This window comes from Bradyrhizobium sp. sBnM-33, assembly GCF_032917945.1.
Taxonomy (GTDB): domain Bacteria; phylum Pseudomonadota; class Alphaproteobacteria; order Rhizobiales; family Xanthobacteraceae; genus Bradyrhizobium.
This window is the reverse complement of record NZ_CP136624.1, coordinates 8920575-8976609: the sequence shown is the minus strand read 5'-3', so window position 1 is coordinate 8976609 and position 56035 is coordinate 8920575. Positions and strand designations below refer to the sequence as shown.

The 56035-nt window shown below is 62.7% G+C and carries 53 protein-coding genes, 1 tRNA gene and 1 pseudogene (2 of these 55 only partly in view); 30 read left to right on the top strand and 25 right to left on the bottom strand.

The features are described from left to right. The 3 genes from RX328_RS42260 to RX328_RS42250 all read left to right on the top strand — a co-directional run. Positions 1-948, top strand: the 3' portion of a protein-coding gene (locus RX328_RS42260) for an esterase-like activity of phytase family protein (protein ID WP_213251293.1). 120 nt of this gene lie to the left of the window's left edge; only the last 948 of its 1068 coding nucleotides appear in the window; its start codon lies off the left edge, out of view; it ends in the stop codon at positions 946-948. A gap of 117 nt (positions 949-1065) precedes the next feature. After that, entirely contained in the window at positions 1066-2178 is a 1113-nt protein-coding gene (locus RX328_RS42255) for an NADH:flavin oxidoreductase/NADH oxidase (RefSeq protein WP_213251292.1), read from the top strand. A 282-nt stretch (positions 2179-2460) separates the two neighbouring features. Next, positions 2461-3561, top strand: coding sequence for an LLM class flavin-dependent oxidoreductase (locus RX328_RS42250; protein WP_213251291.1), 1101 nt, complete (start codon positions 2461-2463; stop codon positions 3559-3561). A 229-nt stretch (positions 3562-3790) separates the two neighbouring features. Here RX328_RS42250 and RX328_RS42245 read toward each other — a convergent pair whose 3' ends face one another. The 7 genes from RX328_RS42245 to rpmB form a co-directional block, all read right to left on the bottom strand. Further along, entirely contained in the window at positions 3791-4918 is a 1128-nt protein-coding gene (locus tag RX328_RS42245; protein ID WP_213251290.1) for a DUF2336 domain-containing protein, read from the bottom strand. A 1224-nt stretch (positions 4919-6142) separates the two neighbouring features. Then, positions 6143-7429 (bottom strand): T6SS phospholipase effector Tle1-like catalytic domain-containing protein, encoded by a 1287-nt coding sequence (locus tag RX328_RS42240; RefSeq protein WP_213251289.1) that lies wholly within the window; start codon positions 7427-7429, stop codon positions 6143-6145. 138 nt (positions 7430-7567) lie between these two features. Continuing rightward, positions 7568-8119: a hypothetical protein gene (locus tag RX328_RS42235; protein ID WP_213251288.1), complete on the bottom strand. Its 552-nt coding sequence runs from the start codon at positions 8117-8119 to the stop codon at positions 7568-7570. Between the two features lie 197 nt (positions 8120-8316). Continuing rightward, on the bottom strand, positions 8317-8721 hold the full coding sequence (locus RX328_RS42230) for a hypothetical protein (protein WP_213251287.1): 405 nt from the start codon (positions 8719-8721) through the stop codon (positions 8317-8319). 174 nt (positions 8722-8895) lie between these two features. Next, positions 8896-10791, bottom strand: coding sequence for a hypothetical protein (locus RX328_RS42225; RefSeq protein ID WP_409410775.1), 1896 nt, complete (start codon positions 10789-10791; stop codon positions 8896-8898). A gap of 611 nt (positions 10792-11402) precedes the next feature. Next, positions 11403-12308 (bottom strand): hypothetical protein, encoded by a 906-nt coding sequence (locus tag RX328_RS42220; protein ID WP_213251285.1) that lies wholly within the window; start codon positions 12306-12308, stop codon positions 11403-11405. A 159-nt stretch (positions 12309-12467) separates the two neighbouring features. Beyond that, positions 12468-12776, bottom strand: coding sequence for a 50S ribosomal protein L28 (gene rpmB / locus RX328_RS42215; RefSeq protein WP_213251284.1), 309 nt, complete (start codon positions 12774-12776; stop codon positions 12468-12470). A gap of 426 nt (positions 12777-13202) precedes the next feature. Between rpmB and RX328_RS42210 the strand changes: the two genes are divergently transcribed. From RX328_RS42210 to RX328_RS42185, 6 genes are all read left to right on the top strand, one after another. Next, positions 13203-14108 carry a DUF3108 domain-containing protein gene (locus tag RX328_RS42210; protein WP_213251283.1) on the top strand — a complete coding sequence of 302 codons (906 nt, stop codon included), beginning with the start codon at positions 13203-13205 and terminating at the stop codon, positions 14106-14108. An 820-nt stretch (positions 14109-14928) separates the two neighbouring features. Then, positions 14929-18393, top strand: a complete 3465-nt coding sequence (locus RX328_RS42205) for a helicase-related protein (RefSeq protein WP_213251282.1) — start codon at positions 14929-14931, stop codon at positions 18391-18393. A 12-nt stretch (positions 18394-18405) separates the two neighbouring features. Beyond that, positions 18406-18675, top strand: a complete 270-nt coding sequence (locus tag RX328_RS42200; protein ID WP_213251281.1) for an RNA-binding S4 domain-containing protein — start codon at positions 18406-18408, stop codon at positions 18673-18675. A 124-nt stretch (positions 18676-18799) separates the two neighbouring features. Continuing rightward, positions 18800-19138, top strand: a complete 339-nt coding sequence (fdxA, locus tag RX328_RS42195; RefSeq protein WP_057857493.1) for a ferredoxin FdxA — start codon at positions 18800-18802, stop codon at positions 19136-19138. A 414-nt stretch (positions 19139-19552) separates the two neighbouring features. After that, the gene (locus tag RX328_RS42190) at positions 19553-20338 is read left to right on the top strand and encodes a CarD family transcriptional regulator (protein WP_249726312.1); all 786 of its coding nucleotides are present in this window, start codon (positions 19553-19555) and stop codon (positions 20336-20338) included. A gap of 366 nt (positions 20339-20704) precedes the next feature. Continuing rightward, positions 20705-21055, top strand: coding sequence for a hypothetical protein (locus RX328_RS42185; protein ID WP_249726311.1), 351 nt, complete (start codon positions 20705-20707; stop codon positions 21053-21055). 85 nt (positions 21056-21140) lie between these two features. Here the strand turns inward: RX328_RS42185 and RX328_RS42180 are convergent, their stop codons facing one another. Both RX328_RS42180 and RX328_RS42175 read right to left on the bottom strand, forming a co-directional pair. After that, positions 21141-22679 (bottom strand): M48 family metalloprotease, encoded by a 1539-nt coding sequence (locus RX328_RS42180; protein ID WP_213251279.1) that lies wholly within the window; start codon positions 22677-22679, stop codon positions 21141-21143. A 49-nt stretch (positions 22680-22728) separates the two neighbouring features. Continuing rightward, positions 22729-23520 carry a thermonuclease family protein gene (locus RX328_RS42175; RefSeq protein WP_213251327.1) on the bottom strand — a complete coding sequence of 264 codons (792 nt, stop codon included), beginning with the start codon at positions 23518-23520 and terminating at the stop codon, positions 22729-22731. 479 nt (positions 23521-23999) lie between these two features. Here RX328_RS42175 and RX328_RS42170 point away from each other — a divergent pair, with 479 nt between their 5' ends. The 3 genes from RX328_RS42170 (at position 24000) to RX328_RS42160 (ending at position 26882) form a co-directional block, all read left to right on the top strand. Continuing rightward, positions 24000-25166 carry an ABC transporter substrate-binding protein gene (locus tag RX328_RS42170; protein WP_249726324.1) on the top strand — a complete coding sequence of 389 codons (1167 nt, stop codon included), beginning with the start codon at positions 24000-24002 and terminating at the stop codon, positions 25164-25166. A gap of 155 nt (positions 25167-25321) precedes the next feature. After that, the gene (locus RX328_RS42165) at positions 25322-26116 is read left to right on the top strand and encodes an enoyl-CoA hydratase (protein ID WP_213251277.1); all 795 of its coding nucleotides are present in this window, start codon (positions 25322-25324) and stop codon (positions 26114-26116) included. A 1-nt stretch (position 26117) separates the two neighbouring features. Next, entirely contained in the window at positions 26118-26882 is a 765-nt protein-coding gene (locus RX328_RS42160; protein ID WP_213251276.1) for a hypothetical protein, read from the top strand. A gap of 276 nt (positions 26883-27158) precedes the next feature. Here RX328_RS42160 and RX328_RS42155 read toward each other — a convergent pair whose 3' ends face one another. Genes RX328_RS42155 through RX328_RS42145 form a run of 3 tightly spaced genes read right to left on the bottom strand, consistent with a single transcriptional unit; the run spans position 27159 to position 30259 of the window. Then, positions 27159-27959 (bottom strand): enoyl-CoA hydratase/isomerase family protein, encoded by an 801-nt coding sequence (locus RX328_RS42155; RefSeq protein ID WP_213251275.1) that lies wholly within the window; start codon positions 27957-27959, stop codon positions 27159-27161. A gap of 39 nt (positions 27960-27998) precedes the next feature. Then, a complete protein-coding gene (locus tag RX328_RS42150; RefSeq protein WP_213251274.1) occupies positions 27999-29159 on the bottom strand; it encodes an acyl-CoA dehydrogenase family protein in 1161 nt (386 codons plus the stop codon). A 32-nt stretch (positions 29160-29191) separates the two neighbouring features. Beyond that, positions 29192-30259, bottom strand: a complete 1068-nt coding sequence (locus RX328_RS42145; protein WP_213251273.1) for an acyl-CoA dehydrogenase family protein — start codon at positions 30257-30259, stop codon at positions 29192-29194. Positions 30260-30539: 280 nt separating this feature from the next. On the opposite strand from RX328_RS42145, the gene RX328_RS42140 reads away from it, so the two are divergent. Continuing rightward, a complete protein-coding gene (locus RX328_RS42140; protein ID WP_213251272.1) occupies positions 30540-31322 on the top strand; it encodes an SDR family NAD(P)-dependent oxidoreductase in 783 nt (260 codons plus the stop codon). 135 nt (positions 31323-31457) lie between these two features. On the opposite strand, the gene RX328_RS42135 is transcribed toward RX328_RS42140, so the two are convergent. Both RX328_RS42135 and RX328_RS42130 read right to left on the bottom strand, forming a co-directional pair. Further along, positions 31458-31736 carry a GlsB/YeaQ/YmgE family stress response membrane protein gene (locus RX328_RS42135; RefSeq protein ID WP_213251271.1) on the bottom strand — a complete coding sequence of 93 codons (279 nt, stop codon included), beginning with the start codon at positions 31734-31736 and terminating at the stop codon, positions 31458-31460. A gap of 69 nt (positions 31737-31805) precedes the next feature. Beyond that, on the bottom strand, positions 31806-32375 hold the full coding sequence (locus RX328_RS42130; RefSeq protein WP_213251270.1) for a YidB family protein: 570 nt from the start codon (positions 32373-32375) through the stop codon (positions 31806-31808). Between the two features lie 136 nt (positions 32376-32511). On the opposite strand from RX328_RS42130, the gene RX328_RS42125 reads away from it, so the two are divergent. Beyond that, on the top strand, positions 32512-33513 hold the full coding sequence (locus RX328_RS42125) for a 2-dehydropantoate 2-reductase (RefSeq protein ID WP_213251269.1): 1002 nt from the start codon (positions 32512-32514) through the stop codon (positions 33511-33513). A 69-nt stretch (positions 33514-33582) separates the two neighbouring features. Continuing rightward, positions 33583-33783 carry a hypothetical protein gene (locus RX328_RS42120; RefSeq protein WP_213251268.1) on the top strand — a complete coding sequence of 67 codons (201 nt, stop codon included), beginning with the start codon at positions 33583-33585 and terminating at the stop codon, positions 33781-33783. Between the two features lie 172 nt (positions 33784-33955). Here RX328_RS42120 and RX328_RS42115 read toward each other — a convergent pair whose 3' ends face one another. Both RX328_RS42115 and RX328_RS42110 read right to left on the bottom strand, forming a co-directional pair. After that, on the bottom strand, positions 33956-34588 hold the full coding sequence (locus RX328_RS42115) for a hypothetical protein (protein ID WP_213251267.1): 633 nt from the start codon (positions 34586-34588) through the stop codon (positions 33956-33958). 266 nt (positions 34589-34854) lie between these two features. Then, on the bottom strand, positions 34855-35661 hold the full coding sequence (locus tag RX328_RS42110) for a helix-turn-helix domain-containing protein (RefSeq protein ID WP_249726322.1): 807 nt from the start codon (positions 35659-35661) through the stop codon (positions 34855-34857). A gap of 415 nt (positions 35662-36076) precedes the next feature. On the opposite strand from RX328_RS42110, the gene RX328_RS42105 reads away from it, so the two are divergent. Genes RX328_RS42105 through RX328_RS42095 form a run of 3 tightly spaced genes read left to right on the top strand, consistent with a single transcriptional unit; the run spans position 36077 to position 38130 of the window. Continuing rightward, positions 36077-36715 carry an RraA family protein gene (locus RX328_RS42105; protein WP_213251266.1) on the top strand — a complete coding sequence of 213 codons (639 nt, stop codon included), beginning with the start codon at positions 36077-36079 and terminating at the stop codon, positions 36713-36715. A 30-nt stretch (positions 36716-36745) separates the two neighbouring features. Beyond that, positions 36746-37114, top strand: a complete 369-nt coding sequence (locus RX328_RS42100) for a cupin domain-containing protein (protein ID WP_213251265.1) — start codon at positions 36746-36748, stop codon at positions 37112-37114. Between the two features lie 56 nt (positions 37115-37170). Next, on the top strand, positions 37171-38130 hold the full coding sequence (locus RX328_RS42095; RefSeq protein WP_213251264.1) for a Bug family tripartite tricarboxylate transporter substrate binding protein: 960 nt from the start codon (positions 37171-37173) through the stop codon (positions 38128-38130). Positions 38131-38209: 79 nt separating this feature from the next. Here the strand turns inward: RX328_RS42095 and RX328_RS42090 are convergent, their stop codons facing one another. Further along, on the bottom strand, positions 38210-38746 hold the full coding sequence (locus RX328_RS42090) for a PRC-barrel domain-containing protein (protein WP_213251263.1): 537 nt from the start codon (positions 38744-38746) through the stop codon (positions 38210-38212). 481 nt (positions 38747-39227) lie between these two features. Between RX328_RS42090 and RX328_RS42085 the strand changes: the two genes are divergently transcribed. Then, positions 39228-39304: transfer RNA gene (locus tag RX328_RS42085), tRNA-Arg, on the top strand. Positions 39305-39349: 45 nt separating this feature from the next. Further along, positions 39350-39481: pseudogene (locus tag RX328_RS44030) on the top strand (1-phosphofructokinase family hexose kinase); the annotation flags it as partial. 243 nt (positions 39482-39724) lie between these two features. On the opposite strand, the gene RX328_RS42075 reads toward RX328_RS44030, so the two are convergent. Continuing rightward, positions 39725-40168, bottom strand: coding sequence for a hypothetical protein (locus RX328_RS42075; protein WP_213251262.1), 444 nt, complete (start codon positions 40166-40168; stop codon positions 39725-39727). Positions 40169-40198: 30 nt separating this feature from the next. Beyond that, the gene (locus RX328_RS42070; protein WP_213251261.1) at positions 40199-40567 is read right to left on the bottom strand and encodes an antibiotic biosynthesis monooxygenase family protein; all 369 of its coding nucleotides are present in this window, start codon (positions 40565-40567) and stop codon (positions 40199-40201) included. A 97-nt stretch (positions 40568-40664) separates the two neighbouring features. Here RX328_RS42070 and RX328_RS42065 point away from each other — a divergent pair, with 97 nt between their 5' ends. Beyond that, a complete protein-coding gene (locus RX328_RS42065; RefSeq protein ID WP_213251260.1) occupies positions 40665-41135 on the top strand; it encodes a MarR family winged helix-turn-helix transcriptional regulator in 471 nt (156 codons plus the stop codon). A gap of 23 nt (positions 41136-41158) precedes the next feature. Here the strand turns inward: RX328_RS42065 and RX328_RS42060 are convergent, their stop codons facing one another. Next, a complete protein-coding gene (locus tag RX328_RS42060) occupies positions 41159-42121 on the bottom strand; it encodes an alpha/beta hydrolase (protein WP_213251259.1) in 963 nt (320 codons plus the stop codon). Between the two features lie 240 nt (positions 42122-42361). Here RX328_RS42060 and RX328_RS42055 point away from each other — a divergent pair, with 240 nt between their 5' ends. Next, positions 42362-42604 (top strand): hypothetical protein, encoded by a 243-nt coding sequence (locus tag RX328_RS42055; RefSeq protein WP_213251258.1) that lies wholly within the window; start codon positions 42362-42364, stop codon positions 42602-42604. A 100-nt stretch (positions 42605-42704) separates the two neighbouring features. Here RX328_RS42055 and RX328_RS42050 read toward each other — a convergent pair whose 3' ends face one another. Next, the gene (locus RX328_RS42050; protein WP_249726308.1) at positions 42705-44552 is read right to left on the bottom strand and encodes a di-heme-cytochrome C peroxidase; all 1848 of its coding nucleotides are present in this window, start codon (positions 44550-44552) and stop codon (positions 42705-42707) included. A gap of 241 nt (positions 44553-44793) precedes the next feature. Between RX328_RS42050 and RX328_RS42045 the strand changes: the two genes are divergently transcribed. Together RX328_RS42045 and RX328_RS42040 are read left to right on the top strand one after the other, a co-directional pair. Then, entirely contained in the window at positions 44794-45477 is a 684-nt protein-coding gene (locus tag RX328_RS42045) for an alpha/beta family hydrolase (RefSeq protein WP_213251257.1), read from the top strand. 90 nt (positions 45478-45567) lie between these two features. Beyond that, a complete protein-coding gene (locus tag RX328_RS42040; RefSeq protein ID WP_213251256.1) occupies positions 45568-46302 on the top strand; it encodes an aspartate/glutamate racemase family protein in 735 nt (244 codons plus the stop codon). Here RX328_RS42040 and RX328_RS42035 read toward each other — a convergent pair. Together RX328_RS42035 and RX328_RS42030 are read right to left on the bottom strand one after the other, a co-directional pair. Next, on the bottom strand, positions 46294-47076 hold the full coding sequence (locus RX328_RS42035; RefSeq protein ID WP_213251255.1) for an SDR family oxidoreductase: 783 nt from the start codon (positions 47074-47076) through the stop codon (positions 46294-46296). The genes RX328_RS42040 and RX328_RS42035 overlap by 9 nt on opposite strands. 23 nt (positions 47077-47099) lie before the next feature. After that, on the bottom strand, positions 47100-48074 hold the full coding sequence (locus RX328_RS42030; RefSeq protein WP_213251254.1) for a ketopantoate reductase family protein: 975 nt from the start codon (positions 48072-48074) through the stop codon (positions 47100-47102). A gap of 171 nt (positions 48075-48245) precedes the next feature. Here RX328_RS42030 and RX328_RS42025 point away from each other — a divergent pair, with 171 nt between their 5' ends. Together RX328_RS42025 and RX328_RS42020 are read left to right on the top strand one after the other, a co-directional pair. Next, positions 48246-49037, top strand: coding sequence for an enoyl-CoA hydratase-related protein (locus RX328_RS42025; protein ID WP_213251253.1), 792 nt, complete (start codon positions 48246-48248; stop codon positions 49035-49037). A gap of 5 nt (positions 49038-49042) precedes the next feature. Beyond that, on the top strand, positions 49043-49849 hold the full coding sequence (locus tag RX328_RS42020; RefSeq protein WP_213251252.1) for an aspartate dehydrogenase: 807 nt from the start codon (positions 49043-49045) through the stop codon (positions 49847-49849). 12 nt (positions 49850-49861) lie between these two features. Here the strand turns inward: RX328_RS42020 and RX328_RS42015 are convergent, their stop codons facing one another. Continuing rightward, positions 49862-50746: a LysR family transcriptional regulator gene (locus tag RX328_RS42015; RefSeq protein WP_213251251.1), complete on the bottom strand. Its 885-nt coding sequence runs from the start codon at positions 50744-50746 to the stop codon at positions 49862-49864. A 109-nt stretch (positions 50747-50855) separates the two neighbouring features. On the opposite strand from RX328_RS42015, the gene RX328_RS42010 reads away from it, so the two are divergent. The 4 genes from RX328_RS42010 (at position 50856) to RX328_RS41995 (ending at position 54994) form a co-directional block, all read left to right on the top strand. Continuing rightward, entirely contained in the window at positions 50856-52220 is a 1365-nt protein-coding gene (locus RX328_RS42010; RefSeq protein ID WP_213251250.1) for an FAD-dependent oxidoreductase, read from the top strand. Between the two features lie 21 nt (positions 52221-52241). Then, entirely contained in the window at positions 52242-53246 is a 1005-nt protein-coding gene (locus RX328_RS42005) for an ABC transporter substrate-binding protein (RefSeq protein ID WP_213251249.1), read from the top strand. A gap of 154 nt (positions 53247-53400) precedes the next feature. Beyond that, on the top strand, positions 53401-54174 hold the full coding sequence (locus RX328_RS42000; RefSeq protein ID WP_213251248.1) for an ABC transporter ATP-binding protein: 774 nt from the start codon (positions 53401-53403) through the stop codon (positions 54172-54174). Then, a complete protein-coding gene (locus RX328_RS41995) occupies positions 54167-54994 on the top strand; it encodes an ABC transporter permease (RefSeq protein WP_213251247.1) in 828 nt (275 codons plus the stop codon). Before RX328_RS42000 ends, RX328_RS41995 begins: the two co-directional genes overlap by 8 nt. 161 nt (positions 54995-55155) lie before the next feature. On the opposite strand, the gene gtdA is transcribed toward RX328_RS41995, so the two are convergent. After that, a protein-coding gene (gtdA, locus tag RX328_RS41990; RefSeq protein WP_213251246.1) for a gentisate 1,2-dioxygenase crosses the window boundary here: on the bottom strand, positions 55156-56035 show its 3' portion. Its footprint extends 161 nt past the window's final position; 880 of the gene's 1041 nt are visible here — the last part of the coding sequence; its start codon lies off the right edge, out of view; it ends in the stop codon at positions 55156-55158.

Sequence of the window (56035 nt, the reverse complement as noted above, 5' to 3'; positions counted from 1 at the left end):
GCTACAGACGAATTCTCGGTCAGTGCGCCGGTTTCGATCGAGGTCAATGCCCGGCCGCTGCCCTCGTTCGACACCCGCGACCGCTCGCGTGTGCGGTTCGGCGAGCTCGAATATCGCAGCGGACTGATTCTTACCTCGCGTTTTCGCGGCTTCGGCGGATTGTCGGGCCTGCGGCTGGATGCCAAGGGCGAGCGTTTCATCGCCATCAGCGACAAGGGGGGCTGGTTCACCGGCCGAATTGTCTACAAGGGCCGCGAGATGACCGGACTCGACGATGTCGAGGCCTCGCCGGTGCTTGGCCACGACGGCAAGCCGATCACCTCGCGCGGCTGGTACGACACCGAGGCGATCGCGCTCGACGGCTCGCTGGTCTATGTCGGTCTCGAGCGCGTCAATCAGATACTGCGCTTCGACTTCGCCAAAGGATTTACCCGCGCGCATGGCGAATTGATTCAGTTGCCGCTGGGTGTGCGCAAGCTGCCCAACAACAAGGGAATCGAGGCGCTTGTCGTGGTGCCGAAGGGCTTGCCGCTGGCGGGAACGCTGATCGCGATCTCCGAACGCGCACTCGACGCGCAGGGCAACATCACAGCCTTCCTGATCGGTAGGACGCTGGGGCTGTTCAGCATCCACCGCAGCGACAATTTTGATATCAGCGACGCGGTGCTGCTGCCGTCCGGTGGGCTGCTGCTGCTCGAACGCAAATTCTCCTGGCTCGGCGGCGTCGGTATCCGCATCCGCCGCATCGCACTTGCTTCTATCGCCCCCGGGGCCCTTATCGACGGCCCCGTGATCTTCGAGGCCGATCTCGGCAGCGAGATCGACAATCTCGAGGGCATCGACGCCCATGTCACGCCGGAGGGCGAGACGGTCCTGACGCTCGTCTCCGACGACAATTTCTCGATGATCCAGCGCAACCTGCTGCTGCAATTCGCGCTGGTGGAATAGGGCCGCTCCTTCTCCCGTATATTCGCCCGGCAGGGTTGAGCCAGGCGCGGTTGAGCGGCGGGCGCGGCCTCGTTACACAATAGGGTGTACTTTCCTCCGGTCCGGATCCCTTCGCCCATGAGCGCTTTGTTTACCCCGATCAAACTGCGCGGCCTGACGCTTCCTAACCGCATCATGGTGGCGCCGATGTGCCAGTATTCGGCCGTGGACGGCGAGGCCAATGACTGGCACTTCACCCACATCAATTCGCTGGCGCTGTCGGGAGCTGGTGCCTTCTGCATCGAGGCGACCGCGGTGGAGCCGACCGGCCGGATCACGCCGGGCTGCCTCGGCCTCTATAACGACGCCACTGAAGCCGCGCTGAGGCCGATCCTGGCGTCGGTGCGCAAACGTTCGAAGACCGCCGTGATGATGCAGCTGGCCCATGCCGGCCGCAAGGCGTCGAGCCACACGCCGTGGGATGGCGGGCAACTGATCCCGGTGGCCGAAGGCGGCTGGCGGCCGGAGGGACCGTCGGCGATCCCGCACAAGGAGGGCGAGCCGCCGCCCGTTGCCTTCGATGCCACAGGCCTTGCGCGCGTGCGCGATGCGTTCGTGGCGGCTACGAAGCGCGCCGAGCGGCTCGGCATCGACGCCATCGAGGTGCACTCGGCGCACGGCTATCTCCTGCACCAGTTCCTGTCGCCGATCGCCAACCGGCGCACCGATCAATATGGCGGCTCGTTGCAGAATCGCATGCGCTTTCCGCTCGAAGTGTTCGACGCGGTGCGCGCGGCGTTTCCGCATGACAAGCCGGTCGGCATTCGCGTTTCCTGCACCGACTGGGTCGAGGGCGGCTGGGATCTGGCGCAGACCATCGAATTCGCGCAGGAGCTGAAGAAGCACGGCGTCGACTGGATCGACGCATCCTCGGGCGGCGTCTCGCCGCTGCAAAAAATTCCGCTCGGCCCCGGGTATCAGGTGCCGTTCGCGCAAGCGATCCGCGAGGCGACCGGTCTCACCACGATCGCCGTCGGCCTGATCACCGAGCCGAAGCAGGCCGAGGAGATCATTGCCTCGGGCAAGGCCGACATGGTCGCGCTCGCCCGCGCCATGCTCTACGACCCGCGCTGGGGCTGGCACGCCGCCGCCGAACTCGGCGGCGAGGTGTTCGCCCCGCCGCAATACTGGCGCTCGCAGCCCTCGACACAGAAGGCGCTGTTCGGCGCCACGACGTTCGGCACGAGGTAGCGCGCGCTCTCCCTTCTCCCCTTGTGGGAGAAGGTGGATCGCTGGCGCGAAGCGGCAGCGAGACGGATGAGCGGTCTCCATCCACGGAGACGGACCCCTCATCCGCCTTCGCTTCGCTACGGCACCTTCTCCCACAAGGGGAGAAGGGAAGCGCGCATCGCTTCGCTGTGCGAACCTCAGCCCAGCCGTTTCGTCATATCTCGGCCATACGTCCGGCGTGCTATGCTTTCGCGTGCGCGCGATAGACGCGTTTTCAATAACGACATACAGCGAGGACACCCCATGGAGATCGGATACTTCACGATGCCGTCCCATCCGCCGGAGTGCGGATTGAAAGAGGGTCACGACTGGGACCTGCAGACGCTGCGCTGGCTCGACGAGCTCGGCTATCAGGAAGCCTGGATCGGCGAGCACCACACCGCGCCCTGGGAACCGCATCCCTCGCCCGATCTCATTCTCGCGCAGGCGTTTCTGCAGACCAAAAATATCCGCCTTGGCCCCGGCGGTTTCCTGTTGCCCTATCACCACCCCGCCGAACTGGCCAACCGCGTCGCGATGCTCGATCATCTCTCCGGCGGACGTCTCAACTTCGGCGTCGCGGCAAGCGGCCTGCCGAGCGACTGGGCGATGTTCAACGTCGACGGCATGTCCGGCCAGAACCGCGACATGACGCGCGAGGCGCTGGAGATCATCCTGAAAATGTGGACCGAGGACGCGCCCTGGACCCATACCGGCAAGTTCTGGACCGTGAGCAAGCCCGACACGATGTTCGACTTCCTCAAGCCCCACATCAAGCCGTTGCAGGCGCCGCATCCGCCGATCGGCGTTGCCGGTCTCTCCAAGGGCTCGGATACGCTCAAGCTCGCCGGCGAGCGCGGCTACATCCCGATGAGCCTCAACCTCAACCCGGCTTACGTCGGCAGCCACTGGGAATCGGTCGAGATCGGTGCTGCGAAAACCGGACGCAAGCCGAAGCGCAGCGACTGGCGCCTGGTGCGCGAGGTGTTCATCGCCGACACCGACGAGGAGGCGTGGCGGCTTTCCGTCGGCGACATGATGGGCCGGATGATGGGCGAATATTTTCTGCCTCTGCTCGGCCATTTCGGCTTCAAGGACTATCTCAAGGCCACGCCCGACATCGCCGACTCCGACGTTACGGTCGAATATTGCGCCCGCAACAACTGGATCGTCGGCTCGCCTGCGACGGTCACCGAGAAGATCGAGCGGATCTATCATGAGGTCGGCGGCTTCGGCACGCTTCTGGTGTTCGGCTTCGACTACAAGCACAAGCCGGAAGCCTGGCACAATTCGCTCCGCCTGTTGAAGCAGGAAGTGATGCCGCGGCTGCAGCATCTCGATGCTGGTCTCACCAAGGCGGCGTGAGTGCTTCCTTCTCCCCTTGTGGGAGAAGGTGCCTTCGCGACAGCGAAGGCGGATGAGGGGTTCTCTCCGCGGAGACAGTCCCCTCTCCGTCTCGCTGCCGCTTCGCGTCCATAGCCGATGCGAGGCATCGGCGTTCTAAGGGACGGCGGCCACAGGCCGCCTACGCCACCTTCTCCCACAAGGGGAGAAGGGAAGTATGCGGCGCGCTCTCCCGTTCACCATGACCCTTTTAGCGCGGCGGCTTCGGCGCCGCGTCGACGGGGCGGACCTGCCAGAACCGCAGCAGGCGGCGCGCGTTTTCGACCGTCAGCTTGGCGTATTGCTCTCTCGCTTTCGCCAGTTCATGCCGGCCCATCGAGCCGGAGGCGAAGCGGCTTTCGAGCACGGCGGCGACGGTGTCCCAGCTCAATCCGGCGACCCGGCAGGGGATCAGCACGCCGTCATCGCGCAGGCTCTGCATCACCGGGCGGATCACCTCGACGCTCGTTCCGGACAGTTCGGCGAGCGCCGCAACCGTCTCGGCGTATTTCCGCTCTCTCGCAAATGCCAATAGCGCCGGCTCGTTCAGCTTGCCGTGCTTGGCGAGCGCTGCAACGAAGCGGCGCGCCATGGTGAAATCGCGCGCGCGCGACATTTCGCGGCCGGCGCCGCCGGCCGCGGCGGCGATCGCGTTGCGGATTTCCTCGAACAGATGCGGCGGTGCGCGCGACAGCAGCCGCGTGCGCACGGCTTCAGTCGCGCTCTGCAGCAATTGCCGGCGCTGCTCGGCCGGCAGGTCGATGCGGATGCCGGTCTCGACCGCCAAATCAGGATCGCTCTCCGCCTGCTTCAGCACGATCGCGTAGCCCGCCGCCGACATCCGCGCGCCTGGATTGGTGACGAGGCGCCGGCTGACGGAAGGATAATGCCGCTTGAGCAGCGCATCGGTGACGATCTCGGTCAGCCACCAGCGTCCGGAGATCGCCAGCAGATGCTGCTCGCCCTTGATCTCGGCCAACTCCACCAGATCGTCCGCCGTCAGCCGCGCCGATTCGGCCAGCACCGGACGCGCGATCGTAATCTCGTCATTGTGCGCGAGCCGTCGGATCACGGCCGCCGGCGCCTGCTTGACGGAAGCGAGCTGCGTGCTCAATTCGGCGAGCGCAATGCGCGCGGAGACATCGGCCAGCGCGCGCAGCTCGATGGTGCGGATCAGCCGTTCCAGCACGTCGCCGAACAGCTCGATCTGCTCGCCGGAATAGCCGTCGGCGGACAGCAGAAACAGGTCGCTGACCTGCTTCAGCGCATCCAGATGTTTTTCCGCCGAGCCGGCCTCGATGGCCGCCTCGACCTCCTCGGTGATCGATCGTTCCAACATCGCTCGTCCTGAGCGTTTCAAGCCGGTTCTGGCAGCAGATAGGTGAGGATAGGGAGCAGAGTTGAACGATTCGTAAACCATTTGGGTTCCGCGGCGGCGGGAATGCGGCGGCAGGGTGGGGCGGGCTTTCTTCTCCCTCTCCCGCTTGCGGGGGAGGGCCGGGGTGGGGGTGCCTCCGCATAACGAGCGCGCCGTGTGGCTACCCCTCTCCCCAACCCTCCCCCGCAAGGGGGGAGGGAGCTCACCGCCCGTGCGGCGATGGCATGCGCGCTTCACGCTTCGGCCCATCGATTCGATCATTGATGCTCGTCCACGACAGGTGCGCCCCCTCTCCCGCTTGCGGGGGAGGGCAGGGGTGGGGGTGCCTCCGCATAACGCGTTGAGTTTTGCAGCAGGGAGAAGCTTCCGCTCTTCTCGTCCTACGATTCCCATTCAGCGTGGATCTCTTTCCCTTCGACGAGTCATTATGTGGAGGCACCCCCACCCCGACCCTCTCAGAGCGAGCTCTGCTCGTCTCGACCCGCAAGCGGGAGAGGGGGAAGACACACCGCCGCGTTCTCGCGGCTTGTTTCGCCCGAGCGTTGCATTTCGTTCACGCCCATCAATCGAGAGGGCGCAGGGAATGCCAGGTGCTTGCTGCACCCGCGGTCTCGTGTGCAAATAGCGCTAGGAGTTGCGCACACGAGCATACAGGTACAGCCGGGGCACGCCGGCATTCCCTGCGCAGTGGTTTTACGGCTTATGCCGTGCTCTCCCTGGAGACGAATTCCTTTTGCCTCCATCGCTTCGCGAATTTGCTGGCGTCGCCGGCCCGGTTGGGCGGCGGTCGCCTCCGCAAAGCTTGACGCCAGCCACGGGCGCCAGGACCACACGGTTTTGCCGTACGCGAATGCGCCGCTCGTCCTGCGCTGATTAATTGCTCACGGCCTTTCGGCCGCCCTGCAACGCCTCGCGCGCGCGATCGCTTCCGCGTCCACCGCTCCCCGCACTCCACGTATCGTGACGACGCGTACGCCCCTCTTCGATGAGGCGGGATGCGAGGAGTTGTAGGATTGATTTGGGTCTGGCGCGAAGCGGAATATTTTTCCGCCAAGGGCTGGACAGGTTTTCGCGCGACGAAGTGATTTGCCCGTCGGGCAGTCACACACGGGATCACAGATGTCAGGCCTCACCAATGACGATTGAAGACTGTTCGCTCGCAATGGCGGGTGGAGAGAGCGAGCGTTATTCCGCCACGACCTCTTCCGCGCTCGCATGCGCCGGCGGCACGGGCATCGGGAATTTCTCGTACTGCTTCGGCAGGTTCACCGGCCGATAGCTCGGCAGCGCGTCCATGCGCATCAGCGCGGATTCGTGGATCACGGCGCCGTCGGGGATCAGCCGCGGCTCGGCGTCGGGGATGTAGTAGCCGAAATGCGTCTGCCGCGCCGGCCATTCCCTGTACTTCGCGCGCTTCGGCAGATATTCGAGCAGCCACCACGCGCCGCGCAGCGACTCGTGCAGCTCGCCGCGCACGTCAGGCGCGACATAGGAGAACGGGCTGCCCTTGCGCTGGATGCCCCAGGCGAGCTGGTTGACGGTGGCCTGGTTGACGCGAACCCCGCATTTTGTCGCCTCGTCGATCATCCAGAGCAGCGGATATTTTGAAATCCCGCTTTCCTTTTCCGGATAGCCGCCGCCGATATCGGCATGCACGCCGGCGAACCACACCTGCAAAATATCCTGCGGCTCGGCGTTGATGTCGTTGAAGCGGTTGTGCCGGAAGGTCTGCGGGTCGTCCCACTTCTTGAGGCGGAACATGGCGCGCCGCTCGTCGATCGAGATCGCCTGCCGGAACGTCCGCACGCTCGGGTTCGCAGTGGTGAACGCGAGCTCCTCGAGACTCGGCCAATAGAACCGATCGGCCCGCGGCACGATCACGCTCGCGACCGTATCCCAGACGCCGACGAAGCGGATCGTCGGCCAGCGCGCCGAGGTGATGCGCGCGAATTGCGCGGCGTTGTCGAACGCGGTCTGCGGCAGCGGCCCTTGCGCGTCGCCGGCATCGCTGAGCAGCTTCGCCTCGGCCCGCAGCTTCGGCGCTTCATCCGAGGAGAACTGCTTGTACGCGATCAGGCCGCTGCCTGCGAGATTGACCTGCTCGGGCGAGATCAATCCAATCTTGTGCACCAGCCCCGCCAGCACCCGCACGGTATAGGCGCCGCGGGAAAAGCCGAACAGGTAGATCTGGTCGCCTTCGCGATAATGGTGGACCAGGAAGCAATAGGCCGCGAGCACGTTGTCATCGAGCCCATAGCCGGTGAGGAGGCCGAGGATGGCGTTGAAATCCTGCTTCAGCCTGTGCCAGGCGTCCGGCCGCTCCAGCGTGCCGACGCCGGGATCATAAAACACCATCTGCCGCGGCTCGGTCTTCTCCGTCTTGCGCAGGCAGCGATACAGCTTGAGCACATTGGAGATGTTCTCGGAAATCTCGTTGCCGGTGCCGTCGCAGCAGATGATGATGTTACGCATGGGGGACTCGCGGGGCAGGGGCTACCTGGGCGAGAATATCGTGGAGCGCGAATTGAGGCTATTGCTTTAATCGGTGTCCCCAAACGGGAGTTTGATGGCATCATCTCGATGCCCTGACCTCTTCAAAACTGCTCCGATCTAGGCGCCTTTTCGTTTACTAGTGGCTTTCGAAGACCTGCCAGCGAGAATTGTTCGAGCTGTCGTGCCAAAACGCTCTTCAAACATCGCGAGCAATTGCTTGGCCTCGGTCCCTTCTACCTCAAAGAACTCTTCGTTGTATGTATCTTTTGCCCATACACTATATAGAGTCGCAAACAGGATCGTCGTCGAAAGTGCTAGGAAAGTGAGTTCGATAATGAATTCCATAGCTAGCTGTCGGCCGTCTTCCGTTCGTAGATCGAAGCCTGGAATGTCCGACAATTCGTGCACGAACTTGTTCCTCATATCGAGGAACTTATAAAGTCTGTCCCTTACGTCAGGCTCAAGTCTAACGCGCCTTCGAAGCCTTCGGAGAAAATTCCCCAAAGTCTGTTTTCGTTCGAGTTCAGTTTGTTCGAGAAGCCTTATGTCAGGATTATCGAGGACCGTGTCGATAGATTTTTGCAGCAACCTTTCGGCCTGTTGAATACATAGCAGGCAGAGGCCGATATATGTATAAACTCGAATCTCCGCTTCGGTATCGCTTGACATCGCCGCCTCCTGCTATGTGCACTGGGCGTGTCCGGAGACGTCAGAGGTCGAATTTTTCGAAAGTGTGCCCCTTAACAGCAGCTTTGCTACGACAGCGGAGGTTTGGTTTTCGTAACCCCTTTCTGCCATAAGTTCGAGGCGTGGCCTTAGCCAAGTTTCGTCCCACAATTCCCAAACTTTTCGATTGAAGTGCATTCTTATGCTTGCCGACCCTTCTCATTGATCTTTCCACACGCCAGACACAGCTTAATTTCGGGCGACGGGCGGCAGAGACCTGCGGCAGTAAACTGCTGAGCAAGCCGACCAAATACGGTCTCGCGGAGAACATCATCATTGAATAGCTTATAACGAGTGGCGTTCTTCGATTCTGGATCAAACCCCTGAGCTTGCACGCCCAGCGAATCCAGGTAGCTCTTACACTCAACAACGCGCAATACGTTGTCGCGACCACTATATGCAACGATATCTAACTCCCAACGCGGGGATGAGGGACGGCCAATCGTCTTTTTCTCATTCTTGGTCAGTTCTATTTTCACCGAGGTGCGCACCCAGTATCCTTCTATCCAAAGAATTTCAGCGACGACCTGCTCAAATGCATCCATCCGTCTTCTCCCTTTAAGCATCGGAGCCGAACATGCGCATCAGGCTCTTTGGCGAGCGCCCGATGCCTAGCTTGGCCGGTCGAAACCGATGGTTGCGTTGATATAGGGCCCGCAGCAACGCGACGGGCTTCGATGTCGTTCTACCTTCGCTTGGTGCCGCTGCCCAGCAGAGTTTCAGCTTAGCGGTTGTATCATATAGCCTGGGAATATCCGTTGATTGCAGTCTAGGTCCTGTAGAATGCGTTCAAGGTTTGACAGGTCTTCGCTGGTTGAGAATATCACTTGACGATTACTCTGCTTCGCGGCCGACGCTCGCTTGAGCAGGCGCTCAAAACTCACCTTCGCGGATGACTGTTGCCTTGGTTCATCAAATACCAAGAGTCCCGGATGATTAGTTGATTCAATTATCCCTAGTTCGAGCAGGCCAAGTTGATACGCCCACTTAAGCCGAATGGCGTCACTCGCCGAAGTCTCAAACCCAATTTCAAATCCTTCCTTTTGTGGCCGATAGGTATCATCGGAAATGGTGACTTCGTCCGGATCAAAAGTACTGAAACCAAACTGCTTAGCTTGGTCACAAACAATCGAGGTCAATTTTTTAAGTTTGCGCCGATCATGTACGCTCATTTTGTCGGCTGGCAGCGAAGCTTGTTCCGCTAAAAGCTTTGCATAACTCTCGGAGAGGGTTCTCAGTTGGGCGATTAAGTCGTCGACGGCAGCTTGGAGTTCTTCCAATTCTCGAACGCGAATCTCTAATCGGACTCGCTCCTCGACTACAGCGGCAGAAGGAGAACTGTTAGGCGATACTAAGTCGGTTCGTAAGGTCCGAATTTGCGCGTATAGATCTATCAGCTCTCGATCGGCGACGGCGACAGTCTGAGTCAGCTCGGCTAATGCTTCTTCCTCTCGGACAAGAACGTCACGGAACATCGCTAGCTGTGATCGAAGATACTCGATATTGTCTTCGATCGGCATTACAGCGGTCAGTATCTCTTGGGTTAGTAGCGTGTCCATCAATGCTTGCTCACAGGTCGGGCATCGATCTGGTGTAAGATCAACGGTGGAGCCTGAGAATCGCTGAAGCTTTTGTACGTCTTGATTCTTCTGAAGGTCTTCTTCGAGCGATTTTATGCGCCGTTTTAAGGAGGCAATATCTGCATCCTTGATTTGCTTTGAACTGTAGCTACGCAAGCGCTCGGCGTTGAGAAGTTCTGTGCGATGCGTTAGTTGCTCTAACTTCAGACGGAGCTGTTCGGCTGCTGTTCCAACTTCGGGGAGGGGACCTTCCAAAAGAATTCCTACCCGCGCCCGAAAGTTAGTGAGCAGGTTGCCCAGGGGCACCCAATCGTTGCTCTCAGCGATGAACAAACGGGCTTGGTCCAAGTCGAGTGTTATCGCAGTGGGCTTCGACGATATTCCTTCGATTCTACCTCCACTGCGGCGAACAACTCTTTCTATCTCATCAAGACGGAGGCGCCATTCACGGGCGTTTGCCGCTAAGTCATCCATTACCTGTTGGCGGCGGAGTTCTAGCCGGGGGACGTCGAGGTCCATTATGAATTCTACAGCTCGCTTATGCACCTCCCGAATGCGCAAATACGTTGGTATGGCCGCTGGGATAGACGACCAACCAACTTTCTGTTCTACCCAAAACAGAGGGAAGATCGTCTCTAGGTAAAGTTTGCCATCGGGCGCGTCATACCGTTTGACAGTCGGCAGCTCCCAACCAAGAAATTGTTCCAAGAAGTAATGGAAGCCATCCTCGCGAGTAGCTGCGCCAGGGTCGCTGACGAAAAAGCTCTTGCGAGATACTTGTGCACTGCCAGTCGTTAATGTCGGCCCGAACTCGACATTGATCAGGCGGTTGTCAATCTTAGATCTGACAGGACGGTGGACGGTAACAATTTGACCTTCGTCGTTCTCGATCTCAAGTGACACGGCGGATTCAAGAACAGCGTGCCTTTCCTTATTGTCTGTTTCAATGAAGCTTGTCATTGCATGCGGAAGCGGTATCTCCCGTCGAGGGCTAAGCATACGCTCCATGCCAAGCGCGTAGAGCATTCCCTGCATGCAGGTTGACTTGCCCCTTGTGTTATCAGCCCAAATGACCGTCAAACCTGACCCGAAGGTGATATCGGTTCCGTACGGCCCTGCGGATGTCTGGGCACGTAGTCGCAAATGTCTAAGACGGAGTGTCATACCAATTCCTCCATTCGCCAAATCCTGCTCAGGAGGTTCTCGGTAAGCTTTGGTGCGACGTCGTGAAGGAATGTGCGCTCTTCGGAAAGAGCGTCAACAGTTTTGATTGTAGAAGCAGCTCTTATGCCCCTGTCTGTTAACGAGACAGACTTGCCCTTGTCGACAGAGACAAACTAAGTGCGTGAGCATAAGATACGGCCCTGTTAAGCCAAGGCTCGACTCGTACAGATACATCGGCGGCGCGAAGCTTTCCCTGCAGTAGCGCACGTACATCCTCGCGTCCCTCAGCTATTCTTACGGCGTGAGCCAAGAACTGAAGTTTTTGAAAGCTTCCCTTTTTTCCGCGACTGTAAAGCAAGCTCAGCAACAAGATTGATACTCCCCAAGCCATCCTCAAGTCTCCCGCGACTGGTTCCGGCCGCGCCTTGAATGAGAACGGGGTATCCAGCAGACTTCTAAATGAGTTGTCAGGCGTCATCAGATTAAAAATCCAGGGGGCATCTCATGATCCAATCGGAAACCGATCCGAGGGCGATTTGTTCGACGAGATCATCTGCCAGCTTGGGAGCGGCTGCCTTGATCGCTGCATTCAGATGATCGATTTCAGTATTTAATATCAAATTCGGAGTTGGCCCACCTTGCGAACCGGCGAGACTCAACCGACGGACGCGAGTCGAGACGGCGCCGATGACTTTCTCGTGTAAATCAGGAGCGTTTGAACGTAAGGCATCAAGGGCAGAATTCCCTTGGAGCAAGCAATTCATCGCCTCTGCGACAGCTTCTTCAAGCCCCTTTGGACCTGTGCGCTTCACGAGCTTGCGCCTTGCGTTTTCTAGAAGGTCAGTTGAACCAGCTTGCCACTTACTCAATTCTGCCGGAGTTGGAGCGGAAATTTCCAACGCGACTTGGGTGAGGGCGGTCATGCCCGCGGCAATGGCACTCGGTGCGAAAGACTTCTGATCGTCGATCCCAACGTCAAATTCGTTGTCTAAATGGGCGCAGCTCAACATCCGTATTTGTAGGGTTTTATCTGCGCAGTGAAGATTTACTTCTTTGCTATCGTGCAATGGCACGAGCAGGCGCCAATGCTTTACCCCCTTTCCCAAGAAAAGTTTTTTGATTTCGTTTTCGTTCTTAACGAACTTTCCGGTGTCTATCGTGATCTTCCTTTTTTGCCGCTCAGCTCGAGTAGAGATGTCGATAGGCTCGACAACGGCGTAGCACTGGTAAGCGACAGCCTCCGATGTGCAGTAATAATCTATTCCAAAATCGCCTTTATGAGCGGCAGGAATTTTGTGAACGTTCAGGACACCATGCCTATTCTGCAACAGGCTGAGCGCGAATGCTTCCCACTCATCCGGATTCCAAACCTGAATCGCACTGACCACGCGATCTTCCCCCCCGACCCGATGTGAAAGCTTCGTATAAATCACTAGAAGGACTCAACCGAGCCGAGCGTCTAATGGCGGAAACCCGCACAGCAACAAAAACGACCGGGTCTTCCGACCCGGCCGTTTCAAACTCCGATCCGCCGATTTAAGCTTCGCTCAGCTCGCCTTCTTCACGAACGCGGGCTTGCCGACCTTCTTCTCGATCGCGCGCTTCAGATCGAGCGCGCGGGGGGAGAGCACGTCGGCCTTGGCCTTCAACAAATACTTATCGAGGCCGCCATTGTGGTCGACGCTCTTCAGCGCATTGGTCGAGACGCGCAGGCGCACGTTGCGGGCGAGCGCGTCCGAGATGAAGGTGACGTTGACTAGGTTCGGCAGGAAGCGCCGCTTGGTCTTGATGTTCGAGTGGCTCACCTTGTGGCCCACTTGGGGGCCCTTGGCCGTCAGTTCGCAGCGCCGGGACATTTCGAAAAATCCTCTTCCATCCCCGCCATAGCCGAGCCGCTTCTCGCAGGCGCCCGCGGGGGTCCAAAATCGCGTCCATTTCCAGGAACCGCGGACGTATAGGGGGAGACGGCCACGCGGTCAAGGTTCTTCGGAGCTTGGAAGCCCCGTGCCGGGGTTCCAAGCCTCTGATATTGTTGACGCGTTTTCTTCACGCGAACCGGAAATCCACTTCGCTTGAAAACGCTATGTCGCGCCCCGCGAAATCGGCCCGTTTCTAAGGGGTTCCAGCCACTTAAGCCATCATATAAAGGGCGCAATCCGCGCCGACATCATGGCTTTCGCTTAAGAAAGACTTTGGCTTCCCGCGAGCCGCGGGCGGCGATGAAAGGTCCCTAGGAAGCGTGGTTTCGCGACCCGCGTTGTTTGCCGGATATTTTTGCCTAAATGAACATCAGCTCGCGCCGATCCCGGGATTTTCCATTCGTGACTGCCAGATGCGCCGTTTCGCGCCAAACCCTCTCCATAAGGCTCGGCCTCGCCATCGGCCTGTGCGCCGCCGCCTGGGGCTTACTCGCGCCGCAGGCCGCTTCCGCGCAGGGGCGGCTGGATGCGCATTATGAGGCGACGCTGGCGGGCATCCCCGTCGGCAAGGGAAGCTGGACCATCGAAATCGGCGACGACGTGTTCTCGGCCTCCGCGCAAGGCGGCACCGCCGGCCTGTTGAAGGCGTTTTCCGGCGGCGCCGGCTCCGGCGCCAGCCAGGGCCGCGTCATCAACGGTGCGCTGGTGGCGAACGCCTATACCGCGACCACCACCACGCAGAAGAAATCCGAGACCATCCGCCTCGTGCTGGCCAATGGCAATGTGAAGGATTTTTCGATCGACCCGGTGCCGCCGGTCGATCCTGATAGAATCGTCGTCACCGACGCGCACCGCAAAAGCGTGCTCGATCCCATGACCGGCTCGATGCTGCGCGTGCCTGGTAATGGCGAGGTGCTGGCGCCGGATTCCTGCCGCACCGGCGCGGGGATCTTTGATGGCCGCCTGCGCTACGATCTCAAGCTTGACTACAAGCGCATGGAAACGGTGAAGGCCGAAAAGGGCTATCACGGGCCGGCGCTGGTCTGCGCGATCTATTTTAACCCGGTCGCGGGCTACATCCCCGATCGCCCCGTGATCAAATATCTCGCCGCCGAGCGAAAGATGGAGATCACCTTCGTGCCGATCGCCGGCACGCGCGTCCTGGTTCCGTTCCGCATGACGATCCCGACGCCGTTTGGCCTGGCGATGCTGGAAGCGACGTCGTTCGTGACGACAGCGATGCCGCCACGGGTGGCGAAGACGAATTGAGGCTTTGAAGTCACCTCGCCCCGCTCTTCGCGGGGAGAGGTCGGATTGCGCAGCAATCCGGGTGAGGGGCTGTCTCCACAGCGGGACTCGCGGAGACAGCCCCTCACCCCGACCCTCTCCCCGCGAAGAGCGGGGCGAGGGAGCGGAGAGAGCCGGCCGAACGTTGCGATGATGATGATTAAGTGAGGGACGAAGACTCTATCGCTCCCTCCCCCCTTGCGGGGGAGGGCTGGGGAGAGGGGTAAGCCACACAACGAGCTCTGCCCGTGAAACCCCTCTCCCTAACCCTCCCCCGCAAGGGGGGAGGGAACATAGCTTCGTTTGTGGGTGGCACCGGTGCCAGTGAAGCGACATGAGTAGCAGCATGAATCATGTTGACTCTTCCCCGCTTCTGATTCGACTCCGTCGCCTCGTTCTTTTTAAGAAATTAGTCCCGAAACCGTCGCTTGTGGACCCGCTGTAAACTTGATCTAGTGCCGCCGGGTGCGCTTCAGCGCGAGATGTTGCGGTGAACGTATCGGGTCCCGGGAGGAGTCAGCGATTCGGACGCGATTCGTTCCAGACTCGTTCCAGAGCTTAAGCCGCGACCGCATCACCGTCGCAAAGTGAAACAGAATCGGCGCAGCTGGTGCCAAACGAAAGAGAAACTCCGCGTTTTCCGTCATTGCGAGGAGCGAAGCGACGAAGCAATCCATACCTCCACACGTGGCGCTATGGATTGATTCGCGGAGTTCATCATCGGGCGGCGCTTTTGCGCCGACCCGTTGGCTCGCAATGACGGGGTGAGCGCTCGCACTTAAATAAGAAACACCTGCACAGAATGGCTTTCTCTCCTTCTACGTTCACAACCGAACGCGCGCGCGGCGCGGGCGTTACTGCCGTGCTCGGGCCGACCAACACCGGCAAGACGCATCTGGCGATCGAGCGCATGCTGGGGCATTCGTCGGGCGTGATCGGCCTGCCGCTGCGGCTCCTGGCGCGCGAGGTCTACAACAAGATCGCGGCTCGGGCGGGGAGCGAAGCCGTCGCGCTCGTCACCGGTGAAGAGAAGATCAAGCCGAAGAATCCGCGCTACTGGGTTTCCACCGTCGAAGCGATGCCGCGCGACCTCGACGTGAGTTTTCTGGCCGTCGACGAAATCCAGATCGCGGCCGATCTCGAGCGCGGGCATGTCTTCACCGACCGCATCCTGCATCGCCGCGGTCGCGACGAGACGCTGCTCTTGGGCGCGGCCACCATGCGGCCGATCATCGAGCGGCTGCTGCCGGGCGCCTCCATCGTCACGCGCCCCAGGCTCTCGCAGCTTGAATTCGCCGGCGACCGCAAGATCACGCGCCAGCCGCGCCGCACCGCGATCGTCGCGTTCTCGGCCGATGAGGTCTACGCGATCGCCGAGCTGATCCGTCGCCAGCATGGCGGCGCGGCGGTCGTGCTCGGCTCGCTCAGCCCACGCACGAGGAACGCGCAAGTCGCGATGTTCCAGAACGGCGACGTCGATTATCTCGTCGCCACCGATGCTGTGGGCATGGGGCTGAACCTCGACGTCGATCACGTCGCGTTCGCCTCCGACCGCAAGTATGACGGCTATCAGTTCCGCAGGCTCAATCCGGCCGAATTCGCGCAGATCGCGGGCCGCGCCGGGCGCGCGACGCGCAACGGCACCTTCGGCACCACGGGCCGCTGTGCACCGTTCGAGCCGGAACTGGTGAACGCGCTGCAGAACCACACGTTCGATACTGTCAAAATGCTGCAATGGCGGAATTCGAAGCTTGATTTCTCCTCGCTCGGCGCGCTGCAGGTGTCGCTGGCGCTGCCGCCGGGCCACGACGCGCTGACCCGCGCGCCGATTGCCGAAGATTTGCGCGTGCTCGATCATGCGGCGCGCGATGGCGAGGTGAGGGAGATGGCCCACGGCGCATCAGCCGTGGAACGGCTGTGGGACGCCTGCCAGATCCCGGATTACCGCAAGATCGCGCCCGCTGCCCACGCCGAGCTCGTGACCACGCTTTATGCGTTCCTGATGCAGAAGGGTCGGATACCCGACGCATGGTTCGCCGCCCAGGTCGACCAGGCCGACCACGTTACCGGCGATATCGACACGCTGTCGGGCCGGATTGCGCAAATCCGCACCTGGACCTTCGTCGCCAACCGGCCGGACTGGCTGTCCGACCCCGACCACTGGCAGGGGATCACCCGTGAGGTGGAAAATAAATTATCCGATGCGCTGCATGAACGCCTTACGGAGCGTTTCGTTGACCGACGGACCAGTGTATTGATGCGCCGCCTGCGGGAGAACTCAGTTTTGAATACGGAAATTGGCAAGACCGGCGAAGTGATTGTGGAAGGCCACGCGATCGGCCGGCTCGATGGATTTACCTTCGCGCCCGATGCGGCGGAGGCCGGCTCGGATGCGAAAGCGCTGCAGGCCGCCGCCCAGCAGGTACTGGCGAGCGAGATCGACGCGCGTGCCGGCAAGCTTAGCGCCGCGCCCGACGACCAGTTCGTGCTGACCTCCGACGGCACCATCCGCTGGACTGGCGATGCGGTGGCAAAGCTCGTCGCCGCCGACGACGCGCTGCATCCGCGCATCCGCATCATTGCCGACGAGCGGCTGTCCGGCGCGTCGCGCGAGGCCGTGCAGGCGCGGCTCGATCTGTGGCTGAAGACGCATATCGAAAAGCTGTTGGGGCCGCTGTTCGGCCTGTCCAAGGCCGAGGACATCACCGGCATTGCGCGCGGCATCGCGTTCCAGCTCGTCGAAGCGCTCGGCGTGCTCGAGCGGAGCAAGATCGCCAGCGAGATGAAGGATCTCGACCAGGCTTCGCGCGCGACGCTGCGCAAGTACGGCGTGCGGTTCGGCGCCTATCACATCTATTTCCCGGCGCTGTTAAAGCCTGCGGCGCGCGCGCTGGCCTCGCTGCTGTGGGCCGAGAAGCAGGACAACGTCGATATGTCGGCGCTGTCGGGCGCACAGCATCTGGCGAGCTCGGGGCGCACCTCGTTCCCGGTCGACAAGGCGCTGCCGCGCGATGCCTATCGCGTGCTCGGCTACCGCCAGTGCGGCGAGCGCGCCGTGCGCGTCGATATTCTGGAGCGGCTCGCCGATCTCATTCGCCCCGCCTTGGCGTGGCGCGAGACGTCGCCCGGCGAGAAGCCGGCCGGCGCGTTCGACGGCCGCGGCTTTGTGGTGACGCAGGCGATGACTTCGCTGACGGGATCCGCCGGCGAAGATTTTGCCTCGATCCTGCGCGCGCTCGGCTACCGCATGGATCGCCGCCCGCCGCTGCCACCGAAGCCTGCGCCTGAGGTTGTTGTCGAGACGGTCTCCGCCGAAACACCGCCGGTCGAGGCTGCTGCCGAAACCACGACGGAAACGCCAGCGGAGGAAGTCGCGGCCGAAGTGCCGGTGTCGAGCGAACCGGTATCGTCGGCGTCGCTGCTGCCCGAGGTCTCGCTGGCGCCTGCTGCCAGTGAGGAGCCGACTGCTGCGGCTGAAGCTGCGCCCGCCGAGACCACGCCGGCGGAAGCCGCGATTCTCGACGCGCCTCCGGAGCAGGAACCGGGAGAAGCGGTCAGCGCCGCGGAAGCTGCGGCCGAGCCCGCAACCGCGAGCGAAGCGCCCAGTGAATCCGAAGCGCCTGCTGAAGCCGCTCAAGCCAGCGCTGAAACTGAAGCCAAGCCTGAAACTGAAGCCAAGCCGGAGGAGAAATCCGAAACGCCGGCGGAGCCGCAACTCGTCGAAGTCTGGCGGCCCGGCGGCCGTTCCGACGAACGCCGCCCACACCACGACCGCAACCGTCAGCGCCATCACCGCGCGGGCGAAGGCGCGCAAGCTGCAAGCGGCGAAGGTGGTGAGGGCGCGCCGCGCGAGCAGCGTCATCGCCGCGGCCGACGCCATGGCGAGTTCAGAAAGCCGCGCGAGGGCGCACCGGCCGATGCTACGGCAGCGCCGGCCGCGGAAGGCGCGCCTGCGGCAGAAGCGCGTCCGGATCGTCCGCCGCGCGAGCGTTTCGAGGGCAAGGGCCGCGACCGCGAGGAGCGCCGCGACAAGTTCGATCGCAACAAGGGCGAGCGCAAGGGTGGTCGCGACAAGGGCGAGCGCGGCGGCCGTGATTTCGGCGGCCGCGACAAGGGCGGCCGCGACAAGCGCGAGAGCGGTCCCTCGCACCGTCAATGGGCGACCAGCGCGAACCCACGCGAGCGCGACCGGCCGGTCGATCCAAATTCACCGTTCGCAAAGCTGGCGGCGCTGAAAGAGCAACTCGCCGGCAACCGCAAGGAATAGTCGAGCAAATATTTGGAGCGGCAGCGTCTCGATAAGTGGCTGTGGCATGCGCGGGTGGTGAAGGCCCGCACCTCGGCTGCCGCCCTGGTCGAGGCCGGTCACGTCCGCATCAACGGCGTGCGTGAAATGGCGCCGGGACATTCGGTGAAGGTTGGCGACGTCTTGACGATCGGGCTCGATCGCACCGTGCGCATCCTGAAAGTGGTGGGATTTTCCGAGCGGCGCGGCGACGCTGCGGCGGCGCGCGTGCTCTATGTCGATTTGCAGATCGGCAAACAATAACTATCTGCGCAGAGCACGCAGGGACGCCTGAAAAACGGCCGCTACAGGCCCGCTGCTTCCCTTGCGGCAGCGCACTGCATGCGCTACGCAAACCCCGGAAAACTGGTCCGTTTCGGAGCGTTGGATGACTTACGTCGTCACTGAAGCCTGCATCAAGTGCAAATATACCGACTGCGTTGAGGTCTGCCCCGTCGACTGCTTCTACGAGGGCGAGAACATGCTGGTCATCCATCCCGACGAATGCATCGACTGTGGCGTCTGCGAACCCGAGTGTCCCGCCGACGCCATCAAGCCCGACACCGAGCCGGGCCTCGAGAAGTGGCTCGAGGTCAATACCGAGTACGCCAAGAGTTGGCCCAACATCACCCAGAAGAAGGAAGCGCCGCCGGACGCGAAAGAATTCGAAGGTGTCGAGGGCAAGTTCGAGAAATATTTTTCCAAGGAACCCGGTAGCGGCGATTAAGCCTGTGGATAAGTTGAGGGCTCGTTGAGCCTGATTTCGGCCCCAATCTGAACCGAACGCGCCTGTCGGATTTAACCCTGTTAGCGTACTTATGACGGAAACCGCCCCGTAAGGGCCCGGAACCCGGCGTAAATCATTGATTTTCGCGGAAAATGTGCTATATTGGGCACATTACAAGCCGATCCCGGCCATGCGTAACCTTGGCCCCGGTGGGTTTCCGTAAAACATCGAACAGGGGCGTGGCAGTTCCGCGCGCAGGCTGTGTCACAGAAAACGCGTAAAAAGAGTGCTTCCAAGACGACGAAAAAAGCCGCTCCGGCCAGCCGCAGCGCAACCAAAGGCCGTGCCAAGGCGCCCATGAAGGACGCCAAGAAGGTTTCGGCCACAAAGTCCTCAAAGAACAAAAGAAGCGCAATGCCAGAAAAGACTGCCAAGACCGCCGCGAAAGCGACGGGTTCGAAGAATTCTGCCCCGAAAGTTGCTGCCAAGCATCCCGTCAAGACTCCCGTGAAGGCTGCGCCGGCGAAAGCTGCCGCGCCGAAGGCCCCTGCCAAGCCGGTCGCCGCCGCGCCGCGCGTCGAGGAGCCGAAGAAGGTCGTGACCCAGCGTCAGGGCTTCAAGGCCAATGAATTCGTGGTCTATCCGGCTCACGGCGTCGGCCAGATCCTGGCCATCGAGGAGCAGGAGATTGCGGGCGCCAAGCTCGAGCTGTTCGTGATCAATTTCATGAAGGACAAGATGACGCTCCGCGTGCCGACCGCCAAGGTCGCCAATGTCGGCATGCGCAAGCTGTCCGAGCCGGCGCTGGTCAAGAAGGCCCTCGAAACCCTGAAAGGTCGTGCGCGCGTCAAACGCACGATGTGGTCGCGCCGGGCGCAGGAATACGAAGCGAAGATCAATTCGGGCGACATCGTTGCGATCGCCGAGGTGGTCCGCGACCTCTACCGTTCGGAATCGCAGCCCGAACAGTCCTACAGCGAACGCCAGCTCTATGAAGCAGCGCTCGATCGGCTGTCGCGCGAAATCGCGGTCGTGCAGCATTCGACGGAGACCGAAGCGGTCAAGGAAATCGAAAGCCAGCTCGCCAAGAGCCCGCGCCGCGGCGCCAAGGCCGAAGCCACCGAAGCGGACACCGAGGCCGACGAGGCCGATGTCGACGCCGACGGCGACGACGCTGCCGTGGCGGATGAAGCAGCCTGAAAGAATCCGAGGATTGAAACGAAAAGCCCGGTCGAGAGACCGGGCTTTTTGTTTTGCGAACGCTCGCAACGCGTTGTCGTTTCCCTTCTCCCCTTGTGGGAGAAGGTGGCGCGAAGCGCCGGATGAGGGGTTCTCTCCGCGGAGACAGACCCCCTCATCCGTCTCGCTGCCGCTTCGCGCCCGCCTACGCCACCGTCTCCCACAAGGGGAGAAGGGACGTCCGCGGCTGACGAGAGAAGCTCAGCGGCAGGATTGGATAGCATTTGCAGCCACTTACGCGGAAAGTGGCCCAATTTTCGACTTTTTGTGACCAGAATCGGGGAAGAACCTCCCACCCGCATCCAGATCTACCGCAAGGGGGATTCGATGAAAGGGCAGGTTCAGTCAGTCTTTCTCGCCGTTGTCGTAGCCGTGCTGCTTCCGGTCAGCGCGCCGGCCGCACAGGTCAGGGACTGCAGTGCGGCGGTGCCGTCAAATCAGCAGGGGCATTGGTCGTGGCGCCTGATCGACGGGCGCAAATGCTGGTACGCCGGCAAGACCGTGATTTCAAAATCATTGCTGAAATGGCCTGCCACGGCACCAGCGCAAGTGTCCGACGCGGCACCGATCGCCGTCGCCGCGGAGAAACGTAGCGAGCCGATGGATGCGCAGGCGCGGATGCTGGATGACGATGATAGCTTCGAGTCGCGCTGGCGCGCGCGTGCAATTCCGGAGTAGAGCTAGACCGCGAACTTCTCGGTGAAGCGCAGCTCTCTCCGCGTCATTGTTGTCGGGGCTGCGGCTAACTCAGGCGCTTCGCGCCTCAATCCACCACGATCTTCACGCGATCGCGCGGCTTGACCTGGGCGTGCTGATCGAGGCCGTTGAGGATGCGGAAGCGCTCGGCGGGGCGGTCGACGCCGGTCATGCGGTGGGAGAGCGATTCCACGGTGTCGCCGGGCTGCACGGTGATGACCTTGATGCGCAAGGGGCGCGCGGCCTGGATTTCTTCCAGCGTCAGGCGGCGGAACGAGTTGACGGTCTCGCGCGCATTGCGCTCGCTTTCGGTATTGCGCTGCTTGGCGGCGAAGATGAAGCGGTAGACGTCGCTGCCGTAGCGCAGCGCATAGACCTTGAACTGCCACTGATCGCCATTCGCAGAGGCCGAAGCCACCGGAAAACCGTTGATCATGAGGTCTTCGGTCGAGCCCTTGTCGACGCCTTCCATCCAGCCTGAATTGAGGTATTCGGACAGCGACTGTTCGGCCGGCACGCGCACCACGTCGAAGCGCATCGCCTGCGTGCCGCCCTCGCGCACGCCGATCACGGCCTGCGCGGTGTTATCCAGCGTGAACGTCTCGGGCGCTTGGAAGGTAAAGCCGAGTTTCGGGTGCAGGAAGCGGCGCCCGCGCACGAAGCCTTCGCTGGGATCTTCGCCGTAGACGATGTTGTCGATCGCGGCGAGATAGGTCTCGCGGTCGCGCTCGCCGCTCTGCGGCGAGGTATATTGCCGGGCGCTGGCCTGCGCGTTCTGCACGCGCTCGGGCGTTGCCGGATGCGAGGACAGAAAGTCCTGCGCGCGGGGGTCGAGCGAGGTTTTGCCGGCCTTCAGCGCCGCATTGCGCTCCATCGCGGCGAGGAAGCGCGCCGCGCCATAGGGATCGAAGCGGGCGCGGGCCGCAATGCCGACGCCGATACCGTCGGCCTCGAATTCTTGCTGCCGCGAGAAGCTCGCCATCGTCAGCTTGGTTTTCGCCAGCGCCAGCGCGGTCAGATCCGGATCGTTGCTCATGTCGGTGACGACGCGCGTCACTACCGCCGCCTGCCGCGCCTGGTCCTCCCGGATCGAGGCGTGTTTTGCTATGACATGTGCCATCTCGTGGCTCAGCACGGAGGACAGTTCCGAGGTGTCGCTGGCGAGCGCCACCAGCCCGCGCGTCACATAGAGCTGGCCGGTCGGCAGCGCAAAAGCGTTGACTGCGCCGGAATTGAGGATGGTCACCCGGTAGGCCTGGTCCGGACGGTCGGACGCCGCCACCAGCCGGTCGACAGTCTTGCCGATCAGGGTTGCGAGTTTCGGATCGTCATAGGCGCCGCCATAGGAAGCCAGAATGCGCTCGTGCTCGCGCTCGCTCGCCGGCGTCTGTGCGACGGTGCGGCTCGGCTTCGGCGCGGGCACCGTCGGGGCGGCCGTCTCGATCTTGCCGAGGTTTCCACAGGAAGACAGCGTGAGCGCAGCGCACAACAGCGCCGGCGCAGCCAGAAGGCGGCGGCCCGTGCTTCCTTCGCGCCGTTGTGCACGATGCGTCAAATCAGCCACTAAGATCACGATCCGACCGGGATCGGTGATCTCACCCCTCATTTTGCGCATGATCCAAACGAAAACCGGTGCCAAGTCTTCGGATCAAGCACTATTTCCCGCCCAACACCTCAATCTGCCCCACCCGGAACACTTCAATCCGTGGTCCTCCCCGCGACGAGACGACGCCGCGGACACGAATCCGTCGATTTTCGAGCGACTTAGGTCCAAGGCCGGCGCTTTCGAGCGCCGGTATGATGCGCCTTGAAATAGTCGCAGCAAAGTCCCGTGTCCAGTTCCGCCCGAAATTCAGGTAGGTGATTGCCCCTGCCTGCCGAACCGACAGTACTCTGCCCTCGACCACCGTAAAGTGCCCAATCGCGGCCAGAATATCGCCCGGACTTTCCGCGTTTTTTATGGCCGTCGAATTTGCCCAGATGCCCAATTTGGCATCTCTCGCCGCGCCTTCGGCGGCGGATAGCGCTGCAGCGCAATTTTTGTCGGATATAGCGCTCGAAACCAGCGCTTCGCCGCGGCGCAGCAGCTCGCTTTGCACGGATTGTTCCGAGCCGGTCACGAACACAAAGGCCGACTGCCGGCCGTAGCGATCCGGCGTGTCATCCTCGCCATGCAGGGTCACGTCGCGGCCGGTGATGATGGCGGACAATGCGGTTCTGCCGCTGGCCGTGTCGGTTCCCGCGCGCTCGATGCCGGCGAGGCGCACTTCGCGGCCGTCCTCGAGGCGAAAGCCGCGCGTGTCGACCACGGCAGCCACGCGCCCTTCGCCCTGTCGCTCGAGCACCCAGTCGGCGGCAGCGGCCTGTGCGGCGACGGACGCCAGCGCGAGAAACAATGCGGCGCACGCCGGGAGCGCAGCGCTGTAACGCAATGCCGGGCCGGTCATAACGGTTCTCTCTGTCCCGCTCGTACCTGTATGCTCGATCAATGATAGCAATACTACCTGAGATTGCCACGCGGGGAGACGCAATGGAAGTCAACGGCATCGCGCATGTGGGGCGTTGGTCCCGGCTCTGCGGAGCAGCGTTACACGCTGCGCCGCGTCCGGGACACGAACATTCCGATGCCGCTCCTCTTGGTGCGTAGTGCAGTAGGATGGATAGGCCATAGGATGGGTGGAGCGAAGCGATACCCATCATGTCGCCGTACAAAGATTGATGGGTTTCGCTGCGCTCTACCCATCCTACAAGATCATTCCGCTTAGCGGAAATCGCGCTTGCACTCCGTCTTCCTCTCCGCCTTGCCGCTCATGACTCCATGCGGCATGATCGCGCCGAAAATTTCAAAGCCGCAAGCCAATGCGGCGCGAACAGGGAGGCCTCCGTGAAGAGAGCAACAGCAACCATTGTCGCCGCAGTGCTGGTAATGTCGGCGACGGCGGCGCTGGCGCAGAGCAAGCCGCCGCTCAAGCTCGGCGGCATTCTCGACATGTCGGGGCTCTATGCCGATATCACCGGGCCGGGCTCGGAGACCGCTGCGAAGATGGCGGTGGAAGATTTTGGCGGCGAGGTGCTGGGGCGCAAGGTCGAGATCCTCGCGGCCGATCATCTCAACAAGGCCGACCTTGCCGCCAGCATCGCGCGCGACATGCTCGACAACCAGGGCGTCGAGATGCTGTACGACGTGGCTGCTTCTGCGACGGCGCTCGCCGCCGGCGAGATCGCGAAAGCGCGCAACAAGATCGTGATGTATAGCGGCCCAGCGTCGATCCGGCTGAGCAACGAGGCCTGTGGCCCCTACACTGTGCATTATTCCTACGACACCTTTGCGCAGGCCAACGTCACCGGCCTTGCCACCGTCAAAAGCGGCTTCGAGACCTGGTTCTTTCTCACCGCCGATTATGCGTTTGGCCAGGACCTGGAAAGGGACACCACCAATGTGGTGGTGAAGGCCGGCGGCAAGGTGCTCGGCAGTGTCAAGCATCCGCTCAATACGTCGGACTTCTCCTCGTTCCTGCTGCAGGCGCAGAGCTCGAAGGCAAAGGTCGTGGGCCTCGCCAATGCCGGCGGCGACACCATCAACGCGATCAAGCAGGCGGCGGAATTCGGGCTGACCAGGAGCGGCGGCCAGAAACTTTCGCCGCTGCTTGCTTTCGTCACCGACATCGACAGCGTCGGGCTGCAGACGGCGCAAGGGTTGTTGCTTGCCGAAGCCTTCTATTGGGACCTCAACGACGACACCCGCGCGTTCTCAAAGCGCTTCATGGAGCGCGTCAAGCGGCCGCCGACCGCGGCGCAGGCCAGCGTCTACTCTTCCGTCCTTCACTACCTGAAAGCCGTGAAGGCCGCGGGCACCACGGATGCCGCCGCGGTGATGAAGGTGATGAAGGAGACGCCGGTCAACGACATGTTCGCCAGGAACGGCAAGATCCGCGACGACGGCCGCATGGTGCACGACATGTATCTGTTCGAGGTCAAGAAGCCGTCCGAATCGAAGGCGCGCTGGGATTACTACAAGCTGCTGGCGACGATCCCCGGCAACGAGGCGTTCCAGCCGCTGGAAGCCTCGCGCTGTCCGCTGGTGAAAAAGTAAATTAGAGGCGCTGCTGCCTCCTCGTCATTGCGAGCGAAGCGAAGCAATCCATAGCGCCGCAAGTGGAGAAATGGATTGCTTCGTCGCTTTGCTCCTCGCAATGACGGGGTGAGGCCGGAATTTCACTTCAACCAACAAAAACGAAAGCACCACCCATGAGCGCAAACGAAATGGTCCTCCAAAAATTCGAACAGGGCTTGCTCACCATCACCATGAACCGCCCCGACCGGCGCAATGCACTCAATCCGGACATGACGCGCGGGCTGGTGGAGGCGGCGCGGCGCGCGGCTGATGATCACGAGGTGCGCGCGGTGCTGATCAAGGGCGCAGGCGGTACGTTCTGCGTCGGCGGCGACGTCAAGTCGATGGCGGAAGGCCGGGCGCCACTCGGTTTCGAGGCCAAGATGGCGAATCTGCGCCGTGGCATGGAAGTGTCGCGCATCCTGCACCAGATGCCGAAGCCCGTGGTGGCGCAACTCGATGGCGCCGCCGCCGGCGCCGGCCTTTCGATCGCGCTGTCCTGCGATATGCGCATCGCCAGCGCCTCCTGCAAGATCACCACGGCTTTCGCCAAGGTCGGTTTATCGGGCGATTACGGCGGCACGTATTTCCTGACACAGATGCTCGGCAGCGCCAAGGCACGTGAGCTTTATCTGATGTCGCCGGTGCTGTCGGCGCAGGAGGCCTACAATCTTGGCATGGTGACGAAAGTGGTGCCGGACGCCGAGATTGACGCCGAGGCACACGATCTAGCGATGTCGCTGGCGCAGGGACCGTCGGTGACGCTCGGCTACATCAAACGCAACATCAACAATGCCGAGACGATGTCGCTGGAAGCCTGTTTTGACGCCGAAGCGATCCACCACTCGCGCGCAGGCGATACCGCCGATCACAAGGAAGCGGCGAAGGCGTTTGTCGAAAAGCGCAAGCCCGTGTTTCAGGGCCATTGAGATGGCCGAGTATCTCAGGCTGCGCCAGATATGCCTGGTGGCACCGCATCTGGAGCCGGCGATCTCGGACATCTCCGAAATCATGGGCCTTAACGTCTGTTACCGCGACGGCAATGTCGCCAAGTACGGACTGGAGAACGCACTGCTGCCGGTTGACACCATTTTGCTCGAGGTGGTGGCGCCGACCCAGCCAGGCACCGCGGCGGGACGTTTCCTCGACAAGACCGGCGGCCGCGGCGGCTACATGGCGATCTTCTGCTGCGATGATCCCGACGCGCGCGGCAAGCACGCCAACGCCATCGGCGTGCGGACCGCGAACGTGATCACGCACGCGCCCTATCACGGCGTGCAACTGCACCCGCGCGACTGCCGCGCCGCCTTTATCGAGTTCAATCACACCGACGGCAGCGACGACGTGCTGGGGCCTTATCCGCCAGCGGGACCGGATTGGCAGAAGGCGATTCGCAAGGATGTGACGCTGGCGCTGACGGAAGTCGAGATGCAGAGCCCGGATCCGCTGGGGCTCGCTGAGCACTGGGGGAAGATTTTGGAAGTCCCCGTTGGCAAGGGGGCGGGCGGCGAACCGGTGTTGAAATTGCCCAATGCGAGCTTCCGTTTCGTCAGCGGCGGAAGCGATTTGATGAGCGGGTTGACGTTCAAGCTCGCCAATATGACCAAGGTGCGCGATGCCGCCAAGGCGAGGGGCTGCAAGGTCGCGGGCGACGGGTTCGATCTTTGCGGGGTGACGTTCAAGCTGGTGGCGTGAGCGCGTGTGGCACAATTCATCGTTAGGTGAGCACACAAGTAAGGCTCCCTCCCCCCTTGCGGGGGAGGGTTGGGGGAGGGGTACGCGACATATTCATTCGGAAGAGGCCGCGCGAACTCGTGCCAAGCAATCTGTGCCTGTCACGAAAACCCTTGCAGTCGCTCGCTCGCTATCCATCAGCAGTCGAGCAAGTGGCACCCCTCTCCCTAACCCTCCCCCGCAAGGGGGAGGGAACCCTGCCGCTGGTGTTCTTGGCTGAAGGTCGGGACGCCGCGGTTACCTTCCCTTGAAGTTCGCCACGCGGCGCTCTGCGGTCGCCTTGACGCCTTCCTTGAAATCCTCCGTCGCGCGCAGTTTGGTCTGCTCGGCGAGTTCGTGGTTGGTGGCGGCCATGACGCGGTCGGCGAGGCCGGCGCGCATGGTGGCGCGGGTCGAGATCAGGCCGAGCGGGGAGCATTCGGCGATCTCTGCTGCGAGCTTCATCGCTTCAGCGCGCACCTGATCTTGCGGCACGCAGATATTGGCGAGGCCCATGCGCGTGGCTTCCTCGCCGGTGATGCGGCGGCTGGTATAGAAGATAAGTTCTGCGTTGTTCCTGCCGACCAGTTCGGGAAGCGTTGTAGTCAGGCCAAAACCCGGATGAAAACCGAGTTTGGTAAAGTTGGCGGCGAAGCGTGCCTCTGGGCAGGTGACGCGGAAGTCGGCGGAAACCGCTAGTCCGAGCCCGCCGCCGATGGCCGCGCCGTGGACGGCGGCGACGATTGGCTTCTTATTGCGGAAGATGCGCACGGCCTGCACGTAGAGATGGTTGATCGGCAGATTGGCGGCCGGATCATTCTGCGCGCTCGCTTCCTGCTCCTGCCGCTTCGGATCGGAAAAATCGGCACCGGCGCAGAACGCCTTGCCTTGCGCTGCGAGCACCGAAGCGCGGATTTCGATGTCGTTGTCGAACTCCTCCAGCGCATCCGCGATCTGGTTGATCAGCGAGACGTCGAAGAAGTTCAGCGGGGGTTTTCGGATTTCGATCAGGCCGACATGGCCGTGCTTCTCGACGCCGATATCAGTGTATTTGCTCATGCGGTTTCCTTCTTGAACTAGCGAAGACCAGCCCGCGCGCTAGCGCAGACCAAGCCCGCGGGCGATGATGCCGCGCAGCACTTCGGTGGTACCGCCCTGGATCGTCAGCTTGGGTGCGGTCTTGATGGCGAAGTCGAGCTGCTTTTCCAGCGTCTCGCGGTTGGTGGCTGTCTCCTCGACAAAGGCGGCGAGCTCACGCACGCGATGCGGCAATTGCTGCTCCCAGATGGTGCCGATGTCCTTGACGATAGAGGCCTCGACCACCGGCTCCTTGCCGGCCTGCAGCATGCCCGCGACCGACACCGACATGCGCCGCATGGTGTGCACCTGTGCTACCAAACGGCCGATGCCTTCGGCGCTGCGGATATCCGGGTTATTACCGACGGCACGGACCAGTTCGGTCAGCACGTAATAGGTTTCGAGGAAGCGTTCAGGGCCTGAACGTTCATAGGCGAGCTCGCTCGTCGCCTGTTTCCAGGCGCCGTCGATCTCGCCGAGCACGTGATCGTCGGGAATGAAATGGTCGGTGAACACCACCTCGTTGAATTCATACTGCCCGGTGATCTGGCCGATCGGGTTCACCTGGATGCCCGGCTGCTTCATCTTGACCAGAAACTGCGTCAGGCCGTGGCGGCGGTTCTCTTTCGTCGGCGGTGATGTCCGAAAAATCGCGATCATGTAGTCGGCGATATGGGCCGAGGAGGTCCAGATCTTGGTGCCGTTGATCAGATAGCCGCCGTCTGTTTTTGTTGCACGCGTCTTCGCCGCGAACAGATCGGAGCCGGAATTGGGCTCGCTCATGCCGATCGCAAAGCAGATCTCGCCGCGGCAGATGCGCGGCAGGATCTCCATCTTGATGTGCTCGGGTGCGTATTTCAAAAGCACCGGGCCGCTCTGGCGGTCGGCGACGAAGAAGCGCCGCGTCGGCGCGTTCGCCACGCGCATTTCCTCGGTCACGACATAGCGCTCGAGGAACGAGCGCTCGTGGCCGCCATATTTCTTCGGCCAGGTCATGCCGAGCCAGCCGCGCGCGCCGACCTTCCGGGAGAATTCCGGCACGTCGGTGTCTTCGCGGTTCGGCTGGTGCGGATCGAAGGTGCCGGCGGCGATTTCTTCGGCAAGAAAGGCGCGGACTTCCTTGCGCAACTGCTCGCACTCGGGCGGCAGGCGGATCGGATCGAAACGGAGGGCTGCGGTCATTGTTGTTCTCTATGCAGGCAAATCGAGATGACTCAGCGTGAGGCCACCAGCGGCCACAACTCATCGGCGCCTCTTTGCGCCACGAGCTTGCCGAGTTCGACCGCCCAATAACTGTCGGAGCCGAAATCGTCGCGCCATGCCAGCGCTCGCAGCGAATAGCGGTGCAGGATGTGCTCGATGGTGAAGCCGATCGCGCCGTGCACCTGATGGGCGATCGCGCCGCCCTTCTCCGCCGCTTCCGCGCAGCGGATTTTTGCCGCCACCGCTTCGAGAAAAACTTCATCGTTGAAGGCCGTTGCGTTGGCGATGGCGTCCGCGGCCGAGGTCGCCGCGGCAAGTGCGGCCGCCGACTCCCCGGCGAGCCGCGCCAGATTGTGCTGCACCGCCTGAAATTTCGAAATCTTCTTCTCGAAGGCGACGCGCTCGTTGGAATAGCGCACGGAGATTTCCAGCATCGATTCCAGCGCGCCGGCGATCTGCAGGGATCGCGCGACGCCGCCCATCAGCATCAGCCGGGCCTGGTCAAAACCTTTCGGCGCGGGCTTGATCGCGACCGGCTGCACCTTGTCCAGCGTCACGACATCAGAAGGGTCGCCGCCGAGATTGAGCCCGCTCTCGATCCGGCATTTGCCGGCATCGACCAGTGCGATGGAGAGATCGCCCCTCGCATCGCTGGCGAGCACCGCAAAGTGTTTTGCAACCTTGGCAAACGGCACGCCGCGCGCCCTCCCCGAGAGGGTGCCGTCGGCATTGACGGTAATCCGGTCCCTCGGACTTGCGGGCACTACTGTCATCTCGCCACCTGGCGAAGCGATCTTGGCTTGGGCCAATAGCCAGCCGGCCAGCATGGTCTCCGCAAGCGGCACTGCGACCGCAAAGCGCCCGGCGGCGCTCAAGACGCTGAAACCTTCGGCGAGGCTTGCGCCCGAGCCGCCGCAATCCTCGCTTACCCAGGCGAGCGGCAGGCCGGCGTCGGTCAGCGCCTGCCAGAGCGGGGCTTTCCATTCGTCCTTTTTGTCGCGATTGATGGTTTGGGCGTCGGCAAGATCGGCGAAGATTTTCTCCGCGGTCTCGGCAACGATGTTGTCACTCTCCGCCACAGCGTTCCCCGAAATCGATTGGCACCGGCCTTGGCGCGTCGTGCCAAAGCCCCGGGTGCGGTCTTTTCTTGCGCTTAATGATGGGCAAAAGCCATAGCCGTGACAAGCGCTGTCCGCAGGGCCGCATGAGGCGGCGGCATGAAGATCATCAGGCAGAGAACAATTCCGCACAGTGGAACGTTAGCGGATTTGCACGCACTTTGCGGCACGGTATGGTAAGCCTGCGGGCGACGAACGGGCGGCTCGAAATTTTAATTCAAGAACAACAAAGGGAATGCGGATGTCGAAGGATGGGTTGTGCGCGATTGTCACCGGTTCTGCTTCCGGCTTGGGAGCGGCGACCGCGGCCATTCTGGCAAAAGGCGGCGCGCGCATCGTCGTCAACTATTCCAACAGCAAGGCGGAAGCCGAAGCAACCGCCGACCTCTGCCGCAGCGCCGGCGCCGAAGTCGTGGTCGTGCAGGGCGACGTGTCCCGCGATGAAGACTGCAGGAAGATTGCTGCCGCCGCCGCGCCGTGGGAACGCCTCGACGTGCTCGTCAACAATGCCGGCACCACCAAGCACGTGCCGCATCACGATCTCGACGGGCTTTCGGCCGAGGATTTTCAGCGCATCTACGCCGTCAACACCATCGGCCCGTTCCAGATGATCCGTGCGGCGCGCGGGCTGCTCGAGGCCGGCGCGAAAGCTTCCGGCCTGCCGTCTGCCGTGGTCAACGTGTCTTCGGTCGCCGGCATTTCCGGCGGCGGCTCTTCGGTCGCCTATGCCGCAAGCAAGGGCGCGCTCAACACCATGACGCAATCGCTGGCGCGAGCGCTGGCGCCGCTAATCCGCGTCAACACGGTGTGCCCCGGTTACATCGATACGCCCTGGTTCACCAAGGGCCGCGGCGAGGCCGGCGCGAAAGCGGTGCGCGATGCTGTCGTCGCGAAGGTGCCGCTGAAGGTCGCTTCCACTGCCGAGGATATCGCGCAGCTCGTCTGTTTCCTCGCTTCGCCGGCGTCGAGCAACATGACGGGCGAATATGTGCGGATGGATGCGGGGATGCATCTGGTGTTGTGATCTCGTCATTGCGAGGAGCTCGCGACAAAATTGCAAAGCAATTTTGCGCTGAAGCGACGAAGCAATCCACCTCGCCACTTGCGGCGCTATGGATTGCTTCGCTTCGCTCGCAATGACGGCGGAGAGAGCGCCGCCTTATCGATTCCCCGGATCCGAGATCACGCCGCGCGCCACCAGCCGGTTCCAGATGAACAGCACCACCAGCGCGCCGATGGTGGCGGTGATGAAGCCGGCGCCCTGATCGGGGCTGTAATGGCCGACCGCTTGGCCGACGAAGGTCGCCAAGAACGCGCCGGCGATGCCGAGCACCGTGGTCAGGATGAAGCCGGTCGGGTTGTTCTGCCCCGGCGAAAGGATGCGCGCGATGATGCCGGCGACGAAGCCGACGACGATGATCCAGATGATGCCGCCCATGTCTGTCCCCTTCAATGTGTCGATGGTGAAGCGGCGCGGCACCTCTCGAGCGCCGCGCGTCCCGCGGCGTCAGATCGAAATTTCGTTCTCGTTCGGCAGCCGTCCGTCCGGCGTCAGATGATTGACGACGTCGGGTAAATACTGGCTGAGGCCTTGCAGCAAATCGTCGCGCGACAATCCGCTTTGCGCCGATAGCTGCTCGATGTCGTCGGCGCCGAGCGCGTTGGCGAGATCGCCGGGCGAGACCTGCTTATTGGGACCGTTGCTGACCCAGGAGTCCGCCTGATCGCCAAGGCCGTTCTGTTGCAACTGCTTCAGGAGGTCGCCGAGCCCGCCGCTCAGGATTGTGCCGGCCGCCCCGCCCGCGAGCAGTCCACCCAAGCCGCCTTTGAGCATGTCGCTGAGCCCGCCGCCCATGCCGCCACCGGGCATACCGGCATTCACATTGCCTGGCGCGGGCGCCGGTTGCGGTGCCGAGCCGGTCTGATTGCCGCTGAAATGCTTGATGCCTTTCCAGGCCAGCAGCGCCAGGATCGCCATGGTCAAGGGCGACATTCCGCCGCTCTCGGATTGTGCGCTGGGGCGGCTCGGGCCGCGCGGGCCGTTCATCATGCCGTTGAGTACGTCGAGTAAACCCATGGTTGTCTCCTCCGCGTAGCCCCGCGTGAAACATAACGGTGGCCTATGACGGTTACAAGGCGCGAGCGCGCGCCTGCGATAGGCACAGTCCGCGCGCTCTGCTATTCGAAGTGGGGTGCAGCGCGGTGGGTGACAAATGGTTTCGCGCCAAACGATCGGGATCGCAGGCGCCGGCAGCATTGGCTGCTTCGTCGGCGGCATGCTGGCAGCCGGCGGCCGCCGCGTGGCGCTCTTGGCGCGTCCGCGCGTGATCGCCGAGATCGAAGCCAACGGCCTGCGGCCCACGAGTTTTGAAGGTTTTGACCAGACCATCACGCATGATCGGTTCGCATTGTCGGAAAATTCTTCCGTTCTTGCGGATGCCGGCGTCGTGCTGGTCACCGTCAAGAGCGCGGATACCGCTGCGATGGCCGACGCCATCGCTCGCCACGCGCCGCCCGATGTCGTCGTCGTCAGCCTGCAAAACGGCATCGGCAATGCCGCCGTGCTGCGCCACCGCCTGCCGGGGCGGCGCGTGCTCGGCGGCATGGTGCCGTTCAATGTGATCGCGCTGGGCGAGGGGCGATTTCATCGCGCGACATCGGGCGACATCGTCATCGAGCAGGACGAGGCGAATATCGCCGAGAAGCTATCGGTGCCGGGACTGACGATGCGGCCGACCGGTAACATCGACGGCGTGCAATGGGGCAAGCTGCTGCTCAATCTCAACAACGCGCTCAACGCGCTGGCCGATCTGCCGCTGCGTAAACAACTCAGCTCGCGGCCATGGCGGAAACTGTTCGCTGATCAGCTTGCCGAAGCGCTCGCGGCAATCAAGGCGGAGGGCATCAAGCCGGTCTCGCCGACGCCGATTCCGCCCGCCTGGATGCCGGCCTTGTTGCGCCTGCCGGATCCGATCTTCGACGCGTTGCTAGGGCGGACGATGAAGATCGATCCCGAGGCGCGCTCGTCGATGTGGGAGGATCTGCAGCGCGGCCGCCGCACCGAAATCGATTATCTGCAGGGCGTCATCACCGAAATCGCCGAGCGCCGCGGGTTGAAGGCCCCTCTGTCGCGTCGGATTGTCGAATTGATCCGGCAGGCCGAAAGCACTGGCAAGGGCTCGCCCGGCCTGACGCCGGAGCAGATTCGCCGGTGAATTGATTTGCCTTGAAAGGGCGCCGGTCCGGCACGAGTTTCGTTCAGGTGAGCCGATGGGAGAAGTGACATGAAACGAACGGGCCTCGCGCTGGTGGCGGTTGCCGTCCTAACCTTCTGGGCGTCATGGCTGCCCGCTTATGCCGTGCCGCCGACGGCGACGCCGTCGCCGGGCTATGAAGCGCGGCTGCAGGAGCAGCGGGCGGCGTCGCGGGCTGTTGTCGCGCCGGTTTTCAAGTCGCGCCGCGTCAAGCGGATGCGTGCGCACTGATGCTGATGTCGTCAGTCGTCATGCCCGCCACCCGGTCCGGCCTTCGGCCGGCCGGATGACAGGTTCCGGCGGGCATCCAGTAACCACCGGCGGATTTGGGGAGCAGTGCTGGATCCACGTTAGTTCTGTGGATACTGGATTCCCCGCCTGCGTGGGGAATGACGGGGCAACGTCAGCCCTTCTTCTGCTTGCTCGGCGGCTGCTGCTGTGGATTGAGCAGCCTCTTCAGTTCGTTGATGCTCTCCGAGAGCCGCGGCCATTCACACGAGAATTGGCTCTTGGCGCATTGGGCAGCCTTGATGCGCGCGGCCTGCTTGACCGGGCTCGCCACCGGGATCGGCACTTTTTCGGTTTCGACCGGCGAAGCGACCTGTTCCGTGCGCAGCGAGACCTGTTGTATTCCCTGTGCTGGGGGCGGCTCCGGCTGGTGCTGCTTGGCCGCCAGCGCCGCGGCGATGTGGTTGCGCCGCTCGCGCTCGAGATAGGCCGTATATTGCTCGTCGATCTTCTTCTGCTCTTCCGGCGTCGGGTTGGGACCCGCGATGTCGAACGTCCGATCCTGCATGAAGTCGTAATAGGTGTAGCCGCCGCCGGGCTTGCGGCGGCCGGCGAACTTCGCGTTGCATTCAGCGAGCTTCGCCGTCCTTTCTTCCTTGGTCGTCGCTTTTTCGGCAACGTCGGCGCAGGATTCGAAATCCACCGGCGCACTGCGCCACCATTGCGCGTCCGCTTGTATCGGCGCGAGCACGATCAGCCCGCCGATCGCGGCAAGAACAACGAATGACAATGCACGTGAGGCGATCACGGACGATTTGCTCCGGTCGAATTCTTGGGAACTTTGATTGAGTCGATTGTCATCATTTTGGCAGCGCTGTCACGCCGAAAACGCACGATGTTCCCGCTGGCGTTGTGACCTTATCCCGCGGATGTGACCGATGGAACACAGTGCTTAGGCCATTAGAAATCTTGAGGAAATTCAACGGCAAAGCAGAGCAACACGCACAATGCTGTAGTGATTCTAAGTACACCGTCTGAAGGCGAGCGGATAAGCACGCCACATTGTGGCAAGAATTAGTCAGATCCTCTCGCGCGGGCCAGCGTGCGCGACGCCGTTTCATGGAACGTGGCGCGATAAAGCCTTGCAAATTCACCCATGTGATGGAAGCCGTTGGCTCGGGCGCACGATGTCACGGTGATGGCGTCGGATCCCTTCACGAGCTGCGCGCGCGCCGACCAAAGCTGCTTGAGGCGCAAATAGCGATGCAGGCTCATGCCGCGGACGCTCGCCACCGCCGTGCCCAGCGTTCTGACCGATACGCCGCATTGTTCGGCGAGGTCGGCGCTGTAGATCGCCGAGGCGGCATGAAAGGCGACATACTCGTCGATCATGCGGACGAGCCGGCAATAGCCCCTGCTTGCAATCTTGCCCGCCACTTCCGGCGTTCGGCCGCTGCGGAACATCTCATCGATGGCGAGCAGCAGGTCTTCCTGGAGGGCCAGCGCCGAACGAGGCTGCTGCAACAGTTCCGGCTTGGCGGAAGCCGTCTGCAAAATACCTGTCGTGACGGATCTGACCGTTGCGAGGGCGGCTGGGTCCGGCATAAACGGGCATAGCCGGTCCGGCGTATCGAACCATTCCCGATCCCGCAGGCCGGCGCCAAGGGTGATGATCGCGTGCAGCGATCCACGGGGTTCGACGAACTGCAAATCCACATTGCCGCGCATGCCGACAAAAGCCGGACGATTCACGGACATGCCGTTGACGGCTACGTCGTAGTCGGCCTCGATCTGGAAGATGACGACGCCATGCGCGGCGCGGTAGCTGACATCGACGATACGTGGAAACGAGCGGAGCACCGTGATCTGGCAGCCCGGCAACTGCACCGCCGCGCGCGCGGTATGGAAGTTCGCAGATTCAGCGGGACGCTGCGCGCATCCGCGACGAATTCGACCGGCCGAAAGGCATCGATATCGGAAAACCGGAGATCGAGAGTGCCGGCGAGGGAGCAAGCTTCTGGAACAGCATGGTAAGAGAACTGGCGGCGTGAATCTTCGCTAGCAGCGTCGGCGGGTTTGGTTAAGGCCGCATTAAGAAGTGTGGCCGAGGCGAAGATTTCGACAGCACTGACATGACGTGCGGGGCCCGAGGCGAGCCGCCCCCGGACCCATCCAAATCCATTATACCTGCTCAAGCGGAATGCTAATTGTTTTGCCGCAACCCCGGCGATCATGTGGCGGCTAATCTGGAGCCGTCGTGCCGCGCGGACCAGAGCCGCAGGAGGAAACAGTTTCTATGACCATCGCCATCACCATGACGAGCGTGCCAAAGCCCGCGCCTGACCTGATCGAAGCATTCAGGAACGCGCCGACCTCGATCATCAGCGATAACCTTGCCCGGCTGCCGGGCGCCGTGGGTCTGCGGCCGTTTCATCGCGCCGGCCGGCTGGTCGGAGCTGCTTTCACGGTGCGCACGCGGCCCGGCGACAACCTTGCGATCCACCGGGCGCTGGAACTGGTCGGGCCCGGCGACGTGATCGTGGTTGATGGCGGCGGTGACGAGACGCGGGCGCTGGTCGGCGAGATCATGAAGAACATCGCCGAGTATCGCGGCGCGGCAGGCTATGTGATCGACGGCGCGATCCGCGACGTCGCGGCCTTCGCTGCCGCCGATTTTCCCTGCTTTGCCCGCGCGGCGATCCACCGCGGCCCCTACAAGAGCGGGCCCGGCGAGATCAACGTGCCGGTTTCGATCGGCGGCTCGGTGATTTCTCCAGGTGACATCGTGGTGGGCGACGGGGACGGTGTGGTGTCGTTTCCTGCTGCTGTGGCCGCCAGCTTGCTCGAGGCGGTCCGCGCCCAGATCGCGCGCGAGGAAGACACGCTCACCGCGATCCGCGAAGGCCGCTACCAGGGCAGCTACGGCAAGTCTTGATAGGTGCGACAGCACGCTGAAGGAGGAGCGATGACTCAGAGGGACGAATTTCACAATCTCGATAACCCGGATGACGGCCTGTTTCGCGAACTCGCCGCCGGCGTCACCACACGCATCTTTTCCGGCGAGCACGCCATGCTGTCGGTAGTGACGCTGGCGCCGCATTCGCAAGGCACGCTGCATCATCACCCCGAAGAACAATGGGGCGTGCTGCTCGAGGGATCGGCGATCCGCGTTCAGGGCGGTGAGGAAATTCCGGTCAAAAAGGGCGATTTCTGGCGGACGCCCGGCAACGTGCCGCACACCATGCGGGCTGGACCGGAAGGTGCGCGTGTGCTTGACATCTTCAGTCCGCCGCGCCCCGAATACAAAAAGGCCGGGTCTGGCTTCGGCACCTGAGACAAGCCTGCGAACAAAAACAAAAAATCGCGGGCGATAACGGGAGGAGGGTTCTGGTGAAGATCACAAGACGCAACTTGCTTGCGGCGACGGCCGCGTTTGCGGTGACGCCGGCGCTGTCGCAGCCAGCCAAGAACATGACGCTGGTGGTGCCGTTCCCGCCGGGCGGGTCGACCGATGCGCTGGCGCGGCTATTGCAGTCTCATCTGCAGACCAAGCTCGGCCGGACCGTGCTGGTGGAGAACAAATCCGGCGCGGCCGGCTCGCTCGGCGCCGTGCAGGTCGCCAAGAGCGCGCCTGACGGTGCGACGTTTCTGGTGACGTTCGACTCGCACGCGGTCATCCCATCGATCCTCGAAAAGCCGGGGCTGGATGTCGAGAAGGATCTGGTGCCGGTGTTCCTGGTCGGCACCGCGCCTTACGTCCTCGCCGCGAACGCGGAGCGGCCATATAAGACGTTCGCGGACGTGGTCGCGGCGTGCAAGGCAAATCCCGGCGCGGTGAAATACGCCTCGGTCGGTATCGGCACGCTCGGCCATCTCGCGATGACGGTGCTCGGCAAAAAGGCCGGCGTGGAGATCACGCATGTGCCCTACCGCGGCGGCGGTCCGGCCATGAACGACGTGCTCGGCGGCCATGTCGATATGATCATCGGGTCGGCGGCGCTGATCACGGCGCAACTCGGCACCAACAGGCTGCGGCCGATCCTGCAGATGGGCCGCGAGCGGATGCCCGTGCTGAAGGATACGCAGACCGCGATCGAAGCGGGCTTTCCCGATTTCGAGACGCTGGCCTGGTGGGGCGTTTTCGCGCCGAAGGGAACGCCGGAAGATGCCGTCGCCGGCATGGCAAAATCGGTGAAGGAGATTCTGAGCGAGCCGGCGGTAGCGGCGCAGTTGCGCGAGACGCAGCAGATGACGCTCCTGCTCGCCGACGGCAAGGATTTCGCTACCTTCTTCGCCAAGCAGGTGAGCATCTGGGGACAGGTGGTCCGCGAGAACAATATCAAGGCGTAGCTGCAAAGCGCCGGCACCGTATCCGCTCATGAAAAAGGCCCCACCAAGGTGGGGCCTTCATCATCAGGCGTCGGGCGCCTTAGTTGTAGTCTGAATATTTGAACTGCGGCATCGCCTTGAGCTGCTCCTTGGTGCCGCTCATCACGGCGTGATCGGGCATCCAGTCGTTCGCATCGCCGCTGCGTGTTGTCGTGGCGCCCGTGGCTGCGCCCGTCGTGGTCTCGCGCTGCGTGCCTGTAGTGTCGCGCGTGGTCGCTCCGGGCGCCGTCGCGCTGGTGCGGACCGGCTCCTCGACGAATTTGATCTTGTCCATGGAAACGGCGATGTCGTGCTCGCCCATGCCTAGGAAGCCGCCGACGCCGATGACTACAGCGTTGACCTTGCCCTCCTTATCCAGGATCAGCTCGTTGATTTCGCCGAGCTTTTCATTGCCGTCATTATAGACATCGAGGCCCATGAGCTTGGACGCGCGCCAGTTCCCCTTGAGCATCATTTTTTCCTGTGAGCCGGCCGTGGCGGCGGGGCCGGGGGGCTGAGCCGTCTGCGCGGTCTGCGCATAGGCGGGAGCACTGAAGACTGCGGCGCTCAAAAGAGCCGCGGCTAGGAGTTTCTGCATTTGGTCCTCCTCGGAAAGTGGACGTGTTTCCCTAGAACAGAACGCATGCGCGAACGTTCCACGGCATTCGGGGGAAGTTTCGGAATGACTTGAGGATGCGGCGCAGGCCACAGACGGGGCCGCTTGTGCTGCAGTAACGCTAACCCCGTTCCCGGCGTGAGCGCTCTCGTGTCCCCTGATCTCTGTCCGAACTCGCTAAACTCCAGCGTGGAGGTCGGGTTTCTTTGACTGTGTCGCTCCCCGACCACGTGCGACAGGTCGAATCAGCCGTATGTTGAAGGGGTATGGCCGCAAACAAGGTAACGGCGGTACACGGGGCAGAAAAGCCGCAACTGGAGCCGTCGGTGGACGGCTCCTTTTTGGTTTTCGATCGGCGCGGGATCCCTTGGCGGGCCCAAAGGGTCGGCCCGGAGGGGCTGGCGATGCCACGTCTGCTTTGCTATGAACCCTCCCAAGCACCTGCCTTGCCATGCGGGTCCGCGGTCCCGTAGCTCAGCCGGATAGAGCGACGGTTTCCTAAACCGTAGGTCGGAAGTTCGAGTCTTCCCGGGATCGCCAGCACGCCAAGTCCACAACGCAGCCGTCCGCGGGGCGAACCGGCGCATGACGGACATTGTCACCATCACTCTAAATCCGGCGGTCGATCTCTCGACCGCGGTCGACAAGATCATGCCGGTAGCAAAACTGCGCGGCAAGTCGCAGCGTCGCGATCCCGGCGGCGGCGGAATCAACGTCGACGCGCGACGAAGTCTGCGGGCGCCGCCGATCCCGATCACGCCGCGGAGCGCGCTTGCAGCCGGCGACAGCTTTCTGGCGGCCTTGGTCTGGCGGCTCGCTTCAGATGATTCCGCGCAGACTCTTTTCGCCTCGCGGTCGCTGCCGGCGCCGCGGCCCTGCTCCATCCCGGCACGGAATTATGCCGGCCGGACGACGTCGCGCGCCTCGCCGGTCAAGTGACGATCGAAACGGCGTGACTGATCACGCTGGCCGATATCGGAACCAGCCCTTCATCTTGAGGCCGTCGCGCATTCTGAGGCCGAGCAGCGTGATGTTCGCCGCCCCCGCAGCGAGTTCGAGCGCCTGTACCGCATAGAAGCCGCTATCGAATTCGCCGGCCCTTGCCTTCGCGAGGTACAGCGCGGAGGGTATCAGGATCAAAATGCCGTTGGCCGCTATCAGCGGCATGCGCCTGATCTTTGCACCGATCGCTCCGCCGCGGCGCTTGCCCGCCAAGACGAAGCCCGAGCCTCCCGCCGCCATCAGCGCCGGGATCAGCAACAGAAAGCCCCACGGTATCGCCATCTTGACGGCGGCAATGGTCGCCGGGGACGCGAACATTTCGCTGAGCGCGGTCGAGAGCCAGAAACTTGCAATCGTAACGATCGCGGCCGCGCCGGCCACTGGATGAACGATCTTGACCATGGCTTTCATGCTTCTTTTGGCTCGCTCAGGCTATGCAACGCAGATGCCTGGCACCGCGACCTTCTGGAACAGGTGCGGGGAAGCGACGGCCGAGGGCGGATAGGCGGAGAGTTTTGCCCTGAACTCCGGATGCGTGAACGCGGCCCGGAAGTCGGCGGTGGATTCCCAGACCGCGCAGTTCAGATAGGTTGGACTTTCACCGATCGCGCGGTGAAGCTGGGTCGAGATAAATCCGGGCTGCCGCTTCATGAATGCGGCGTCGTCCTGCCAGACTTTCAGGAAGGCCTGCTCGTCGGTCTTGTCGAGCGTGAAGACGTTGACCAGCACGACCGAGGTGGCTTCGATTGCGATCTGGCGATCGATCGGAAAAGCGGGATCAAGCGGGCGCATGAGGGACATGGCGGCTCCTGTTCGATATGGATATATGTTACCAACTTGGTACGATAGAGACATATATGATTGACATTGTAATGTCAATATAGTTTTATGGTGACGAATGCGCGCGACCAAACGAACCCCGGCCGGCGATGCCTTGACCGAGTTCATCCTTGACCTGTTCAGGCTCAACGGCCTGCTATTGACGGCGGGGGACCGGCTGGTGGCGCGGCTCGGGCTGACAAGTGCCCGCTGGCAGATCCTCGGCGCGATCGTTGCCGCCGAACGGCCGCAGCCGGTAGCGTGGCTCGCACGCGACCTCGGCGCCGCTCGCCAGAACGTGCAACGGATCGTCAACGACCTGCAGCGGGATGGGCTCGTTGCGTTCGAGACCAACCCGCATCACCGGCGGGCGCAACTCGTTGTCCTGACGGATAAGGGGAGGCAGACTTACGATGCGGCCATGCGCCTGCAGAAACCTTGGGTCGACGGTCTGTCGGAGGGCCTTTCAGTCAACCAGATAGAAGCTGCCCACCGCGTCATCGCGGCGCTGCGACAGAAACTGGATGGCGACGATGAACTGCAAGCGTGAATAGCGCTCGCTTCAGTGACCTTCTACACGCCCTTTTCGAGCAACGCCTTGAAATCGGCCCGCGCCCGCTGCGCTTCGCGCCTGGCGGTTTCCGAGGCCTCGCCGAGGCCGAAATAGCCGTGGATCAGGCCAAGGCCGTCGTAATAGCGGGTCGGCACGCCGGCAGCCTTGAGCGCCTCAGCATAGGCCTTGCCTTCGTCGCGCAAGGGATCGAACCATGCGGTGCAGACGATCGCCGGCGCCACGCCTGCAAGATTCTTGGCGCGGAGCGGCGAGACGCGCCAGTCGGTGCCGTGTGTTTTGTCTTCGAGGTAATGGCCGCAAAACCATTCCATGGTGGCGCGGGTGAGGAAATAGCCTTCTGCGTTCTCGCTGCGCGAGGGGAAGCGGGCGTTTTCCGTCGCGTCCGCGAAACTTCCGGCAACGTCGGTGACGGGATAGACCAGTAATTGCGCGGCCAATCTGATGCCGGCGTCGCGGCAGGCGATCGCGGTGGTGGCCGCCAGATTGCCGCCAGCGCTGTCGCCGGCGACGCCGACGCGCGCGGCATCGCCGCCGAATTCGGCGATGCGGGCGATGACGTCCTGTGTGGCCGTGAAGGCATCCTCGAAGGCGCCGGGAAAACGCACCTCGGGCGGGCGGCGGTAATCGACCGAGATGATGACGGCGCCTGTGTCGATCGCGAGCCAGCGCGCCTGCCGGTCATGGGTTTCGAGATCGCCTGCAACCCAGCCGCCGCCGTGAAAGAACACGATCGTCGGCGATTTTTCGTTCCAGTTCCGGTAGACCCGCGCGGCAAGGAAGCCGGCCGCGCCCTTCACCTTGACGTCTTCCGTGCTCATCACCGGAGGCGGCGGAACGGCCGCGCGCGAGGCCGCCAGCGCGCGGAGCGCATCGCGGGCGCTCTGCGGCGTCATCGTTGCGGGATCGCGCAGCGGCAACAGCGGAATGATCTGGGCGACGACGGGATCAAGCGGCGGAATCATGCGACGGCCACCTCGTGCGGAACGGGACGGCAGCATAGGTAACGGGCGCGGCCGCCGCAATCGCGCCGTTTTCCAGGGCAGACCGGGCCCGCTTTCTTCAATTGATAATGATTCCTTCAAGCCGATTTGCGGCCGGCGTCGATAGAATGCGGTCCGTTTACTTCTGGTTATCCCTAACCGAGCGCGCGCGGGGAACGGCCGGGCGCGCCGATCATTACTCCTTCCAGAGGGAGCGGTGCGATGGATCAAATTGCCGGAATGGATCGGGCGCTCGACGAAATGCTGGTGCAGCTCGGCGGGATGGTGCTGAAACTGTCCAGCCCGGAAGTGACGCGGACCGCCGACGAGCGGCGTGCACTGGCGTGCTCAGTCAACCAATATTCGCTATGCGCAGCGCGCTCAGGTGATCCGCGCGTGCACCAGCTCAAGGCCGAGCTTGAGGAAACAATTAAGCCGCATTTGCGGCTGGTGGCCAGCCGTTAAGGCCAGCCCCTCGACTCCGGCCGTTGCGAGGCCGGCGCAGATGACAACAGCCCGGGCGAAGCCCGGCCGCGACGGCGTTCGAATGACTGGGCTCAACGACTCAGAGCGTCTTGAGGTATTCGATCAGCGCCTTTCGATCGTCCGCCGATAGCTCCGGCCCAATGACGCCCTTGATTTCCTTGTTCTTGTCGTAGTCCTTCCGGAATTCGTGGCCCCTATTCGAGTTGCCGCGAATCGAGGTGTCGAATTCGAAACCGCCAGTGATCGGATCGGTCTTGTAGCCGAGCTTCACGGGATCATATTCGCGGCTGCCGAGATAGAATTTCTTCGGCCGCTTTTCTGGATCGCCCAAGAGATCGTCGATGGTCGGCACCGAGCCGTTGTGCAGATAGGGCGGTGTCGCCCATACGCCGTTCAGCGGGCGAACCTTGTAGGCCAGCTCGCCCCGCAATTCGTTCGGCATATAGCCATCCATTCGCTTGCGCTCCGCGGCGCTGGCCGGCGGCTTCTGCTGGTCGAAGATGGTGTTGACGGTCTTCTCGACCAGTTCGCCCAGCGCGAACGCAAAGCTGTTGCTCTTGAGGCCGAGATGCTCGGGAACCGCGACCGTGCGCGCCATCATGTCTGCCGCCTGCGCCGGATCGGTCCCGATATGCGAGATCGGAACGTTCTCGACCTTGAGGATCGCCTCGCCAGCCTCGTTCCTGGTCCACCAGTCCTTGTTGTTGAAATCGTAGAACGCCTCGCTCGTCACCGGCGGCCGGTGGCACTCCTGGCAATGGGTCTTGTAGAGTTCGGCGCCTTTGTCGGCCAGCTTCTGGTCGATTGGCGGTAGGATGTCGCCCGGCCATTTAGGAGATTTCAGGCCTGAGAATCCGTCCTTCGCGTTCGGTGGCTTCTTGCCCTTGATCATCTGCTCTATTTCGTCGAGCGACTTCAGGTCGACGCTCGATTTGTACAGACCCTTTGACGGTTCGGTCAGGTTGAGCTCCGCCGATACGCCAAGCGCCTCGCCGGCGTTGCGCACCATCGGCTGCATGATGGAGCCGTTGTACTGCACCCAGTCGAACCACGGCGTGTTCCAGATCCTGGGAAAATGCACCGGCGCGGAGGAGCCGGCATAATTTTCCGGCTTCTTCAGGCCGATCGAAAACACCTGGTTGCCGATCCGGTTCAGCGCATCGAGCCGCCCGTATCCTTCCACGATGCTCTGCGAGGCGACGCGCTCTTCCAGATTTTTGACTTGCTTGTATTGGGCAAGGACCTGGTCGAGCTGGTTCTTCAGCGTCTCGCGGTCGTCGACGGTGGAGTCCGGACCAAGGATGCGCTCGGCGAAGCGGCTGAATCGGCCAGGCCAGATCCGCGTCAGCAGAAGCGAGATGCCCATACCCTGCTTCATCGCGAAGAGATTGGTGAGCGCCGGTCCGCCGTCGATGACGACAGCAGTGTCCTTGTAGGTGAAGCTGCCGGTGTGGCAGGCCGCGCAGGTCAGGCCGACGCCGGTCATGTCCTGCTTGTTGCGCGGATTCCTCCACGGCGCGCCGGTCGGGTCCAGCATCGGACCGCCTTGCGCGAAGCCGATCGGAAGCGCCTTCTTGCCGGGGATGATGGTATCGGCAATGAAGCCGTAGCGATCGAGATAGGCGGGGTCGCTGAACAGGCCGACCTCAGTGAACAACAGCCACGGTATCGTCGGCTGCTCCAGCGCCGTGAACCATTCGTAGGGAAAGCCGAAGGTCCGCGTTCCCTGATCGGCATGATAGAACCAGCTCAGTTTTTCCTTGGCGATGCCCTGATCCAGCCAGACGGTTTTCTTCGGCGTGGGATGCTCCACGATCTTGACGTGAAAATCCTGCCAGAGTTTGGCGATGTCATCCTTGAAGGTAGCGTAGCCGATACCGACGATCGCCAGCGCGACCACAATTTTTGCAATCCTTTTGCCCCGCATGGCCTGCCCTTCCCAAAACCCGCGCTGCAAGCGCGCAATATCCGTCTGTTATCAAAAAACGCCGCAAGGCGAATCACCCTCGGCGTGCGATTGAATATGATGCCACGTTATAGTGGCGCCCCAGGACTGTCCATAAACCCAAATGCTTTGTGGCCGCGGGATGCGGTCCTCGGCCGGTCATCTTGCCGGGCGTTTTCCAGTATAAAGTCTCCATCATGCAGAAGAGTGTTGGACAGATCACATGACGGCAGAAGCGGCGGAACGCTTTCGAGTTGAGATCGGCTCCGATCAGGCGGTTTCCGGCCTATTGGTGCAGCCGCCGCAGGCGCGCGCGGGTTACGTGTTTGCGCACGGGGCGGGTGCGGGCATGACACACAAGTCGATGGAGACGGTTGCCACAGGCCTTGCCGAGCGCGGCATTGCGTCGCTGCGCTATCAGTTTCCCTATATGGAGAAAGGCGGTAAGCGGCCCGATCCGCCCGCGGTCGCACACGCAACGGTGCGAGCGGCTGTGGCGGAAGCCGGACGGCGCTTTCCCTCGCTGCCGCTGATCGCGGGCGGCCGATCGTTCGGCGGGCGGATGAGCTCGCAGGCGCAGGCCGCGTCGCCGCTGCCTGGCATTCGCGGGCTCGCCTTTCTCGGCTTTCCGTTGCACCCGGCCGGAAAGCCCTCCAACGACCGCGCCAAGCACCTTTCGGATGTCGAAATCCCGATGCTGTTCCTGCAGGGCACGCGCGACGCGCTGGCGGAATTGAGCCTGCTCGAGCCCGTCGTCAAAAGCCTGGGATTGCGCGCGACGCTGCATTTACTTGATGGTGCCGATCATTCCTTTCACGTGTTGAAGAGTTCGGGGAGGAATGACCGCGCGGTGATGGACGAGGCGCTGGACGCGTTCGCGGCATGGGTCGGCGGCATCGTTGGCTAAGCTCTCCGCTGTCGTCCCTGCGAACGGATGCGTTCCAGGGACGACGGATGATAGAGTTGCGCCGCCCGCCATCCCGGCTACGATGCATCCATGACAAAGATACTGATCGTCAATCCGAACACGACTGCCTCGATGACCGAAACGATCGGCGCTGCCGCGCGTGTGGTCGCGGCGGCGGGCACCGAAATATCCGCTGTCACGTCATCGATGGGGCCGGTCTCGATCGAAGGCTACTACGACGAGGCGTTCGCCGTGCCCGGGCTGATCCAGGCGCTGATGAATGCGCCGGATGCTGACGCTGGCATCATTGCCTGTTTCGACGACACCGGGCTCGACGCGGCCCGAACCGCCGCACCTTTCCCGGTGGTCGGCATCTGCGAGGCGGCGCTGGTAACTGCCGGCCAAATCGCAAAACGCATCGCGATCGTCACCACGCTGCCGCGCTCGATCGTGCCGCTCGAAGAACTGGTGCGCCGCTATGGCTTTGCGGAGCGGGTGCAGGTCACCGCTTGCGACGTCGCGGTGCTCGATCTTGAAAAGCCGGGCTCAGGCGCGGAAGCGAAGCTTGAGGCCGAGATTTCCCGCGCGCTCGACAGGGGCGTGGAGGCGATTGTGCTCGGTTGCGCAGGCATGGCCGATCTCGCGCAAAAACTGTCGCGGACATTCGGCGTGCCGGTTGTCGACGGTGTGGCGGCAGCGGTGAAGCAGGCCGAAGCGCTGGCCGGCCTGAAGCTGACGACGTCCCGTCGCGGTTCCTACGCCTCGCCGGGCTTGAAAGCTTACACCGGGTTGCTGGAGCCGTTCGCGCCGAAAACCTCACGCTGACGCTGGCGCGCCGTAGATCTTGTCGCGCAGCCGGCGCATGCCGGCGAGCCAGCGATCGCGGTTGGAGGCCTTGCGCTGCATGTATTCGGCGACCTGCGGGTGCGACAGGATAAGAAAGCGTTCTTCCGCCATCGCCTCGATCACCATGCGCGCCACTTCCGGCGGCTGCAACACGCCGTCGACCCTTGCGGCGCTCGGGCCCGGCGTCGTCATGCCGGTTTGCACCGATTGCGGGCAGAGCACGGAGACGCGGATGCCGCGGTCGCCATATTGAATGGCGAGGTGCTCGGCGAGCGCCACCGCGGCGTTCTTGGTCACGCCGTACGGCATCGAGTTCAGCGACGCCAGCAGGCCCGCCGCGGACGCGGTGTTGAGGAGATAGCCGGAGCCGCGCGCGAGCATGCCCGGCACCAGCGCGCGCGCCGCGAACACATGGCTCATGACATGGACGCGCCAGCTCACCTCCCAGTCGGCATCGGAGGCGGTCTCCTGACCCTTGCGCGACAGCCCGGCGTTGGAAAAGAACACGTCGACCGGGCCATATTTGCCTTCGGCCGCGGCGATCAGCGCCTTGATGTCTTCCTCCAGTCCGACGTCGGCCGTGATCGGCAGCCCGTCGATGTCGCCCGCGACCTTGGCAAGCTTCTCGCGCGACGTTTTGAGGTCGGCGACGACGACGCCACGCGCGCCGGCTTCCGCATAGGCGCGCGCCACCGCCTCGCCGATGCCGCTCGCGGCTCCCGTGACGACGCAGACCTTGTCTTTGACATGCATGATGCAGCTTCCCTTGCTAGTCCTCAGGTCTTGTAGAGCCCCCTGTCGCGCGCCTGCCGGATCGCCAGCGCGGCCGTCATGTCGAGCATCGGTGTCGAAAGTCCGGCGGCGCGGGCGAAGGCGGCGGGCGCCCGCACCAGCACGTCGATCTCCATGGCGCGGCCGAGCTCGTAATCCTGCAGGATCGACGGCTTGTGGTCCGGCGCGGGGCCGGATCGCGTCACGCGCTTGACTTGCGGAAAGCAACTTTGCGCCACGCTGTTGGCCTCGTCGAGCAGGCGCGGCACGATGCCGGCGAGATCAGGATCGTCACGAACGGCGCGCGCGGTTTGCCCGGTCAGCAGACACAGCACCGACATCGACATGTTGGTCAGGAGTTTGGACCAGATCGTTTCCCTGATCTGCGTGACCTCGGGCGAGTCGATCGAAGCGTCATTCAGCGCGGCGCGCAGCTTTGCGACCCGATCGCCTTGACGGTCGTCGCACTCGCCGATCAGGAGCCGGTTGCGCTCCGGCGACAGGTTCGCGACCACGCCCGGCGCGACGACTTCATTCGATGAAAACACCACGCCGCCGACGATGCGCTCTCTCGGGATCGCCGCGCGCAGGCGTCCGCCGGGATCGAGGAAGGCTAAATCCGGCACCGGCGGATGGCTTGGCGAAAGCCCGATATCGTACCACCAGGGAATGCCGTTCTGCGCGAACACCACGGCAGTGTCGTCGCCGAGCAGCGGCTGCAGCCCGGCGGCGAGGCTGGCGAGGCCTGTCGCCTTTAGCGTGCAGATGACAACGTCCTGCCGGCCCAGCGCGGCGGGATCGCTGAATGCGCTGACCTTCGCCTTGAACTCGCCATCTCCAACCCGCAGCGTCAGCCCGTTGTTTTTCACGGCATCCAGATGCGCGCCTCGCATCACGCAGGAAACGTCATGTCCTGCCAGTGCGAGACGTACCGCAAAATGGCTGCCAACGGCGCCCGCACCGAAAACGCAAATCCGCATGGATGGAAAATCCTGCTGAAGCGAACCCTTGAAAGGGCAGTTTCCACAAGCGGGCGACGCTGTGCAACCGGCGATGCGATTTGCATCACTGCCATGGCCAAAAGGGATGGATCAACTTCCGCCGTCTCGGCATAGTGTTCCACAACGAACAAGGATACAAAGGGCCGCCGAATGAGTGCCAATCCGGTTTTATGGGATCTCGATGCGCGCGGTGTCGCCACCGTCACGCTCAATCGCCCCGAGGTGAACAACGCCTATGATGGCGGACTGATCGGTGGCGTGCTCGCGGCGATGGACGACCTCGGCAAGAAGCAAAACCTTCGCGTCGTCGTGCTGAAGGGCAATGGCAAGCATTTCCAGGCCGGCGCCGACCTGAAATGGATCAACGGCGTTCGGCCGAAATCGGCCGCGGAGAACGAAGCGGTATCGCGCGCGACGTTCGAAGCCGTGCAGCGGTTGAACACGCTGCCGATCCCGACGGTGGCGCTGGTGCAGGGCGGCTGTTTCGGCGGCGGCACCGGCGTGATCTCGGCGTGCGACGTGGTGATCGCCGCCGACGATGCGCTGTTCTCGATCACCGAAGTGCGCTGGGGCCTGACCGCCGCGATCATCATCCCGCAACTCTGCGATGCCATCGGCGTCCGCCAGGTCCGTCGCTACGCGCTGACCGGCGAGCGGTTCGGCGCGGAAGAGGCCCGCCGCATCGGCTTGGTGCATGAGGTGGTGCCGCTGGCCGAATTGGAGATGGCAGGCGCCAAGGTTGTCGAGCAACTGCTCGCCAATGGTCCCGAAGCAATGGCGGAAACCAAGCGGCTGGCAATGGAGAGTTCATTCGGCGGCATGAGTGTCGACGACGAGGCTTACACGCGGCTGGTGAAAATGCATTCGGCGCGACGGCAGACGGCGGAGGCGTCGGAGGGGCTGGCGTCGTTTGCAGAGAAGCGGGCGGCGAATTGGAGGTAGGATAAGTGTCTTCCAAACGTATCGCCATTGCCGGGCTGGGCGAGATCGGCCGAACCGTGGCACGCAAGCTGGCTGAGGGTTTGCCTGGCCTTTCGCTCGCAGCGATCACGACGAGGGATCGAGCGAAGGCGCAGGCGTGGCTCGATCGTGAAGGCATTTCCTGTCCGCTGGTTTCGCTCGATGAGGTGCCCGACCATGCCGACGTCGTGGTCGAATGTGCGCCGGCTGACATCCTCGATCAGATCTGCCGGCCGATGCTGATTGCCGGCAAGCAAGTTATGGTGCTGAGCGCCAGCGCGCTGCTGCCAAGGCCCGATCTCGTCGATCTGGCGCGGGCGCATGGCGGCCAAATTATCGTGCCGACCGGCGCCTTGATTGGATTTGATGCGGTTTGCGCCGCTGCCGAAGGCACGATCACCTTGGTGCAGATGGTCACGCGCAAGCCGCCGAACGGCCTAGCAGGTGCGCCTTACCTGGTCGAGAACCGGATTTCGATGGAGGGCCTGACATCGGCGCTATGCGTCTTCAAGGGCTCGGCGCGCGATGCGGCTGCCGCCTTTCCTGCCAATGTGAACGTGGTGGCAGCGTTGTCACTGGCGGGTATTGGGCCGGATCGCACGACCATCGAAATCTGGGCCGATCCGGCGGTGACGCGGAATTGCCATCAGATCAGGGTCGAATCCGACTCGGCCTCGTTCACGATGTCGATCGAAAACATCCCCTCGGAAAATCCGAAGACCGGCCGCATCACGGCGCTCTCGGTGATCGCAGCGTTGCGCAAGTTGACGTCGCCACTGCAGGTCGGGACGTAACGGCCTTGCATTTCACAGCGCCGGCGAGAGCACGCGTCGCAGATGCTGCAGCAGCGCCTGCACGGCTGCGGCATTCACCCGCCGCTCCGGAATGGCGGCCTTGACCCATAGTTCGGGAGGCACAAAATCCGGCAGCACTGGCTGCAGCGCGCCGCTGCGCAGCGCGTCGGCCACGAGATAGTGCGAGATCAAGGCAATGCCGTTGCCTGCGATCGCGCTTTTCACCAGCACGTGGCCTTCGTTTGAGCTCAACAGCGGGCGCACCTGGATACTGGTTCGGCCACGCGGTCCTTCGAATGTCCATTCAGATCCGGTGGGAAGAAAGCTCAGGCAATGATGATCGGCCAGTTCGCGCGGGTGCTCGGGCATGCCATGGGCTGCGAGATAGGCGGGCGAAGCGCATAGCAGCCGCTTGAGCGAGCAGAGCGGCTCGTCAACGACGCCGCCGAACGAATGCGGGAATGCGCCGATCGCGATATCAAATCCTTCCGTCACCGGATCGACCGGCCGATCGATCAGCACGATTTCAAGCTTCAGCCGCGGATTGTGCGTCTGGAAGGCGCTGAATGCATCCGCGAGCCGGGCGATGGTCAGCGAAGTCGGAGCCTTGATGCGAAGGTGATCGACGAGGTCGCGGTCCTTCTCGCCCATGCGCGCCAGAAGGTCGCTGGCGTCGGCCACCACCCCGCGCGCGCGATGCAGATAGCGCTGACCCGCCTCCGTCAATCGCAACTGGCGGGTCGAGCGGCGGAACAGCGCGATGCCGATCTGGTCCTCGAGTTGCGTGACCCGCTTGGACACGACCGAGGTCGAAACGTTGAGCTTGCGGGCCGCGGCCGAAAAGCCGCCGGCCTCGGCGGAGGCCAAAAAGGCTTGGAGATTGGTGAGCGTATCCATCCACTTTTCACGATTCGAGAAAGCTGATCGCGCAATTTGCCGGATTGTAGTCCGTTGTGCATCAATTCATAGTGCCGGCAACAAGATCATCAGGGACGGAAAGCGACCAGTGTCGGCCAAAACGATCGAAGAACCCGCGCGCCGGGTGCCAGTCTATGGCGAATATGAAGTTGCCGTCCTCGGTGGCGGGCCCGCCGGCATTGCGGCCGCGGTGGCCGCTGCGCGCGCAGGCCGTCGCACGCTCCTGATCGAACGCTACGGCTTTCTCGGCGGCATGGGTACGGCGGCGGGCGTGACGAATTTCTGCGGACTGCATGCCAATGTTCATGGCGAGATGCATCGGGTGGTGCAGGGCATCGCTTCCGAACTGCTGGCGCGGATCGACCGGCTCGACGGGCTCAATGCGCCGCATCTGATCCTCGGCAAGATTTTTGCGCAGGCCTATGACAGTGCGGCCTACAAGATCGCGGCCGACGATCTGCTGGCGGCGTACAACGTCGACATCCTCTTTCACGCACTCGGCGCGGGTGTCGTGATGGATGATGACAAGCGCATCCATGCGCTGATGGTCGAGACCAAGGCGGGCCGCCTGGCGGTACGCTCCGACATCTTCATCGATTGCTCAGGCGACGGCGATCTCGCGGCTTGGGCGGGTGCATCGTTCGAAGTCGGCGACAATGCCGGCGGCATGCTTTACCCATCGATGATGCTGCGCCTCAACGGCATCGATCCCGAAAGGGCGGGCGAGGCGTGGCGGACGATTCCGGCGCTGATGGAAAAGGCGGAAGCCGCGGGCACGCATCGTTTTCCGCGCAAGTCCGCAATCGTGCGGCCGCAGCGTTCGCCCATCGAATGGCGGGTCAACTTCACCCAGCTCGCGCGCGAGGACGGCAGCGCGATCAGCGGGATCGATCCCGACCAGATGACGCGCGGCGAGATCGAAGGGCGGCGGCAGGCGGTGCAGGCGTTCGAATTCCTGCGCACGGTGCCCGGCTTCGAAAATTCCTACATCGTCGACCTGCCGCCGCAACTCGGCATCCGCGAGACGCGGCGGGTGATCGGCGGCTATATGCTGTCGGGCGAGGATGTGCTCAGCTGCGCTTCGTTCGACGATTCCATCGGCGTCAATGGCTGGCCGATGGAGCAGCATGTCGCTGGCGATGTCGTCTTCAAGTTTCCACCGATCCCGGAATCGCGCGGCTTCAACGAATTGCCGTATCGCATGCTGGTGCCTGAGGGCATAGACAATCTGCTGATGGCCGGACGCTGCGCCTCGATGACCCATGACGGCCAGTCGGCGGCGCGGGTCTCCGGCGCTTGCTTTGCGATGGGGGAGGCGACCGGTCTCGCCGCGGCATTGGCGCTATCCGGAAACACGAATCCGCGCGACATTGCGGTTGAAAAGTTGCAACAGATGCTAAAACAACAGGGCGCGTTCATCGGGCGGGATCAACCCGTGCCCGAGGGCCTGTAAGAGAGTTACGGAGGAAACCGGATGATGAAATTTGCGCGGCTCGCGCTGGCGGGCCTGTTGGCGATCGCGGCGGGCGGGATCGCACGGGCCGATGACGCGCTGAAGGCGAAAATCGGCGTGCTGCGGCTGTCATCCTCGGCGCCGGTATTCATCGCGCAGGACAAGGGCTATTTCCGCGAGGCCGGGCTCGACATCGCGCTGAAATTCTTTGATGCGGCGCAGCCGATCGCGGTGGCGACCACCTCCGGCGACGTCGATTTTGGCATCACGGCTTTCACTGCCGGGCTCTATAATCTCGCCGGCAAGGGCACGCTGAAGGTGATCGGCGGCATGAGCCGCGAGAAGGCCGGCTATCCCCTGATCGGATATTTCGCCAGCAACAACGCCTATGCGGCGGGGTTGAAGACGCCGAAGGATCTCGCCGGCAAGCGCATTGCGGTCACGCAGGTCGGCTCCAGCTTTCACTATTCGCTGGGGCTGCTCGCCGACAAATACGGCTTTAAGCTCACGGATGTGAAGGTGATGCCGCTGCAATCGCTGTCCAATGCCGCCGCGGCGCTGAAGGGCGAAACCGTCGATGCCGCGCTGCTGCCGATCTCGACCGCACGGGCGCTGGTGGATTCCGGTGGCGCCAAGTTTCTCGGCTGGGTCGGCGATGAGACGCCGTGGCAGCTGGGGGCGGTGTTTGCTTCACCGAAGACGCTTGCCAACAAGGCGCTGGTGACGAAGCTGCTGGGCGCACTGGTGCGCGCCGACCGCGAATATCACGATGTGATCCTGGCTTCCGTGAAGGATGGCAAGGCCGAGATCAACGACAAGACAAAACCGCTGCTCGAGATCATCGCCAAATACACGAATTTGCCGGTCGAGCAGGTAGTCGGCAATTGCGCCTATATCGACCCGGACGGCAAGCTCGACGTGAAGAACGTCGATAACCAGATCGCGTGGCTGCAGGAGCAGGGCTTTGTCGACAAGGGATTTGCCGCGGATGCGATCATCGCGAAGGAATATGTGAAAGCGGATTGATGAAATACGCAGCGCACTCTTCCCCCGTCATCCTGAGGAGCCGCGAAGCGGCGTCTCGAAGGATGTACGGCCGAGCTGCATCCGGGCCCCGCATCCTTCGAGACGCGCGCAAGAGCGCGCTCCTCAGGATGACGGGTCCGAGATGGGACGTCGCATGGACCTGATAGCCGACCAAATCAGCCACCGCTTCGGCGGGTTAGATGTGCTCGATCGCGTATCCTTCACCGTTGCCTCCGGCGAGGTGGTGGCGATCGTGGGGCCGTCCGGCTGCGGCAAGAGCACGCTGCTGTCGATCCTGGGCGGGCTGTTGCGACCGAGTGAAGGGACGGCCGAGCTGCGTGGCGCGCCGCCGGCCGATAGCCTCAATCCGCTGACCTTCGTGTTCCAGGATTTTGCGCTGCTGCCGTGGTGCACGGTGGAAGCGAACGTCGAATTCCCGTTGATCCACACCGCGCTTGACGTTGCCGCGCGCCGCGCCGTCGTCGATGACGCGTTGCGCCGCACCGGCCTGTCGGATTTTCGTAGCGCCTATCCAAAGCAATTGTCCGGCGGCATGCGCCAGCGTGTCGGCATCGCGCGGGCGCTTGCGGTGCAGCCGGCGATTCTGTTGATGGACGAGCCGCTGTCGGCGCTGGATTCGCAGACCCGCGAATTGCTGATGGGGGATTTTGTCCGCCTGCTCGCCGACGGCGCGATGGGCGCGGTTTATGTCACGCATAACCTGGAAGAAGCGGTGCGGCTCGCCGACCGCGTGGTGGTGCTGTCGCGCCGGCCCGGCCGCGTGCGCGAGGTCGTGAGTATTCCAATGACGCGTGCCGAACGCGGCGGCATTGATGCCCGGGGCAAATTACTGACGTTGCAGAACCAGTTGTGGTCGCTGATCCGCGAGGAGGCGATCGACGCCGAGCGTGAGGTGCAGCATGCTTGAGCGCGCACCATCGCAGGATACCCAACAGGACGGAAGCGTTCCGCGCCCGGTTGCCTTCCGCGGCGCGGGTTTTGCGCCAGGCGGTGGCCGCCTGTCCGGCTGGATCGCGCTGGCGCTGGTGCTTGCGCTGTGGCAACTCGCCGGCAGCGCCGGCTGGATCAATCCGCTGTTCCTGCCGGCACCGTCAGCGATTGCAGTCGCGATCTATAAGCTCGCCATCAGTGGCGCGCTCTGGCAGCATGTCTCGGCGTCGGTCGTTCGCATCGGCTCAGGCTGGCTGCTCGGCACGGTGGCCGGCGTGATCGTTGGCTTCGGCATCGGCCTCTCGACGCTGGCGCGCGGCGTCGGCATCACGTTTATCTCGGCGCTGTTTCCGATCCCGAAAATCGCGCTGCTGCCGCTTCTGATCCTCTGGCTCGGGATCGGCGAAGAGCCGAAGATCGCGACTATTGCGTTAGGCGTGTTCTTCTCCACGGCGATTTCGGTCTATAGCGGCGTCGACGCCGTGCCGCGCAACCTGATCCGGATGGCACAGAGTTTTAATGTGCCGTTCCACGCGATCGTGCGCCGCGTGATCTGGCCCGGCGCGTTGCCATCGATTCTTGCGGGGTTCCGCATTACGGCGTCGGTGGCGCTGCTGCTCGTTGTCAGCGCGGAAATGATCGGCGCGCAGTTCGGCATTGGCGCCTTCGTGCTGCAGGCCGGCAACCTGATGCAGACCGATCAGCTGCTCGCCGGCGTCGTGATCCTGTCGCTGTTCGGGCTGGCGGTGGGGAAGGCGATCAATGCGATGGAGACGAGGTTACTGCACTGGCGGTGATGCGGAGCGAGTTGCCTAACCGTCATTGCGAGGAGCCAACGGGTCGCGCGAATGCGCGCCCGATGACAGGCTCCGCGACGAAGCAATCCATCTCTCCGCTTGCGGCGCGATGGATTGCTTCGCTTCGCTCGCAATGACGGCGGAGAGATCGTCAGTTCGCCTCACGCATTGCCGCGGTCTTCGCGGAACAGGTCTAGCTTCTGCTGCACCGGGCGGTCGGAGAAGGAGAACAGCACTGAATCAACATCCGCCTCGTGCGTGACCCAGTGCCAGCTCGGCACCACGAACAGGTCGCGCGCGCCCCACTCAAAGGTCTGGTCGCCGATCCTGGTGCGGCCCTTGCCTTCGATCGCGGCGAACACGGTGGCATCAGTCGAGCGGTAGCGCGCGGTCTTGAAACCGTTCGGCAATAACTGGATGAAGGTGCCGATGGTCGGCATCGCGAAATCGCCGGTCTCGGGATTGGAGAATTTCAACTTCAGCCCGTGGCAGGCGTCCCATTCGTTGCGCGCCTTGGCCTGCTCCAGCGCTTCGCGGGTGTAGCTATAGGGATAATTGAAGATCGGCGAAGTCTTGGATTTGCGCTTCTCGTCGACCGGCAGCAGATTGCGGCCATAGCGCGCAAAACTGTCGCCGGCGGGCTTAGAGATCTTCTGCTGGTCCTCGTTCGAGCCCTCGGCAAACGAAGCATCGAAGAACTGCACCATCGGGATATCGAGACCGTCGAGCCAGAACATCGGCTCATTCGTCTCGTTGGAATGGTCGTGCCAGGTCATCGACGGCGTGATGATGAAATCGCCGGGCTCCATCGCCGTGCGCTCGCCGTCGACGGTGGTATGGGCGCCCTTGCCTTCGAGCACGAAGCGCAAGGCCGATTGGCTGTGCCGATGGGCCGGGGCGACATCGCCCGGGACCACCATCTGCACGCCGGCAAACAGCGAGGTCGTAACCTTCGACTGGCCGCGGAGCCCCGGATTCTCCAGCACCAGCACCCGCCGCTCGGCTTCCTTGGCGGTGATCAGCTTGCCGGCTTCGGTCATG

What these genes read in the sequence shown, in the direction of transcription:
- RX328_RS42255 (WP_213251292.1), top strand. Translation starts at nt 1,066, where the DNA reads ATGAGCGCTTTGTTTACCCCGATCAAACTGCGCGGCCTGACGCTTCCT.
- RX328_RS42250 (WP_213251291.1), top strand. Translation starts at nt 2,461, where the DNA reads ATGGAGATCGGATACTTCACGATGCCGTCCCATCCGCCGGAGTGCGGA.
- RX328_RS42245 (WP_213251290.1), bottom strand. Translation starts at nt 4,918, where the DNA reads ATGTTGGAACGATCGATCACCGAGGAGGTCGAGGCGGCCATCGAGGCC.
- RX328_RS42240 (WP_213251289.1), bottom strand. Translation starts at nt 7,429, where the DNA reads ATGCGTAACATCATCATCTGCTGCGACGGCACCGGCAACGAGATTTCC.
- RX328_RS42235 (WP_213251288.1), bottom strand. Translation starts at nt 8,119, where the DNA reads ATGTCAAGCGATACCGAAGCGGAGATTCGAGTTTATACATATATCGGC.
- RX328_RS42230 (WP_213251287.1), bottom strand. Translation starts at nt 8,721, where the DNA reads ATGGATGCATTTGAGCAGGTCGTCGCTGAAATTCTTTGGATAGAAGGA.
- RX328_RS42225 (WP_409410775.1), bottom strand. Translation starts at nt 10,791, where the DNA reads ATGCAGGGAATGCTCTACGCGCTTGGCATGGAGCGTATGCTTAGCCCT.
- rpmB (WP_213251284.1), bottom strand. Translation starts at nt 12,776, where the DNA reads ATGTCCCGGCGCTGCGAACTGACGGCCAAGGGCCCCCAAGTGGGCCAC.
- RX328_RS42210 (WP_213251283.1), top strand. Translation starts at nt 13,203, where the DNA reads ATGAACATCAGCTCGCGCCGATCCCGGGATTTTCCATTCGTGACTGCC.
- RX328_RS42205 (WP_213251282.1), top strand. Translation starts at nt 14,929, where the DNA reads ATGGCTTTCTCTCCTTCTACGTTCACAACCGAACGCGCGCGCGGCGCG.
- fdxA (WP_057857493.1), top strand. Translation starts at nt 18,800, where the DNA reads ATGACTTACGTCGTCACTGAAGCCTGCATCAAGTGCAAATATACCGAC.
- RX328_RS42190 (WP_249726312.1), top strand. Translation starts at nt 19,553, where the DNA reads ATGCCAGAAAAGACTGCCAAGACCGCCGCGAAAGCGACGGGTTCGAAG.
- RX328_RS42185 (WP_249726311.1), top strand. Translation starts at nt 20,705, where the DNA reads ATGAAAGGGCAGGTTCAGTCAGTCTTTCTCGCCGTTGTCGTAGCCGTG.
- RX328_RS42180 (WP_213251279.1), bottom strand. Translation starts at nt 22,679, where the DNA reads ATGAGGGGTGAGATCACCGATCCCGGTCGGATCGTGATCTTAGTGGCT.
- RX328_RS42175 (WP_213251327.1), bottom strand. Translation starts at nt 23,520, where the DNA reads ATGACCGGCCCGGCATTGCGTTACAGCGCTGCGCTCCCGGCGTGCGCC.
- RX328_RS42170 (WP_249726324.1), top strand. Translation starts at nt 24,000, where the DNA reads ATGTCGGCGACGGCGGCGCTGGCGCAGAGCAAGCCGCCGCTCAAGCTC.
- RX328_RS42165 (WP_213251277.1), top strand. Translation starts at nt 25,322, where the DNA reads ATGAGCGCAAACGAAATGGTCCTCCAAAAATTCGAACAGGGCTTGCTC.
- RX328_RS42160 (WP_213251276.1), top strand. Translation starts at nt 26,118, where the DNA reads ATGGCCGAGTATCTCAGGCTGCGCCAGATATGCCTGGTGGCACCGCAT.
- RX328_RS42155 (WP_213251275.1), bottom strand. Translation starts at nt 27,959, where the DNA reads ATGAGCAAATACACTGATATCGGCGTCGAGAAGCACGGCCATGTCGGC.
- RX328_RS42150 (WP_213251274.1), bottom strand. Translation starts at nt 29,159, where the DNA reads ATGACCGCAGCCCTCCGTTTCGATCCGATCCGCCTGCCGCCCGAGTGC.
- RX328_RS42140 (WP_213251272.1), top strand. Translation starts at nt 30,540, where the DNA reads ATGTCGAAGGATGGGTTGTGCGCGATTGTCACCGGTTCTGCTTCCGGC.
- RX328_RS42135 (WP_213251271.1), bottom strand. Translation starts at nt 31,736, where the DNA reads ATGGGCGGCATCATCTGGATCATCGTCGTCGGCTTCGTCGCCGGCATC.
- RX328_RS42130 (WP_213251270.1), bottom strand. Translation starts at nt 32,375, where the DNA reads ATGGGTTTACTCGACGTACTCAACGGCATGATGAACGGCCCGCGCGGC.
- RX328_RS42125 (WP_213251269.1), top strand. Translation starts at nt 32,512, where the DNA reads ATGGTTTCGCGCCAAACGATCGGGATCGCAGGCGCCGGCAGCATTGGC.
- RX328_RS42120 (WP_213251268.1), top strand. Translation starts at nt 33,583, where the DNA reads ATGAAACGAACGGGCCTCGCGCTGGTGGCGGTTGCCGTCCTAACCTTC.
- RX328_RS42105 (WP_213251266.1), top strand. Translation starts at nt 36,077, where the DNA reads ATGACCATCGCCATCACCATGACGAGCGTGCCAAAGCCCGCGCCTGAC.
- RX328_RS42100 (WP_213251265.1), top strand. Translation starts at nt 36,746, where the DNA reads ATGACTCAGAGGGACGAATTTCACAATCTCGATAACCCGGATGACGGC.
- RX328_RS42090 (WP_213251263.1), bottom strand. Translation starts at nt 38,746, where the DNA reads ATGCAGAAACTCCTAGCCGCGGCTCTTTTGAGCGCCGCAGTCTTCAGT.
- RX328_RS42075 (WP_213251262.1), bottom strand. Translation starts at nt 40,168, where the DNA reads ATGGTCAAGATCGTTCATCCAGTGGCCGGCGCGGCCGCGATCGTTACG.
- RX328_RS42070 (WP_213251261.1), bottom strand. Translation starts at nt 40,567, where the DNA reads ATGTCCCTCATGCGCCCGCTTGATCCCGCTTTTCCGATCGATCGCCAG.
- RX328_RS42065 (WP_213251260.1), top strand. Translation starts at nt 40,665, where the DNA reads ATGCGCGCGACCAAACGAACCCCGGCCGGCGATGCCTTGACCGAGTTC.
- RX328_RS42060 (WP_213251259.1), bottom strand. Translation starts at nt 42,121, where the DNA reads ATGATTCCGCCGCTTGATCCCGTCGTCGCCCAGATCATTCCGCTGTTG.
- RX328_RS42055 (WP_213251258.1), top strand. Translation starts at nt 42,362, where the DNA reads ATGGATCAAATTGCCGGAATGGATCGGGCGCTCGACGAAATGCTGGTG.
- RX328_RS42050 (WP_249726308.1), bottom strand. Translation starts at nt 44,552, where the DNA reads ATGCGGGGCAAAAGGATTGCAAAAATTGTGGTCGCGCTGGCGATCGTC.
- RX328_RS42045 (WP_213251257.1), top strand. Translation starts at nt 44,794, where the DNA reads ATGACGGCAGAAGCGGCGGAACGCTTTCGAGTTGAGATCGGCTCCGAT.
- RX328_RS42040 (WP_213251256.1), top strand. Translation starts at nt 45,568, where the DNA reads ATGACAAAGATACTGATCGTCAATCCGAACACGACTGCCTCGATGACC.
- RX328_RS42035 (WP_213251255.1), bottom strand. Translation starts at nt 47,076, where the DNA reads ATGCATGTCAAAGACAAGGTCTGCGTCGTCACGGGAGCCGCGAGCGGC.
- RX328_RS42030 (WP_213251254.1), bottom strand. Translation starts at nt 48,074, where the DNA reads ATGCGGATTTGCGTTTTCGGTGCGGGCGCCGTTGGCAGCCATTTTGCG.
- RX328_RS42025 (WP_213251253.1), top strand. Translation starts at nt 48,246, where the DNA reads ATGAGTGCCAATCCGGTTTTATGGGATCTCGATGCGCGCGGTGTCGCC.
- RX328_RS42015 (WP_213251251.1), bottom strand. Translation starts at nt 50,746, where the DNA reads ATGGATACGCTCACCAATCTCCAAGCCTTTTTGGCCTCCGCCGAGGCC.
- RX328_RS42005 (WP_213251249.1), top strand. Translation starts at nt 52,242, where the DNA reads ATGATGAAATTTGCGCGGCTCGCGCTGGCGGGCCTGTTGGCGATCGCG.
- RX328_RS42000 (WP_213251248.1), top strand. Translation starts at nt 53,401, where the DNA reads ATGGACCTGATAGCCGACCAAATCAGCCACCGCTTCGGCGGGTTAGAT.
- RX328_RS41995 (WP_213251247.1), top strand. Translation starts at nt 54,167, where the DNA reads ATGCTTGAGCGCGCACCATCGCAGGATACCCAACAGGACGGAAGCGTT.